51 protein-coding genes (1 of these 51 running past the window's edge) are annotated in these 57,671 nt (G+C 43.3%); 30 read left to right on the top strand and 21 right to left on the bottom strand.

From position 1 onward, the window contains the following. A protein-coding gene (locus ADA42_RS17760; RefSeq protein ID WP_048766597.1) for a glutathione S-transferase family protein crosses the window boundary here: on the bottom strand, positions 1-406 show its 5' portion. Its footprint begins 359 nt before the window's first position; 406 of the gene's 765 nt are visible here — the first part of the coding sequence; its start codon is at positions 404-406; its stop codon lies off the left edge, out of view. Between the two features lie 378 nt (positions 407-784). Between ADA42_RS17760 and ADA42_RS17755 the strand changes: the two genes are divergently transcribed. The 8 genes from ADA42_RS17755 to ADA42_RS17720 all read left to right on the top strand — a co-directional run bounded on the left by ADA42_RS17755 (position 785) and on the right by ADA42_RS17720 (position 9,180). Next, positions 785-1,996: an SfnB family sulfur acquisition oxidoreductase gene (locus tag ADA42_RS17755; protein WP_048766595.1), complete on the top strand. Its 1,212-nt coding sequence runs from the start codon at positions 785-787 to the stop codon at positions 1,994-1,996. Between the two features lie 10 nt (positions 1,997-2,006). Next, positions 2,007-3,230 (top strand): SfnB family sulfur acquisition oxidoreductase, encoded by a 1,224-nt coding sequence (locus ADA42_RS17750; protein ID WP_048766593.1) that lies wholly within the window; start codon positions 2,007-2,009, stop codon positions 3,228-3,230. Then, a complete protein-coding gene (locus tag ADA42_RS17745) occupies positions 3,230-4,642 on the top strand; it encodes an LLM class flavin-dependent oxidoreductase (protein ID WP_048766591.1) in 1,413 nt (470 codons plus the stop codon). Before ADA42_RS17750 ends, ADA42_RS17745 begins: the two co-directional genes overlap by 1 nt. A gap of 15 nt (positions 4,643-4,657) precedes the next feature. Next, a complete protein-coding gene (locus ADA42_RS17740) occupies positions 4,658-5,491 on the top strand; it encodes a MetQ/NlpA family ABC transporter substrate-binding protein (RefSeq protein WP_048766588.1) in 834 nt (277 codons plus the stop codon). A 10-nt stretch (positions 5,492-5,501) separates the two neighbouring features. After that, on the top strand, positions 5,502-6,569 hold the full coding sequence (locus ADA42_RS17735) for a methionine ABC transporter ATP-binding protein (protein WP_048766586.1): 1,068 nt from the start codon (positions 5,502-5,504) through the stop codon (positions 6,567-6,569). After that, on the top strand, positions 6,550-7,209 hold the full coding sequence (locus ADA42_RS17730) for a methionine ABC transporter permease (protein WP_048766584.1): 660 nt from the start codon (positions 6,550-6,552) through the stop codon (positions 7,207-7,209). Before ADA42_RS17735 ends, ADA42_RS17730 begins: the two co-directional genes overlap by 20 nt. 99 nt (positions 7,210-7,308) lie before the next feature. Next, positions 7,309-8,400: a redox-regulated ATPase YchF gene (ychF, locus tag ADA42_RS17725; protein WP_004937090.1), complete on the top strand. Its 1,092-nt coding sequence runs from the start codon at positions 7,309-7,311 to the stop codon at positions 8,398-8,400. Between the two features lie 168 nt (positions 8,401-8,568). Further along, complete coding sequence (locus tag ADA42_RS17720) at positions 8,569-9,180, top strand: superoxide dismutase (protein ID WP_048766582.1); 612 nt, start codon at positions 8,569-8,571, stop codon at positions 9,178-9,180. A 258-nt stretch (positions 9,181-9,438) separates the two neighbouring features. On the opposite strand, the gene ADA42_RS17715 is transcribed toward ADA42_RS17720, so the two are convergent. After that, on the bottom strand, positions 9,439-10,368 hold the full coding sequence (locus tag ADA42_RS17715; RefSeq protein ID WP_048766580.1) for a LysR family transcriptional regulator: 930 nt from the start codon (positions 10,366-10,368) through the stop codon (positions 9,439-9,441). A 134-nt stretch (positions 10,369-10,502) separates the two neighbouring features. Between ADA42_RS17715 and ADA42_RS17710 the strand changes: the two genes are divergently transcribed. The 4 genes from ADA42_RS17710 to ADA42_RS18940 all read left to right on the top strand — a co-directional run bounded on the left by ADA42_RS17710 (position 10,503) and on the right by ADA42_RS18940 (position 14,116). After that, positions 10,503-11,366, top strand: a complete 864-nt coding sequence (locus ADA42_RS17710) for a type 1 glutamine amidotransferase domain-containing protein (protein WP_048766578.1) — start codon at positions 10,503-10,505, stop codon at positions 11,364-11,366. A gap of 10 nt (positions 11,367-11,376) precedes the next feature. Continuing rightward, positions 11,377-12,534: an iron-containing alcohol dehydrogenase gene (locus tag ADA42_RS17705; protein WP_048766576.1), complete on the top strand. Its 1,158-nt coding sequence runs from the start codon at positions 11,377-11,379 to the stop codon at positions 12,532-12,534. A gap of 69 nt (positions 12,535-12,603) precedes the next feature. Further along, complete coding sequence (locus ADA42_RS17700) at positions 12,604-13,590, top strand: zinc-binding dehydrogenase (protein ID WP_048766574.1); 987 nt, start codon at positions 12,604-12,606, stop codon at positions 13,588-13,590. Positions 13,591-13,870: 280 nt separating this feature from the next. After that, on the top strand, positions 13,871-14,116 hold the full coding sequence (locus ADA42_RS18940; RefSeq protein ID WP_171063730.1) for a hypothetical protein: 246 nt from the start codon (positions 13,871-13,873) through the stop codon (positions 14,114-14,116). A 54-nt stretch (positions 14,117-14,170) separates the two neighbouring features. Here ADA42_RS18940 and ADA42_RS17690 read toward each other — a convergent pair whose 3' ends face one another. After that, positions 14,171-14,644 carry a hypothetical protein gene (locus ADA42_RS17690; protein WP_004937076.1) on the bottom strand — a complete coding sequence of 158 codons (474 nt, stop codon included), beginning with the start codon at positions 14,642-14,644 and terminating at the stop codon, positions 14,171-14,173. A 180-nt stretch (positions 14,645-14,824) separates the two neighbouring features. Between ADA42_RS17690 and ADA42_RS17685 the strand changes: the two genes are divergently transcribed. The 4 genes from ADA42_RS17685 (at position 14,825) to dapC (ending at position 20,457) form a co-directional block, all read left to right on the top strand. Then, positions 14,825-15,214 carry a tautomerase family protein gene (locus ADA42_RS17685; protein WP_048766573.1) on the top strand — a complete coding sequence of 130 codons (390 nt, stop codon included), beginning with the start codon at positions 14,825-14,827 and terminating at the stop codon, positions 15,212-15,214. A gap of 138 nt (positions 15,215-15,352) precedes the next feature. Then, a complete protein-coding gene (purT, locus tag ADA42_RS17680; RefSeq protein WP_152682196.1) occupies positions 15,353-16,570 on the top strand; it encodes a formate-dependent phosphoribosylglycinamide formyltransferase in 1,218 nt (405 codons plus the stop codon). Between the two features lie 28 nt (positions 16,571-16,598). Continuing rightward, positions 16,599-19,265 (top strand): [protein-PII] uridylyltransferase, encoded by a 2,667-nt coding sequence (glnD, locus tag ADA42_RS17675; protein WP_025095944.1) that lies wholly within the window; start codon positions 16,599-16,601, stop codon positions 19,263-19,265. A gap of 22 nt (positions 19,266-19,287) precedes the next feature. Next, entirely contained in the window at positions 19,288-20,457 is a 1,170-nt protein-coding gene (dapC, locus tag ADA42_RS17670) for a succinyldiaminopimelate transaminase (protein WP_048766570.1), read from the top strand. A 44-nt stretch (positions 20,458-20,501) separates the two neighbouring features. On the opposite strand, the gene ADA42_RS18630 is transcribed toward dapC, so the two are convergent. The 3 genes from ADA42_RS18630 to msrB all read right to left on the bottom strand — a co-directional run bounded on the left by ADA42_RS18630 (position 20,502) and on the right by msrB (position 21,633). Further along, positions 20,502-20,639, bottom strand: coding sequence for a hypothetical protein (locus tag ADA42_RS18630; RefSeq protein ID WP_155857823.1), 138 nt, complete (start codon positions 20,637-20,639; stop codon positions 20,502-20,504). A gap of 89 nt (positions 20,640-20,728) precedes the next feature. Further along, on the bottom strand, positions 20,729-21,217 hold the full coding sequence (locus ADA42_RS17665; RefSeq protein WP_004946797.1) for a glutathione peroxidase: 489 nt from the start codon (positions 21,215-21,217) through the stop codon (positions 20,729-20,731). Beyond that, complete coding sequence (msrB, locus tag ADA42_RS17660) at positions 21,214-21,633, bottom strand: peptide-methionine (R)-S-oxide reductase MsrB (protein ID WP_004937058.1); 420 nt, start codon at positions 21,631-21,633, stop codon at positions 21,214-21,216. Before msrB ends, ADA42_RS17665 begins: the two co-directional genes overlap by 4 nt. 228 nt (positions 21,634-21,861) lie before the next feature. Between msrB and ADA42_RS17655 the strand changes: the two genes are divergently transcribed. From ADA42_RS17655 to ADA42_RS17625, 7 genes are all read left to right on the top strand, one after another. After that, positions 21,862-23,292 carry a pyridoxal phosphate-dependent aminotransferase gene (locus tag ADA42_RS17655; RefSeq protein ID WP_004937057.1) on the top strand — a complete coding sequence of 477 codons (1,431 nt, stop codon included), beginning with the start codon at positions 21,862-21,864 and terminating at the stop codon, positions 23,290-23,292. A 345-nt stretch (positions 23,293-23,637) separates the two neighbouring features. After that, a complete protein-coding gene (locus ADA42_RS17650; RefSeq protein ID WP_004937056.1) occupies positions 23,638-24,705 on the top strand; it encodes an asparaginase in 1,068 nt (355 codons plus the stop codon). A 156-nt stretch (positions 24,706-24,861) separates the two neighbouring features. After that, positions 24,862-28,419, top strand: coding sequence for a DNA polymerase III subunit alpha (dnaE, locus tag ADA42_RS17645; protein WP_048766568.1), 3,558 nt, complete (start codon positions 24,862-24,864; stop codon positions 28,417-28,419). Between the two features lie 18 nt (positions 28,420-28,437). Beyond that, positions 28,438-29,286 (top strand): RNA methyltransferase, encoded by an 849-nt coding sequence (locus tag ADA42_RS17640; RefSeq protein WP_025095939.1) that lies wholly within the window; start codon positions 28,438-28,440, stop codon positions 29,284-29,286. Next, positions 29,279-30,088 carry a serine O-acetyltransferase gene (gene cysE / locus ADA42_RS17635; RefSeq protein ID WP_004937050.1) on the top strand — a complete coding sequence of 270 codons (810 nt, stop codon included), beginning with the start codon at positions 29,279-29,281 and terminating at the stop codon, positions 30,086-30,088. Before ADA42_RS17640 ends, cysE begins: the two co-directional genes overlap by 8 nt. Before the next feature lie 109 nt (positions 30,089-30,197). Then, positions 30,198-31,121 (top strand): ABUW_2363 family tetratricopeptide repeat lipoprotein, encoded by a 924-nt coding sequence (locus tag ADA42_RS17630; protein ID WP_048766566.1) that lies wholly within the window; start codon positions 30,198-30,200, stop codon positions 31,119-31,121. 144 nt (positions 31,122-31,265) lie between these two features. After that, complete coding sequence (locus ADA42_RS17625) at positions 31,266-33,269, top strand: esterase/lipase family protein (RefSeq protein WP_048766565.1); 2,004 nt, start codon at positions 31,266-31,268, stop codon at positions 33,267-33,269. Here ADA42_RS17625 and ADA42_RS17620 read toward each other — a convergent pair whose 3' ends face one another. Beyond that, positions 33,270-34,016 carry a TenA family transcriptional regulator gene (locus tag ADA42_RS17620; protein WP_004937044.1) on the bottom strand — a complete coding sequence of 249 codons (747 nt, stop codon included), beginning with the start codon at positions 34,014-34,016 and terminating at the stop codon, positions 33,270-33,272. A 482-nt stretch (positions 34,017-34,498) separates the two neighbouring features. Between ADA42_RS17620 and ADA42_RS17615 the strand changes: the two genes are divergently transcribed. Together ADA42_RS17615 and ADA42_RS17610 are read left to right on the top strand one after the other, a co-directional pair. After that, positions 34,499-35,743: a GGDEF domain-containing protein gene (locus tag ADA42_RS17615; protein WP_004946783.1), complete on the top strand. Its 1,245-nt coding sequence runs from the start codon at positions 34,499-34,501 to the stop codon at positions 35,741-35,743. A 133-nt stretch (positions 35,744-35,876) separates the two neighbouring features. After that, positions 35,877-36,533 carry an epoxyqueuosine reductase QueH gene (locus ADA42_RS17610; RefSeq protein WP_025095936.1) on the top strand — a complete coding sequence of 219 codons (657 nt, stop codon included), beginning with the start codon at positions 35,877-35,879 and terminating at the stop codon, positions 36,531-36,533. Between the two features lie 86 nt (positions 36,534-36,619). Here ADA42_RS17610 and ADA42_RS17605 read toward each other — a convergent pair whose 3' ends face one another. From ADA42_RS17605 to ADA42_RS17585, 5 genes are all read right to left on the bottom strand, one after another. Further along, positions 36,620-37,408, bottom strand: a complete 789-nt coding sequence (locus tag ADA42_RS17605; protein WP_048766563.1) for an alpha/beta fold hydrolase — start codon at positions 37,406-37,408, stop codon at positions 36,620-36,622. 132 nt (positions 37,409-37,540) lie between these two features. Then, entirely contained in the window at positions 37,541-38,974 is a 1,434-nt protein-coding gene (locus tag ADA42_RS17600) for an amidohydrolase family protein (RefSeq protein WP_048766561.1), read from the bottom strand. After that, positions 38,974-39,768 (bottom strand): ABC transporter permease, encoded by a 795-nt coding sequence (locus ADA42_RS17595; RefSeq protein ID WP_048766560.1) that lies wholly within the window; start codon positions 39,766-39,768, stop codon positions 38,974-38,976. The genes ADA42_RS17600 and ADA42_RS17595 overlap by 1 nt, the downstream gene beginning before the upstream one ends. Next, positions 39,761-40,579: an ABC transporter ATP-binding protein gene (locus ADA42_RS17590; protein ID WP_048766558.1), complete on the bottom strand. Its 819-nt coding sequence runs from the start codon at positions 40,577-40,579 to the stop codon at positions 39,761-39,763. The genes ADA42_RS17595 and ADA42_RS17590 overlap by 8 nt, the downstream gene beginning before the upstream one ends. Positions 40,580-40,631: 52 nt before the next feature. Next, positions 40,632-41,618 carry an ABC transporter substrate-binding protein gene (locus ADA42_RS17585; RefSeq protein ID WP_048766557.1) on the bottom strand — a complete coding sequence of 329 codons (987 nt, stop codon included), beginning with the start codon at positions 41,616-41,618 and terminating at the stop codon, positions 40,632-40,634. A gap of 442 nt (positions 41,619-42,060) precedes the next feature. On the opposite strand from ADA42_RS17585, the gene ADA42_RS17580 reads away from it, so the two are divergent. After that, a complete protein-coding gene (locus ADA42_RS17580) occupies positions 42,061-42,771 on the top strand; it encodes a FadR/GntR family transcriptional regulator (protein ID WP_025095931.1) in 711 nt (236 codons plus the stop codon). 371 nt (positions 42,772-43,142) lie between these two features. Here the strand turns inward: ADA42_RS17580 and ADA42_RS17575 are convergent, their stop codons facing one another. From ADA42_RS17575 to eat, 3 genes are all read right to left on the bottom strand, one after another. Further along, the gene (locus ADA42_RS17575) at positions 43,143-45,248 is read right to left on the bottom strand and encodes a TonB-dependent receptor (protein WP_048766554.1); all 2,106 of its coding nucleotides are present in this window, start codon (positions 45,246-45,248) and stop codon (positions 43,143-43,145) included. Positions 45,249-45,291: 43 nt separating this feature from the next. Continuing rightward, positions 45,292-45,726, bottom strand: a complete 435-nt coding sequence (locus ADA42_RS17570) for a hypothetical protein (RefSeq protein WP_414629818.1) — start codon at positions 45,724-45,726, stop codon at positions 45,292-45,294. Between the two features lie 135 nt (positions 45,727-45,861). Further along, entirely contained in the window at positions 45,862-47,277 is a 1,416-nt protein-coding gene (eat, locus tag ADA42_RS17565) for an ethanolamine permease (RefSeq protein WP_048766551.1), read from the bottom strand. Between the two features lie 182 nt (positions 47,278-47,459). Between eat and ADA42_RS17560 the strand changes: the two genes are divergently transcribed. The 3 genes from ADA42_RS17560 (at position 47,460) to qhpR (ending at position 51,039) form a co-directional block, all read left to right on the top strand. Beyond that, positions 47,460-48,470 (top strand): phosphotransferase enzyme family protein, encoded by a 1,011-nt coding sequence (locus ADA42_RS17560; protein ID WP_048766549.1) that lies wholly within the window; start codon positions 47,460-47,462, stop codon positions 48,468-48,470. Between the two features lie 149 nt (positions 48,471-48,619). Continuing rightward, positions 48,620-49,855: a haloacid dehalogenase-like hydrolase gene (locus ADA42_RS17555; protein WP_241485713.1), complete on the top strand. Its 1,236-nt coding sequence runs from the start codon at positions 48,620-48,622 to the stop codon at positions 49,853-49,855. A 149-nt stretch (positions 49,856-50,004) separates the two neighbouring features. Beyond that, a complete protein-coding gene (gene qhpR / locus ADA42_RS17550; protein WP_048766546.1) occupies positions 50,005-51,039 on the top strand; it encodes an AraC-like transcriptional regulator QhpR in 1,035 nt (344 codons plus the stop codon). Between the two features lie 53 nt (positions 51,040-51,092). Here the strand turns inward: qhpR and ADA42_RS17545 are convergent, their stop codons facing one another. Next, positions 51,093-52,106 (bottom strand): zinc-binding alcohol dehydrogenase family protein, encoded by a 1,014-nt coding sequence (locus ADA42_RS17545; RefSeq protein WP_048766544.1) that lies wholly within the window; start codon positions 52,104-52,106, stop codon positions 51,093-51,095. Positions 52,107-52,204: 98 nt separating this feature from the next. Here ADA42_RS17545 and ADA42_RS17540 point away from each other — a divergent pair, with 98 nt between their 5' ends. After that, a complete protein-coding gene (locus ADA42_RS17540; RefSeq protein ID WP_004925426.1) occupies positions 52,205-52,621 on the top strand; it encodes a winged helix-turn-helix transcriptional regulator in 417 nt (138 codons plus the stop codon). Positions 52,622-52,663: 42 nt separating this feature from the next. Here the strand turns inward: ADA42_RS17540 and ADA42_RS17535 are convergent, their stop codons facing one another. The 5 genes from ADA42_RS17535 to ADA42_RS17515 form a co-directional block, all read right to left on the bottom strand. Beyond that, on the bottom strand, positions 52,664-54,007 hold the full coding sequence (locus ADA42_RS17535) for an aspartate aminotransferase family protein (RefSeq protein WP_048766542.1): 1,344 nt from the start codon (positions 54,005-54,007) through the stop codon (positions 52,664-52,666). A gap of 282 nt (positions 54,008-54,289) precedes the next feature. After that, the gene (pcaD, locus tag ADA42_RS17530) at positions 54,290-55,075 is read right to left on the bottom strand and encodes a 3-oxoadipate enol-lactonase (protein ID WP_409449509.1); all 786 of its coding nucleotides are present in this window, start codon (positions 55,073-55,075) and stop codon (positions 54,290-54,292) included. Between the two features lie 27 nt (positions 55,076-55,102). Continuing rightward, complete coding sequence (gene pcaF, locus ADA42_RS17525) at positions 55,103-56,308, bottom strand: 3-oxoadipyl-CoA thiolase (RefSeq protein ID WP_048766541.1); 1,206 nt, start codon at positions 56,306-56,308, stop codon at positions 55,103-55,105. Positions 56,309-56,320: 12 nt separating this feature from the next. Further along, positions 56,321-56,974 carry a 3-oxoadipate CoA-transferase subunit B CatJ gene (gene catJ, locus ADA42_RS17520; RefSeq protein ID WP_004925445.1) on the bottom strand — a complete coding sequence of 218 codons (654 nt, stop codon included), beginning with the start codon at positions 56,972-56,974 and terminating at the stop codon, positions 56,321-56,323. A 10-nt stretch (positions 56,975-56,984) separates the two neighbouring features. Then, a complete protein-coding gene (locus ADA42_RS17515; protein WP_004925451.1) occupies positions 56,985-57,671 on the bottom strand; it encodes a 3-oxoacid CoA-transferase subunit A in 687 nt (228 codons plus the stop codon).

Raw genomic sequence — 57,671 nt, 5'->3', positions numbered from 1 at the left:
ATTTTTCAAATTGACGCAAGTAGCCCTGCTCGCCCATCATGATTTCAATCGGTTCATCACTGTAAGACAACGCATGTGCCAATGACCAACGGCGAACATGAATCCCAAGCTCGTCTGCAAGTTGATCAATTTCTAAGGCTGCGCGTCGTTGTGCAGGATCTTTTCTCAGCAAGGAATGTTCAGGGTAAGTATCGTCAAGATACAGTGCAATCGGAGTCGATTGAGCAATCCATCTTGCATCATCTTTTAGAATGGGTAGCTTATTTTGACCTGTTTTTAACTGTGCGAACGCACGATGAAAACCAGGAATCAAATTATGAGCAACATAATCAAGCTCTTTGTGATCCAGTAACCAGCGAGCTTTCTCACAGTAATGAGACAAAGGGAACTGGTATAAAACCCGCATAAAAACTCCAAATTATTTTTTTAGTCAACCAAATGTAAAAAACATTGTTTTGCCTTGTTACTTTAGAATTAAGCGCGCTTTAAAACAATGTACTTTTTGTGCCAAATCTCTGTCTAAATCACCTATTGCCGCGATATGAAAACTATGATTTTTTATTCAAAGCATATGAAGTGGATCGATAAAAATAGATATTTAAGATGTAATTTAATAGATGAATTAATATAAGCAATTGAATTTAAAAAACTTGTTAAATATGAAAAAGTGATTTTCTTAGCTGAAATAAAATTTAGCATTTTTATCGATTAGTTTTGACAAATACATCGTTTAAAAAAGCACAGAATTTTACCTAAAGTATTGATATCAAATAAGGGTATCAATATGTCTGAGTTAAGTTCATTATCTAAACGCTCGGTTCACATTCTTAAAAACGACCAACAAGCATTAAACGCGGCCTATCAAGTTGCTGATGAAGCACTTGTAAACCGAAACATACGAGATCAACAACGTATTTTGCCGTATGAGGCAATTGAACACTTGAGTCAAAAAGGCCTTGGCGGTATTCGAATTCCTAAACGTTATGGTGGTGCTTTTGTATCAAATAAAACTTTAGCTCAGGTGTTTCGTATTTTAAGTAAAGCCGATTCTAATGTTGGCCAAATCCCACAAAATCAAATCAGCCTGTTAAATTTAATTGATTTAATGGGAAATGAAGAACAAAAAAAACGTGTATTTGGCGAAATACTGGCAGGTAAACGCCTCGCCAACGGCGGGCCTGAGCGCCAGAGTAAAGACAGTAAAACCGTTCATACGACGCTCATACAAAATGGAGAAGTTTGGGTCTTAAACGGCGAAAAATTTTATTCTACGGGTAGCATTTTTGCAGATTGGCTGGCAATTAAAGCCCTTCACCCAGAAGGTCATGTGGTTCTGGTATTAGTTGATCGCTTTACAAATGGGATCGAAATTGAAGATGACTGGAATGGATTTGGTCAGCGTACTACCGCAAGTGGCACGATAAAACTCAATCAAGTACACATCGATCCTGCACTTATTTTTGATGAGCGTTTATTGACACAAGCTCCAAATTATAGAGGTGCCTATTCGCAACTGATGCAAGTCGCAATCGATGTCGGAATTGCTGAAGCTGCATTTACTGATCTTATATCAGCGGTAAAAAAAGCGCGCCCAGTTATTGATGCCAATGTTGAAAAAGCCAGTTTAGAACATTTCACGATTCAGGAAACAGGCAAGCTTCAAGTCTTACTTGATGCCGCGATAGCATTACTTGATGATGCTGCCGAGTATCTGGATGAACTGGATTCACAATTCGAAGTGACGGATGCACAGGCTGCCCGCGCCTCTATTTTGGTGGCAGAAGCCAAAGTCTATGCCAATGATGCAGCACTAACGATCTCTGAAAAATTACTCGAACTTGGCGGTAGTCGTGCCAGTTTAAGTCAGCACAACTTAGAACAGCACTGGCGCAATGCCCGTGTACATACGCTGCATGATCCTGTGCGCTGGAAAATCCATGCGATTGGCAACTATTACCTCAATGGCGTCTTCCCTGCACGTCATGCATGGATTTAAGGAGAGCTTCATGACATCTTATCAAGCAATCGCATCTTTTAATTCATCAAACTCCACACAGGCACATATTATCCGAGACGATGCAGAGGCACTTTCAATTGCCACCACATTGAGTGAGCGTTTTAAAGAAAAAAGTGTGCAACGTGATGCCGAGCGGATTTTGCCTTTTGAGGAAATTGAGCAATTTAGTCAGTCTGGCCTTTGGGCAATTACCGTACCAAAACGCTTTGGCGGTGCAGATGTTTCTAGCCTGACAGTGGCAAAAATCATTGCACTTTTTAGTGGCGTTGACGGCTCGATTGGACAGATTCCTCAAAATCACTTCTATGCCCTTGAGGTACTTCGTAATACTGGTACCGAGCAACAAAAGCAGAAGCTCTATAAAGAAGTATTGCAAGGCGCACGTTTTGGCAATGCACTTGCAGAATTTAAACCCAAAACAGCGGCTCAGAAACATACAACGATTACAGCCACCGAGAATGGTTATTTGATTCAGGGTGAAAAGTTCTATTGCACAGGCAGTTTATTTGCACATCGTATTCCAACTTTGGTCATAGATGCGCATGGTCGCGAATACTTGGCTTTTGTAAAACGTGAAAGTCAGGGATTGAGCCTTGTTGATAACTGGAGTGGCTTTGGACAACGTGTGACAGGCAGTGGTGCGGTAAAATTTGATCGTGTTTTTGTTGCTTATGACGATGTTATTCCCTTTGATGTAGCCTTTGATCACCCGACACTGGTTGGCCCTTTTGCACAAATCATGCATGCCGCGATTGAAGTCGGAATTGCCCGTGCCGCGTTCGAAGAAACGCTAAAGCGCGTCCATAAAGCCCGTCCTTGGATTGATTCAAATGTTGATACCGCGGCTCAGGACCCACTCACCATTTACGATGTTGGACGTATTGCAATTGATGTAAGAGCAAGTGAAGTCTTACTCAAACGTGCAGCTCAATCAATCGATACGGCACGTTTAGACACCACAGCAGAGCATGTTGCATTAGCTTCATTGGCGGTTGCGAAGGTCAGAGCGCATAGTACTGAAACCGCACTTAAAGCCAGTTCGAAACTGATCGAACTTGCAGGGAGTCGTGGTAGTCAGCGTCAAGATGGACTCGACCGTTTTTGGCGTAATGCACGGGTACACACGCTACATGATGCTGCGCGCTGGAAATACTTTTTTATTGGCAATTATGCATTGAATCAAATTTTTCCTCCACGACGAGGGACATTGTAATGACAAATAAAACACACAAACACATTTTACTGAATGCTTTTGACATGAACAGTGTCGGCCATATCAATCATGGTTTATGGACTCATCCGCGTGATCAGTCGCATCGATTTAATGAGCTGAGTTACTGGACAGAACTGGCACAAACACTCGAACGCGGATTATTTGATGGCTTATTTATAGCCGACATCACAGGGGTGTATGATGTTTATCAAAACAATATCGATCTCACGTTAAGAGAATCAATTCAGCTCCCCAGCCACGACCCAACGACGTTGGTCTCGGCAATGGCAGCCGTCACACAACATTTAGGCTTTGGGGTTACGGTGAATTTGAGCTACGAAACGCCCTATCAGTTTGCACGGCGCTTTGCTTCACTCGACCATCTCACGCAAGGGCGTATTGGCTGGAATATTGTTACAGGCTATCTAGATAGTGCGCAACGCTTAATTGGGCAGTCTGCGCTTAAAGATCACGATCTGCGCTACGATCAGGCAGAAGAGTTTTTAGCACTCTGCTACAAATACTGGGAAGGCTCTTGGGAGTCCGATGCATTGCTCAAGGACAAACAACATCGAGTTTTTACAGATCCACACAAGGTACATTCGATTCATCACTCTGGGCGGTTTTATCAAAGTGAAGGTGTATTTCAAGTTGCACCTTCGGTGCAGCGCACGCCAGTGTTGTTTCAAGCAGGCGCCTCTTCAAGAGGAATGGCCTTTGCAACTGCTCATGCCGAATGCATTTTTATTGGTGGCGACCAACCCGACAAGATCAAACAAAATGTCGATAAAATTCGTGAGCGCGCCAAACAGCATGGGCGCCATCCAGACGATATCAAGATTTTTGTCGGCATTACCGTGGTCACTGCCGAAACAACGGCTGAAGCACAAGATAAACTGGCGGAATATCTTCGCTATGCTTCTGCCGAAGCTGGGCTTGCCCATTATGCAAGTTCGGTCGGTATCGACCTATCGAAATATGCCGATCATGAGGTGGTTGCCTATCAAAAAAGTAACAGCATCGCTTCGGTAAATGAAAAATTTAAAACCCAACAAATCACCATTCAGGATTTAAAAGATCAACACGTTTTAGGTGGGCGTTACCCACTGATTGTTGGCAGTGGTGAAGACGTGGCAAAACGACTGATTGAGCTGGTCGATCAAACCGGCGCAGATGGATTCAATTTAACGCGTACCGTCGCACCAGAGTCACATCATGACTTTATTCAATACGTGATTCCTGAGCTGCAACAACGAGGCCGTTTTAAAACTGCATATAACGAAGGCTCGTTACGTCAAAAAATTTCAGGACACGGCGATTTGCTTCCGTCGACGCATCCCGTCGAGCAATATCGATGTTCACCTTCCACACGTTCATTCAATTTAAATCAACACGAAAAAATTACAGCATAATTCTTGGAGTCTTCGATGGCACAGTCATCTTCATCAAAAAAACTCATTATTCTTGGGGCATTATTTGTCGTTTTAATTATTGGACTTGTAATCTGGAATCAGAATAGACAAAGTCAGCATCAAGAGTTAGTGATCGGTATTAGCCCTCCTTTTGCTCACCCGCTGCAAGCGGCAGCCAAAGAAGCTGAAAAACAAGGGATTCATGTCAAGCTGGTTGAGTTTTCCGACTGGAATACGCCAAACATCACTTTAAATAATGGCGACATTGATGCCAATTTCTTTCAACATCAGCCTTTTCTAAGCAATGCAATTAAAGAAGGTGGTTATAAACTCAAAGCTTTTGGTGTGGGCGCAGCATCTCACGTCGGATTATATTCCAAAAAATATAAGTCACTGGATGAACTACCGCAAAATGCACGTGTTGTGGTTCCGAATGATCCAGTCAATCAAGGGCGTGCTTTGCTCTTACTGCAGCAAGCCAAACTGATTCAGCTTAAAGATCCAAACAATTACTTGTCTAAACTAAGTGATATCACAGTTAATCCAAAAAATCTGAAATTTATTGAAGTTGAAGGCCCTCAAACTGCACGTGCAATTGATGATGTCGACTTGGCATTTGGCTATCCACACTATTTGCGTTTGGCTAAAACAGCCGATCCAAATAGTGCCCTACTTTTAGACGACACAACCAATAAACGTTATGCCATCTTGTTTGTGGTCCGAGATGATTATGAAGATAAAGACGGTAAGCTGAAAAAATTTATTGAGATTTATCAAAATTCACCGGCGGTAAAAGCAGCCATCGATGAAGACATTGGACCAAAACTTTGGTTCCCAGGTTGGGTCTAGGAGGTTAATCATGGTTAGTTTTGGATCACAGGTTGATTTCTCACCGCCACATATTCAGATTCGTGCACTCAATAAAACCTATACATCGAATGGTCAGACTGTGCAGGCGCTTAAAGCCATTGATCTGGATATTCCACAAGGCAAAATTTTAGGCGTGATTGGAAAAAGTGGTGCTGGAAAATCATCTTTGTTACGCACGCTAAATGGACTAGAAACACCGAGTTCTGGCTCTATTAAAATTCATCAAGATGAATTAACCACACTTGACCACGCACAGCTCATTCATCTGCGTCAGAAAATTGGCATGATTTTTCAGCATTTTAATCTGATGTCGGCTAAAACGGTGTGGGACAACGTCGCGTTACCACTTAAAATTGCAGGTCTAGATAAAGTAGAAATTCAACGCCGCGTCGATGAAGTTTTGGGCTTGGTCGATCTGGCACATAAAGCCGGGCAATATCCATCACAGCTCTCCGGTGGGCAAAAGCAGCGTGTCGGGATTGCCCGAGCGCTGGTGCATCATCCTGAAATTTTACTCTGTGATGAAGCCACATCGGCGTTAGATCCTGAAAGTACCGCCACTGTTCTCTCCTTGTTAAAAAAGATTAATCGGGATTTAGGCATTACGGTGGTGTTGATCACGCATGAAATGCAGGTCATTCGTGAAGTTTGTGATCAAGTGGTGGTTATAGATCAAGGGGAAATTGTCGAGTCTGGTTTGGTCTGGTCAGTTTTTTCAAATCCAAAGCAAAAAATCACTCAAGAACTGCTGAATCTTGAACAACTCAATTTACCTTTTACGCTTTATGAAGCGCCACAAGATCACTTAACGCATCGAATCATTAAAGTTCGTTATCAAACCGATCTTAAGCATCCACCAAACTTAACCGATTTACTGAGATTACTCGGGTCGCATACTTCTTTGTACCAGAGCCATGTCGATACTGTTCAGGATCACTTAATTGGCACATTAATTTTAGCCATACCAGAGCAAGCTTTTGATGCGCAGGTACTAAAACAACTGTCTCATTTTGTTTTTGATGTGGAGGTGATTGGCTATGCACAACCAACTTCTTGATTTATTGCTTACAGGTACACTGGATACCTTACTGATGGTAGGCGTATCCGCTTTACTGGCATTTTTGATTGGTTTACCGCTCGCCGTTTTACTGGTGATGACCTCTGAACATGGGATCTATCCTTCTATTAAAATTAATCAGCCCATTGGCTGGGTCATTAATATTACCCGCTCTATTCCGTTTTTAATTTTAATGGTGGCGCTCATTCCAGTAACGCGCTGGATTGTCGGTACCAGTTATGGTGTGTGGGCGGCTGTTGTTCCACTTACACTTGCTGCAATCCCCTTCTTTGCGCGCATTTCCGAGGTCAGTTTGCGCGAGGTCGATCAGGGCCTGATTGAAGCTGCACAGGCCATCGGCTGTAATCGCAAACAGATCATCTGGCATGTACTCCTACCAGAAGCCATGCCTGGCATCGTGGCGGGTTTTACCGTTACTGTAATTACCATGATTAATTCTTCGGCAATTGCAGGTGCCATTGGTGCAGGTGGTTTAGGCGATATCGCTTATCGTTATGGCTATCAGCGTTTTGATCTGACCATTATGTTTGCCGTTATTTTAGTTTTGATTGTATTGGTGATGCTAATACAAGCCACAGGTGATGCGCTTTCCAACCAGCTCGACAAACGCAAAATCTAAACTTCTTTATGATTCACACTTCGCCATGACCTGACTTTGTCATGGCTTTCATGTAAAATCAGCCTCAATTTTTACATTACATTTTTTGTGAGTCATTTCATGGGTTTTAATTGCGGTATTGTGGGTCTACCAAACGTCGGTAAATCGACGCTTTTTAATGCATTGACCAAAGCAGCGATTGCAGCAGAAAACTTCCCGTTCTGTACCATCGAACCAAACACCGGGATTGTTCCTGTTCCAGATGCACGCCTAGATAAACTTGCAGAAATTGTAAAACCACAACGTATTATTCCAACCACAATGGAGTTTGTGGATATTGCTGGTTTGGTTGCGGGCGCATCGAAAGGTGAAGGCTTGGGTAACCAGTTTTTGGCAAATATTCGTGAAACTGATGCAATTGCGCACGTGGTACGTTGTTTTGAAGATGAAAATGTCATTCACGTGAATGGCAAAATCGATCCGCTAGATGATATTGCCACCATCAACACCGAACTTGCACTTGCCGATTTAGACACTGTAGCAAAAGCTTTGCTACGTTTGACCAAAGTTGCAAAAAGTGGTGATAAAGAAGCACTTGCAACTAAAGCCGTGCTAGAAAAAATTCAGCCATTGTTAGATGAAGGCAAGCCAGCACGCGCTGCGGACTTGAGCGATGATGAGCGTAAATTGATTCGTGGCTTTGGTTTGATGACCTTAAAACCAACCATGTATATTGCGAACGTTGCTGAAGATGGCTTTGAAAATAACCCGCATCTTGATGCCGTTAAAAAATTAGCAGCAGAAGAAAATGCGATTGTCGTGCCGCTATGCAATCAGATTGAAGCCGAAATTTCATTGCTAGAAGATGAAGACCGTGCCGAATTTTTAGAAGCTATGGGAATGGAAGAACCAGGCCTGAATGTTGTAATTCGTGCAGGTTATGCCCTACTTGGTTTACAAACCTACTTCACTGCCGGTGTACAAGAAGTACGTGCATGGACCGTAAAAGTAGGTGCGACTGCACCTCAAGCAGCCGGTGTGATTCATACCGACTTCGAAAAAGGCTTTATTCGTGCAGAATGTGTTGCCTATAACGACTTTGTGCAGTACAACGGCGAAGCAGGTGCCAAAGAAGCGGGTAAATGGCGTCTTGAAGGTAAAACCTATGTTGTTCAAGACGGCGATGTGCTGCATTTCCGTTTTAACGTATAAAATATTCGTTCAAAAAAGGCCAGCTCATGCTGGCCTTTTTTAGATTTATAAACATTTTTTAAATAATAATTACAATGATAATCATTATCAATATATTTACATATTCTAATCCATCGCCTAAACTCACATGGAAAGAACGACTTAAAATATCTCAAAGGATAACACCCCATGGCCTATAGCTTACCTGCACTGAATTATGCCTATGACGCACTTGAACCGCATATCGATGCCAAAACGATGCAGATTCATCACACCAAGCATCATCAAACTTATATCAATAATATCAACGCTGCGATTGAAGGCACTGAATGGGAAAAATTGTCAGTTGAAGATCTGGTTACAAAGGTGCATGAGGTGCCAAGCGATTTAAAACATACCGTGATCAATAACGCTGGCGGTCATGCCAACCACAGTCTGTTTTGGACGATCATGAGCCCTCAAGGTGGTGGTGAACCCCATGGCCCTGTGTCCGATGCAATACAACAACAATTAGGTGGCTTTGATGCATTTAAAGAAGCTTTTACCAAAGCCGCGTTATCTCGCTTTGGCAGTGGTTGGGCATGGCTCAGTGTAACACCACAAAAAACGCTGGTGGTTGAAAGCAGCGCCAATCAGGACTCACCACTCATGCATGGCAACACGCCTATTTTGGGTCTAGATGTTTGGGAACACGCTTACTATTTACAGTATCAAAATCGTCGCCCTGAATATATCGCGGCATTTTATCAAGTGATTGATTGGGATGAAGTCAATCATCGTTATCAGGATACATTGAAATAAGGAGTTAACTCATTTGTACACAACAACAGGTCTGTATGAAATGCCCCTTTTTCATGTGTTTCGATTGCTGCTTGGTATTTTGATTTTAATCACAGGACTGGTAATTTTAATTCTTCGTTTAATATGACCGATTGATCCTCTGTGCTGGATTGCGATTTATTTATGCTGCTTCAAAATGCAATAAAACATCATGCAGTCCAGCTTTTATAGCTTCAATTTAAAAGAAAGCGTAACAGAACGGCTTAGCCATGCAAATTCTCATGATGCATGATGCTGAAGTGCTGCAATTTCCTGCATTAAAAAATCTACAAATATACGGATTTTTGCAGACATGTGCCGATTTTGTGGATACAAAATAGAAAAGCGACGAGTCCTAGGCGTTAAAGTGCTAAGTACCTCAACCAATTCGCCGCGCTCAACTGCTGGTTGTGCGATAAAGTGATAAATCTGAAACAAACCACCTCCTGCTTTTGCCCATGTCAAACACCCCATAACATCATCATAAACCCGTCGATGACTTTTAAAGCCGTAATTGAAATCATTGCCGTGGCTATCTTTAAAAATCCATGGCATGGCGCGGCCTGTACTGGGCAGAATAAACTGAATGCACTGATGCTGATCAAGCGCTGCAACCGTTTTGGGTTCAGCATATTGTTGTAAATATTCAGGAGCAGCAAAAACGCCCAAGGTTGCATCTTCAAGCGTACGCGCAATGAGTCGGGAGTCTTTGGGAATACCCAAACGAATGGCCAGATCAAAACCTTCTTCCACAAAATCGATGACTCGATTGGAGATATTTAGCTCAATTTCAATTTGTGGATATTTTGCCTGAAATTTAGGCAGCAGAGGCAGAAGCCGATAATGAGCATACGGTGTTCCAACACTAATCCTTAATGTACCACTTGGACTGTGCTGATCGCCTGTAATCATGCGCTCTACTTCTGAAATTTGCTCCAGTGCCTGCTGACAGTGTTGATAATAAAGCTCCCCTTCACACGTTAGCTTAATACTACGTGTAGTTCGCGCAAAAAGGCGCACACCGAGCCTTGCTTCCAAACGTCCGATAGAACGGCTGACTGAAGCCGGTGTAATGCCCAAACCTTCTGCCGCAGCGGTAAAACTTCCCAGCTCTGCCGCTTTACAGAACAATTCTATGCTGGCCAATTGGACCGAATCAAAATGTCGCATTTATTCTCTAATGTAATAAATAAATTACCATTCGGTTAATTTATCTTTATTTATCACTCTAATAAAGTTGCAGTTACAAAAGATGCCTGATTTAAGGCTGAAATAACTGCAACATATTTGGTTAGTGAGAAAACATGTTTCTGTCACGTTTATTTCGTATTTTTGCCTTGTTGCTGATGGTTGCGGCATCATTCACGCACGCCGCATCTAAAGGTGAAGTTCTGGTGTTACTCTCGAGTGAAACCGAGCTTCCACTACAAGGAAAGAAATCGTTTCCGTCGGGTTATTATGTCAATGAGTTTGGTGTGCCAGCCGATGCCCTCATCAAAGCAGGATACACCCTGACAATTGTCACCCCAAAAGGTAATGTACCCAAGCCAGACGTCCGCTCGATTGATCCAGTCTATTTTGGAAAAAATCGCAATGAAATGCTGCGAATCAAAAAATTGACTGAACAATTGACTCAAGCGCAGAACGTGCGTTCATTACAAGATGTGATGCAACAAGGGCTTGATCGCTATTCAGCTATATTCATTCCGGGTGGACATGCACCACTTATTGACCTAGCGAATAATCCGATGGTGGGTACCACCCTGCAACACTTTCATCGCAAAGGCAAACCAACCGCAGCGATTTGTCATGGCCCGATTACCTTATTAGCTGCGCAAAAAGATCCTAAGGCATTTGAACAGTCACTGATCCAAAATCAAAAAATGAATGCTGAGGGTTGGATCTATCATGGTTATCAAATGACCATTTTCTCGAATGAAGAAGAACACGTGTTTGAAAACTCACTTCACGGCGACAAATTACGCTATTACCCAGCCAACGCGATGAAAAAAGCAGGCGGCAATATGCAGTTTGCCAAGGCATGGCAACCACATGTTGTGATTGACCGTGAACTGATTACGGGTCAAAACCCATATTCAGACCATGCGCTCGCACAAGCGTTACTTAAAGCACTTGCTACTCAAACCCAACACTCACCTAAAATCTAGAGGAATCTCCATGCAAAATTTCACATTTTACAACCCAACAAAAATTGTGTTTGGTCAAAATTCTGTCGAACAGCTTGAGACGTTAATTGCTTCCGACGCGCGCATCATGATGATTTATGGCGGACAAAGTGCGGAAAAAACAGGAACACTCAGAGAAATTCGTGATGTGTTAGGGCACCGTATTGTAAAGGAATTTGGTGGTGTAGAACCAAATCCACGCTATGAAACACTTATGCGCGCAGTAGAGCTAATCAAAAGCAACGATATTGATTATTTGCTTGCTGTGGGTGGCGGTTCTGTCATTGATGGTACCAAATTTATCGCAGCGGCAGCCTTGTACACGGGCGAACCATGGAACATCCTTAAAAATCAGGGTGCCGACGTAGAACAAGCACTGGCATTTGGTTGTGTACTGACGCTACCGGCTACTGGTTCTGAAATGAATGCGGGCGCTGTAATCACCCGTGGTGAAACTCAAGACAAACTGTTTTTTAACAGTACCCATGTATTTCCGCAGTTCTCAATTCTTGATCCGCTTAAAACCTATACTTTGCCAGAGCGTCAATTGGCCAATGGTGTAGTCGATGCCTTTACCCATGTCATGGAGCAATATCTGACTTATCCAGCAGGCGGTTATATTCAGGATCGAATGGCCGAAGGATTGTTACAAACCCTGATTGAAATTGGCCCACGTGTTTTAAGCGCTGAAAAAGACGATGAAGCACGCGCCAATTTAATGTGGGTAGCAACCCTTGCACTGAATGGTCTAATCGGTGCAGGTGTCCCGCAAGACTGGTCGACACATATGATCGGTCATGAACTCACCGCACTGTACGAGATTGACCATGCACGTACACTTGCCGTGGTATTGCCAGCAAACCTAAGTGTAAGACGCGAAAGTAAAGCGGCCAAGTTACTACAATATGCAGAACGTGTATGGCAGATCCGTGAAGGATCAGAGCAAGCGCGTATTGATGCTGCCATTGAGCAAACCAAAGCATTTTTTAAAGCAATGGGAATTCCAACTCAACTTGGCGATTATGACTTAGGTAATGAAGCAATCGACAAGGTTGTGGCTCAACTTGAGCATCATGGTATGACCGCTTTGGGCGAACACAGTGATGTGACTTTGGCAATCAGTCGTCAAATTCTTGAAAAAGCACTCTAATGGAGTGCTATCTACTCCCATCAGAATTTTAATGAATGATAGTCACTACTTAAGACCGAGGAAAATCACATGAAAGCATTAGTTTTAACTCAAGTCGGAACGCCTTACACGCTGCATGTCGAAACCGATATCGAGATACCCGAACCCGCTGCTGGTGAAGTTCGTATTAAAGTGATGAGTTCGAGTATTAATCCGGTCGACTACAAGTTTGCCAAAAACGGTACAACTCTTAAATTACCCCATATTTTGGGAATTGATGCTGCTGGTATTGTCGATGCTGTAGGGCATGACGTCACCACTTGGAAAAAAGGCGACCGAGTCATCAGTCTAACCAATTTATGGCGCTGGGGTGGTTTTGCAGAATATGTTGTGGTTGATGCAAATAGTATCAGTGCAATACCGGAACAGCTTAATTTTAATGCGGCCGCGACTATTCCATGTGCCGGTATTACCGCTTGGCAAGCGTTATATCGTAAGGCACCACTTCATGCAGGTCAGCGAATTTTGGTGAATGGTGCGGGTGGCGGTGTCGGTGGTTTTGTTGTGCAACTGGCTAAGCTCATGGGTCTGGAAGTGTATGCTACTGCCTCTAGCGAACCAGAACGCATCAAAGCACTTGGTGCCGACCACATCATCAATTACAAACAAGACAATATTGTTGAACGCATTCATGCGCTCACTGAAGGTCGCGGTGTGGATGCGGTGATTGATTTGATTTCATCTGAAACCTCTCAACAACTTGCAACAGTGCTGCGTCATAATGGACATTTGATTTCGGTATCAGGTCGGATTGATCAGAATCCAATTCCTTCTTTTACCAAAGCGATTTCAATTCATGAAGTGGCTTTAGGTTTTGCCTATCAACACGGCGATGATGAAAATCTACGTGACATTGCTGCTGGTGGTGAATTCTTAGCTACCCTTATGGCAAATGGCAAACTCGACCCGATGATTCAAAACGTGATCACACTGGATGAGTTGGAAAATGGTTTGCATCAGGCCGAGCACGGCAAAACACAAGGCAAAGTAGTGATCGAAATTGCCAAAGCAAGCTGATGGTCATTGATAGTAAACTACTTTCATGTAGCGAATACGTTCGCTGCATGAACGTATTTAATTTATGTATAAGCGAACTTTTTGACAAACAAATATAAAGTATTTGAAAGCCAACTTCACATCAAACGTGATGAAGCTTAACCTGATATTAAAAGCAAAATTAAGACAAATAAACAACAAGAAAACTTATCTTTTGATCAACAAATTTTTAATTTAATTATGAATAAAACAGATTAAGCTCAAAAACAGGCACTAACGCCCCATGAATAGAAGATATACAATGAAAAAGATTTCAACGGTACTGCTTGCGGCTTCTTTCGCGATGTTAAGTGCCACCGCTTTTGCTTGTCCTAAAGGCACTGAATTACAAGGCGGAACTGGCCCACACCATAAAGGTGGAAAATGTGTAGCAGTTAGCGGTAAAAAAATGGCCGCGAAAACCGACAAGAAAATGATGGCTGAAAAAAGCAAACCAATGACAACGGCAATGCCTGCTAAAACTGAACCAGCAAAAACCAAATCTTAATCAACATATTGAATATAAAAAAGCGAGATCAACTCGCTTTTTTATTTATATCGTTTATCGCTTCGGATCTGTATTACCCAATGCAGGATTAGCTATCGCATCTTTACATTGTGCTTTGTCTCGCTCGTAATCAGCTTGTCGCTGCGCAAGTGTGGAGCTACCCGTGATCACTTCACGTGACCATGTATCCAGTGAAGTCAGTGCTTTACGACATAAAGCATACTTGCCCTCTGTAACTGAGTCAGTCATTTTGACATTAATGCGCCAGTCGGTACTAAGCTTACGCAATGGCTTTCTTACCTGCTCTTCAATCTCATCTTTTTTGCCATCATAAACAATAGGATCGATTTGATTGATCAGCTTCCACGCTTCATTTGCATAGGTTGTTGCATCATTGGTCAATTTTGGTGCAGCTTTAATTTCAACTTTTTCTTTTGAACCCGATGTATGGTCTTGGCTACAACCAGACACAACCAGTCCAAATAAAACACATGAAATTAAACCAGAAGTTTTAAGCGTTGAGATCATTATCCACGATTATCCATCTGAACATTCGGCTCTATGCTAGTGAATTCAGCGATAATACTCAATCATTGATTTTTTATTTGCAATTACATACGCTTGCAAGGCAAGCTAAGACCTTATAAGGTTTAAAAATCAATATGTGATCAATCATTTAGATTAATTAAAACAAGGTCTTTTATTTATATGTCTCAAATTAAAATCTATGCTCTAGCAGATACAATAGATAAATATCGATCTCAATTATCAAAAGCTATACATGACGCACTTGTCGAAGCACTGCAATATCCTGTTGAGAAATGTTTCCAACGCTTTATTAAAATGCAAAAAGAAGATTTTATTTATCCCTCAGATCGAAGCGATCTATATGTCATCATTGAAATTTCGATGTTTAGCGGGCGCAATGTTGAAAGTAAAAAACAACTGATCAATAAAATTTTTAAGAACATTGAATCTGAGAGTGGAATCTCACCACAGGATATTGAAATCACTATTTTTGAGACACCACAAGAAAACTGGGGAATTCGAGGAAAAACTGCTGATGAACTGAAATTAAATTATCGAGTAAACGTCTGAACTATTTTTTAAATTAGTGTTGAATTTGCTCATTTTATTAGATTATTTATTAGACAACAAAAGTCACTAATTTATGTGAATCAAGGCGTCAATCCAGTAAAAGTTCTGTTATGCTTAAAAGCCCTACTTCTTGCATGGATGATTCGCATGAGCGTCACAATTGGTACTCCCCTTCAATCTTCTGCATTTAAAGTGTTACTGTTAGGTTCGGGAGAACTTGGTAAAGAGGTTGTGATTTCATTACAGCGTCTTGGTGTCGAAGTTCATGCGGCAGATCGTTATGATCATGCACCAGCAATGCAAGTAGCGCATTATTGTTATACGCTCAATATGGCCGATCCGGTCGAACTTAAAAAACTCATCGAAGACGTTAAACCGCATTTGATCGTGCCTGAAATTGAAGCAATTGCCACTGAAGTATTGCTTGAAATTGAGCGTAATCAAACTGCAACCGTTATTCCATCGGCAAAAGCAGTCAACCTGACTATGAACCGCGAAGGCATTCGACGCTTGGCTGCTGAAGAATTAGGTTTACCAACCTCAGCCTACCGCTTTGCCGAATCTTTAGAAAGCTTCCGGGCAGCCTGCGATGACATTGGTTATCCAAACTTTGTAAAACCTGTCATGTCGTCATCCGGTAAAGGTCAATCACGAGTTAAGAGCTTTGAAGAAGTCGATGCTGCATGGGAATATGCACAAACTGGTGGTCGGGTAAATCAGGGTAAAGTGATTGTAGAATCTCAAATTGATTTTGATTTTGAAATTACCCTACTCACCGTACGTGCCAAAAACCCTCAAACAGGCCAAATCGAAACACATTACTGTGACCCGATTGGGCATCGCCAAGACGCAGGTGATTATGTTGAAAGCTGGCAACCACAACCAATGACAGATGCGGCGCTAGCAGAATCTAAACGCATTGCAAATAAAGTCACCACAGCACTTGGCGGTTGCGGTATTTTCGGTGTTGAGCTGTTTGTCAAAGGTGATCATGTCTGGTTTAGCGAAGTATCACCACGTCCACACGATACCGGGCTAGTTACGCTTGCTTCACAATTTCAAAGCGAATTTGAATTACATGCGCGTGCCATTTTAGGGCTGCCTGTAAACACAGCGCGCCACAGCGTAGCGGCCAGTGCCGTGATTTATGCGGGAACAGATGCAAATAATTTAAGTTTTGATCAACTCAATACAGCACTGTCGCATCCAGATACGGATTTGCGCCTCTTTGGTAAACCAGAAGGCTTTAAACGTCGTCGTATGGGCGTTGCCACTGCACGCGCAGAAACGACTGACGCAGCTCGCACATTGGCACAGCAAGCAGCCGATCAGGTTCATGTTGTACTTCCTGAATAATCATTCAATTTAATATGAGTCCATTTTTATGATTATTACTTCACCGCTGCTGGATTATGTCACCAGTCATCACGATATCAAGGCAATTAATCAATGGCGTGCAGATGTCGAACAGCAGATTCAGGAGTATTATGAAAATGGACACTCCATTCGTGATGTCGTCATTGCACGATCTAATCTGATTGATGAAGCCCTGATATTTTTGTGGAAACATGCCGGACTTGATCAATCACGTTTGGGGCTTTTTGCAGTGGGTGGCTATGGCCGAAAGGAAATGCTGCCCTACTCCGATGTCGACATCATGATTTTGGCAGAAGATGAAATTGATCCAGAGCTAGAAAAACAGATCTCGACATTTATTTCATCGCTTTGGGATGTAGGAAATTTTAAACCCGGCACCAGCGTTCGTACTATTCAAAACTGCGTTGAACAGGCCACCAATGATCTGACCGTTGCAACCACGCTGATTGAAGCGCGACTTATTACCGGCAATCCAGATTTAGCTAAATGGCCCCGCCGAATTGTTTCACAAACTTGGACCGACAAAACCTTCTTCGATGCCAAAATGGCAGAGCAAGCAAAACGGCATGCCCAGCACAATAACACCGAAAGCAACCTTGAGCCTGATATTAAAAATGCACCTGGTGGCATTCGCGATATGAATCAAATTGGATGGATCGCAAAACGCCATTTCCGTGTGAATCGGATCTATGATTTGGTGCATTTAGGCTTTATTACCGAGTACGAACTCAAGATTCTTGAGGAAGCAGAAAGCTTTTTATGGGAAATCCGTCATCACTTGCACCGACTCAGCAAACGTGATGAAAACCGGCTACTGTTTGATCATCAGCGTGAAATTGCAGCCAAATTTGGATATACCCGCCTTGACGGTCAGCCAGCCAACTATGCGGTTGAACAATTTATGAAGCGGTACTACCGCACTGCCCAGCAAATTTCTACACTCAATGAAATGCTATTGGCTTATTTTAATGAATCAGTCATTACGCCTCGACTTCCCAATTACGAGCGTAAAATCGAAGAAATTAATGAAAATTTTAAGCTCGTAGACAAAAAACTTGCCGTTCAGCATCATAAAGTTTTTTCTGAGAATCCGAGTGCTATTTTAGAGCTTTTCTATTTGCTGGCCAATCGTCCAGAAATTGAAGGAATTCGTGCGCGAACCTTGCGCTTATTAATTATGGCCGCAAAGCGTATTGATCAAGAATTTCGAGACAATCCAGCGCATCAAGCCCTATTTATGGCCATTATCCGCTCGCCATACCGCCTATACGACACACTGGTCGATATGAAACGTTATGGAATTTTAGGTAATTATATTCCTGCGTTTGGTCAAATCATGGGCCTCATGCAGTACGACCTATTTCATATCTATACGGTCGATGCGCATACTTTATTGTTGATTCGTAATCTTAATCGATTCAAAGAAACTGAATTTGCACAGCACTTTCCAGTGGTAAGCTCCGTATTCCAGCGTTTGGCACGTCGTGATATTGTCTATCTGGCTGCTATTTTTCACGATATCGCCAAGGGCCGCGGCGGTGATCATAGTGAATTGGGTGCAGAAGATGCGATCGAATTTTGCCGAGCGCATGGTTTCACCGAACGTGAATGCAAACTGGTCGCATGGTTGATTCAAAACCACTTGTTAATGTCGCTCACTGCACAGAAAAAAGATATTTCAGATCCAGATGTCATCAAAGAGTTTGCTGAAAAACTCGGTGACATGGAACATCTTGACTACTTATATACACTTACCGTCGCTGATATTAATGCCACCAATCCAAAGCTTTGGAATACTTGGCGCGCCTCATTAATGCGTCAGTTATACACGTATTCACGTGATGTGATTCGTTCAGGTTTGGGCCGCCCAGTCGACTATCAAATGCTGATTGAAGACACCAAGTTTACTGCGAGTGAAATACTGGTCAATGAGTTTTCACTTGATGCAGTCGAACGGGTCTGGCAAGAGCTTGGTGATGAATACTTCCTCAAAGAGTCAGCAGATGAAATCGCGTGGCATACGCGTGCTATTTTACTTCACGGCGATAACTCCGCACCACTGGTGTTGCTTCGTGCACACCGCCAATCTGCACAAGACGCGGTACAAATCTTTATTTATACACAAGATAAACCTAACCTTTTTGCCACCACTGTGGCGGTGTTAGATCGTATGAATCTGGATGTACAAGATGCACGGATTATTACTGCCACCAAAGCATTTAGTTTAGATACTTACTTGGTCTTAGATCGTTTTGGCACCCTGCTCACCGATCCAGACCGGGAGCACACTGTAAAATCGGCTTTGGTGCAGGCACTGAGTCAATCTGACAAGTATCCTGGACTAATGCAGCGCCGTATTCCGCGTCAATTACGCCATTTTGACATTGAAAATACAGTAGATGTCACACTCAATGAAGCACTGCAACAAAATATGGTGGAAATCTCAACGCTTGACCAGCCGGGCTTATTGGCTCGTGTAGGTGGCTTGTTTATGATGCAAGGATTAGATATTCATTCAGCAAAGATTGCGACACTGGGTGAACGCGCTGAGGATATTTTCTTTGTCACCAAAAAAGATGGCCAACCGATGACTACCGATGAAGCCACTCTGTTTGCAGCGCAACTAAAATCTGCACTAGATGAGGCTTCGAGCCAAATCGCGATTCAACATTAATATTTTTACTGGTAACTGTTTCATGAACGCTAGCTTGTCTTTACTGCACCCTTACCCATTTGAAAAGCTGAATGCCCTTTTTAAGGATATTACGCCCGCAGACCTCCCTTTAATTCCATTATCGATTGGGGAGCCAAAACATCCTGCACCAGCTTTTGTAAAACAAGCAATCGTGGAACATTTTAATCATCTTTCAACCTATCCAAACAGTAAAGGTTTGCCAGAGCTACGTGACAGTATTGCAAATTGGCTACAGCGTCGTTTTAAACTAAACCAGATCAGTGCAGACTCACAGATTTTACCGGTCACAGGTACACGCGAAGGAATTTTTTCTTTTGTACAGGCGCTGATCAATCGTGACGAAGCACCTTATGTGGTCATGCCTAATCCTTTTTATCAAATTTATGAGGGTGCAGCATTACTTGCCGGCGCAAAACCGTATTTCATCAACTGTACAGCAGAAAATGACTATTTAGGTGACTTTGATGCCGTTCCTGCCGAAGTGTGGGAAAAAACAGCTTTGCTGTTTGTGTGTACACCTGGAAATCCAACAGGTGCAGTACTCTCAAAAGAGAAATTTAAAAAACTGATTGAACTGTCCGATCAGTATAATTTTGTGATTGCATCAGATGAATGCTACTCAGAACTCTGGTTTGACCAGCCACCTGTCGGCTTATTGGAAGTATGTGCCGAAATTGGGCGCGATGACTATAAAAACTGTATCGTTTTCCATTCGTTATCCAAGCGTTCAAATTTACCGGGTATGCGCTCTGGTTTTGTGGCGGGTGATGCAGCATTGCTCAAGCCTTATTTACAGTTCCGTACCTATCATGGTGCGGCAATGCCGGTTCAACATCAATTGGCTTCTATTTACGCATGGAACGATGAAGTACATGTTGAAGAAAACCGCCAGCAATATCGCGCGAAATTCGACATGTTTCAGTCAGAATTAGGCGGTTTGCTACCGCTTCAAAAGCCTGATGCGGGTTTTTATTACTGGTTGCAAGTCGATAACGATGAAGCCTTTGCCAAAATGCTGATGGAAAAAGCCCACATCAAGGTTTTGCCAGGTCGTTATCTTTCGCGTGATACTGCAACAGGTAATCCGGGTGAAAATCATGTACGTATGGCATTGGTCGCAGATCTGGCACAATGTGAACAAGTTGTGGCACGATTAAAGAAAATTTTATAATCAATCAAGCTTAAAAAAAGCCTCTCTATTGGGAGGCTTTTTTCTTAGAAATCAAAACTTGCACTGAGCATAAATGTACGTGGCAATCCGGCAACCAAATAACCATTATTGGTATTGGAACTGCTATTGATATTGTCGTACAAACCTACCGATGCCCATTGTAGCAAATTCGACTGGTACATGCCTTACGCGTTTCCACATAAGGCATGCGAGCATCTGACCAGAACAGATTACCTGAATGACTCAACATTAAAAAAGCCAAGCATTAAACTTATGCATTACCCAAAGCTTTCTCAATATCTTCTTCTAGGCTTTCTGGTTTTGTGGTTGGTGCATAACGATTCAACACCTTCCCGTCACGGCTAACAAGAAACTTAGTAAAGTTCCATTTGATATTTTCGCTGCCCAAAATCCCTTTTGCTTCACGGGTAAGATAGCGAAAAATCGCATGTGCTTCTGGACCTTTAACATCAACCTTGGCAAACATCGGGAAGCTTACGCCATAATTGCGTTGACAAAATGAGCCAATTTCCTGATTTGAACCTGGATCTTGCCCTCCAAACTGGTTGCATGGAAAACCTAAAACTTCAAAACCCTGTTCTTTGTATTTTTCATAAATTTTTTCTAAACCAGCAAATTGTGGCGTAAAACCACATTTGCTTGCAGTATTTACGATTAAAAGTACTTTGCCCTGATAATCGGCAAGTGACTTCGTCTCTCCCTCAAGTAAATCTGCTTCAAATTGATAAAGGTTGGTCATGGATAAGTTTCCTCATCATTCTTCTCGTCGGTTTTTAATTGTAATGACGCCGAATTTACGCAATATCGCAATCCTGTCGGCTGTGGTCCATCTTCAAAAACATGCCCTAAATGAGCGTCGCAGTGATGACAAACAATCTCTGTTCGAACCATTCCATGCGATAAATCGTCATGCTCCTCTATTGCGGTGGTGTTAATCGGTTTATAAAAACTTGGCCAGCCACAGCCACTATCATATTTAGTGATTGAAGAGAATAATTCTGCACCGCAGCAACGACATACATAGGTACCCGATTGCTTTGTATTCCAGTACTGACCTGTAAAAGCAGGCTCAGTGCCCTTTTGTCGCGTGATTCGGTACTCTTCTGGTGATAACTCTCTTTGCCATTCTCGTTCTGTTTTGTTGAGTTTTCCCATGATAGTTTCCCTAGCTATTTTGCTGTTTAAAATAGGATAATCTTATATTTACGTCATTCAATCTAAAATTTCTAGTGTTTCATGCACAATTTACAAAACACGTATAATTGAACCAAAAGCAAAAAGTAAGCAATATTATTTTTTAAGTAAGCAGTAGTTATGTAACCAATGCTTCATTGTAAGCAAAATACATGTTAATCTTTGTCCATTCTTGCTAAGGATAAAAAAATGTCTCAAAAAAAGAGCGTTATTTTTAAAAACCTACTGCCTGTGATTAAACAATATCAACAGCTCGGTTATACGCATGAAAAAATTGTGACTTTACTCAAAGACCAGCATGATCTTGATTTGGTTACAACTGAAACATTTAAAAGCTATTTATATCGTTATGCAAAAGTGAACCCTCCTCCTTCTGAGACCCTCAAAATGACGAACACGACCCAAACCCCACGAGAAATTAAAAAGTCTTCTAAGCTCGAGCATGTATGCTACGACATTCGTGGTCCTGTGTTACGAGCGGCCAATGAAATGGAAGAACAAGGACATAAAATTATTAAGCTCAATATTGGCAATCCTGCTCCGTTTGGATTTGAAGCACCACAAGAAATTATTAATGATGTCGCACTAAATTTACCTAATGCGATTGGTTACACCGACTCAAAAGGCATCTTCCCTGCACGTAAAGCCATTTGCCAGTATTATCAGCAAAAAGGCATCCGTGATATGCATGTCAACGATGTCTATGTCGGCAACGGCGTATCAGAACTGATTGTCATGGCTATGCAAGGCTTGCTCGACGACGGCGATGAAATGCTCGTGCCTATGCCAGACTATCCACTTTGGACCGCTGCGGTAAACCTTTCAGGAGGAACCGCCATTCACTATAAATGTGATGAAGAAAATAGCTGGTATCCTGATCTTGCCGACATGGAAAGTAAAATCACACCCAATACACGTGGTATTGTGATTATCAATCCAAACAACCCGACAGGTTCAGTTTATCCACGTCATGTTTTGGCACAAATTGTGGCATTAGCAAAAAAATATGACCTGATTTTATTTGCAGACGAAATCTACGATAAAATCGTTTACGATGGCATTGAGCATGTGTCTGTTGCTGCACTTGCTGGCGATCAGTTGTGCATTTCATTTAACGGCTTATCAAAATCTTATCGTGTTGCGGGCTATCGTTCAGGGTGGATGGCTATTACAGGCGATAAATCACGCGCGAAAGATTATATTGAAGGACTAGACATGCTGGCCTCAATGCGCTTGTGTGCCAACCATCAGGCACAATATGCCATTCAAACTGCGCTAGGGGGCTATCAATCGATTAACGACTTGATTCGCCCGAGTGGTCGTTTATACGAACAACGCAATATTGCGTGGGAAATGCTCAATGAAATTCCGGGTGTGAGTTGTGTAAAACCGGAAGGTGCCATGTATTGCTTCCCAAAACTCGATCCAAACATGTATCCCGTAGAAGACGATGAACAACTGATGCTAGACTTTCTTCGTGCAGAGAAAGTACTACTGGTTCAAGGTACCGGTTTTAACTGGCCGACTCCTGACCATTTCCGTCTGGTATTCTTGCCTGCAGAAAATGAGTTAAGAGAAGCAATTACCCGTCTATCTCGTTTTTTAGCAAATCGTCGTTAATTAAGAAAATTTAAAGCAATGTCGAAGTTCGACATTGCTTTTTTATTTTTTATACGGTTTATAAAAAAGCCATTTACGCACCAAGATAAAGCAACAACATTCCAATTTGGTGCAAAAATACTTTTTGTAGACTAAATACTTTGTTTTTTCACTTTATTTTTATCAGTACGCTCGAAATAGCATAGATAAGATTCATGTATTTCTCGTTAAAATTAATGCGTTCTTTTAATTTAATTTAAAAAATAAAATGCCAATGCTTTAATTGATCAAAATTCAAATAATAGCCGAAATGTCTGGCATAGACATTGCTATTCGATGGAAGATCAAAACACAGGATTGTCATAAATGATTAATAAGGCTATTAAATCATTCGGTTTAGGATTAACGCTTCTTGCAGCATCTGTATCACTATATGCAAAAAATAATGTAGTGGTCGTTGCAACAGGTGGAACGATAGCAGGCGCTGGCGCAAGCTCAACCAATAGCGCAACATATACAGCAGCAAAAGTCCCAGTCGATGCACTCATCAATGCAGTGCCGCAAATCAAAGATTTAGCAAATGTCACTGGTGTTCAGGCGCTACAAATTGCTTCTGAAAGCATTACCGATAAAGAACTACTCTCCCTTGCTCGCCAAGTGAATGATCTTGTCAAAAAGCCATCTGTAAACGGTATCGTCATTACGCATGGTACGGACACGCTAGAAGAAACTGCATTCTTTTTGAATTTAGTCATTCATACAGACAAGCCGATTGTACTGGTTGGCTCAATGCGTCCATCTACAGCACTTTCTGCTGATGGTCCGCTCAATCTTTATAGCGCAGTTGCTCTAGCTTCATCTGATGAAGCAAAAAACAAAGGCGTTTTAGTCATGATGAATGATTCGATCTTTGCTGCACGTGATGTAACCAAAGCAATCAACATTCATACCAATGCTTTTGGCAGCCAATGGGGTGCTTTGGGTACACTGGTTGAAGGTAAGCCTTACTGGTTTAGAAGTTCTGTTAAGCGCCATACTAATGCTTCAGAATTTAATATCGAAAATATTAAAGGCGACCAGTTACCTTTGGTTCAAATCGTATATGGTTCTGACTCAATGATTCCAGATGCTTACCTTGCCTATGCCAAGGCTGGTGTAAAAGGAATTGTAAATGCGGGTACAGGTAATGGCTCTGTAGGTAACTATATTGTGCCAACATTAAAGCAATTGCATGATGAGCAAGGCATTCAAGTGGTACGTTCATCACGTGTACCGCAAGGCTTTGTACTACGTAATGCTGAACAACCAGACGACAAATACGGCTGGGTGGTTGCACATGACTTAAATCCACAAAAAGCACGTCTGCTAACTGCACTTGCACTGACCAAAACCAATGACGCAAAAGAAATTCAGCGTATGTTCTGGCAATACTAAGCGCAATTAGCCTCAAAAAAACCGATGTCTATACATCGGTTTTTTTATTTTATAATCTGATTTGTCTTTACGAAGATGTTTTAATGCCAAAATATTAGACAACTGTCTCAGACAGAGCGTGTTAGAATATTTGGCGGTCGTGTTAAGGATAGGTTTATGCAGTTTGTTCATCTTGGTATTCATTCAGAATTTTCGATTACTGAATCGATTGTTCGCATACCTGATCTCATCAAAGCTGCTGTCAAAGACAATATGCCTGCTTTGGCGCTCACAGACTTATCTAACTTACATGCGGCCGTGAAGTTTTACACCTCGTGTTTAAGTAAAGGCATCAAACCGATCTTAGGTAGTGTGGTTCGGCTCAATGAGCCCGACCAACGAGTTACCTTGCTCGCCATGACCAATGAAGGCTGGAAAGGCTTAACCGAAATTGTGTCACGTGGTCATATCGAAGGCCAGCAACTCAGCATTCCTTGTGTTCAAAAAGAATGGATCTTGGAACAACATCACGACATTATTGTATTGCTCGGACAAAACAGCGATGTTGGCAAAATGTTGTGTTCGTCCAATCCACAAAAAGCAGAGCCGCTGCTTGAAGCCTGGCAAGAAAAATTTGGCAATCGTGTTTATTTGGCTTTAACTCGCACTGATCGTCCGGGTGAAGAAGATTATATTGGTGAAGCGGTTAAATTGGCGGCCAAGTATCATGTTGGTGTCGTCGCGCATAATGATATTCATTTTATTGAGCGTGATGATTTTGATGCACACGAAGCACGCGTCTGTATTGCAGATGGTTACGTACTTGCTGATAACCGCAGACCCCGAATTTACAGCCCCGAGCAATATTTTAAAACCACCGCCGACATGGTGGAACTCTTTTCAGATATCCCAAGTGCACTTGAAAATACTTATTACATTGCGCAGCGCTGTAATGTTTCGCTACAGCTTGGAACTTACTTCCTTCCAGATTATCCAATTCCAGATGGTTTTACCATCGACACCTATTTTGAGCATTTGTCTAAAGTAGGTCTTGAAGAGCGCCTTAATCATTTGTATCCCGTAGAGATGCGCGATGAAGACTGGCCTGAAATTCGTAAACCTTACGATGAACGTATTGAGTATGAAGTGGGCATTATCCTTAAAATGGGATTTCCGGGTTACTTCCTTATCGTGATGGACTTTATTCAATGGGCCAAAAGTAATGGTGTTCCGGTTGGCCCGGGCCGTGGTTCTGGTGCAGGCTCATTGGTGGCGTATAGTTTAAAAATTACCGATCTGGATCCACTTCGTTACGATTTGCTCTTCGAGCGTTTCTTGAACCCAGAACGAGTTTCAATGCCCGACTTTGACGTCGACTTTTGTATTGCAGGGCGAGACCGAGTAATTGATTACGTCTCTCGCACCTATGGACGAGAAGCAGTATCGCAAATTGCGACATTCGGTACGATGGCGGCCAAAGGCGCGATTCGAGATGTTGCGCGCGTACTGGGTAAATCGTACGGTTTGGCCGATCGTATTTCAAAAATGGTGCCTACCAAACCGCTCGGGGTGGATCTGGCGACGGCCATCGACATGGAGCCACAACTCAAAGACATCGTCACCAACCCGTCCAATCCGGACTATGACGATGCCAGTGAAATTTGGGAAATGGCACTCAAGCTTGAAGGTATCACGCGCAATACAGGTAAACACGCCGGTGGTGTGGTGATTGCACCCGGAAAAATTACCGATTACTCGGCAGTCCTATGCGATGCCGATGGTACAAACCGCGTTGCACAATACGATAAAGATGACGTTGAGGCAGCCGGTCTGGTCAAATTCGACTTTTTGGGCTTGCGAAACCTGACCGTAATTGAAGATGCGGTGCAAAATATCAATAAGCGCATCCAGTTTGAGACACCGCTTGAAATTGCCAATGTGCCTTTAGACGATAAAGATGCCTACTTAGTGTTCGCCAACGCCAATACGACTGCGGTGTTTCAGTTTGAATCCGTCGGCATGAAAAAAATGCTGAAGGAAGCGCGACCGAGTAAATTTGAAGAAATTATTGCCTTCGTATCGCTTTACCGTCCGGGCCCGATGGATCTGATTCCCGACTTTATTCACCGGATGCACGGCGGTGAATTTGAGTATTTGCATCCATTACTTGAAAGTGTGCTCGAACCGACCTATGGCATTATGGTGTATCAGGAACAGGTAATGCAGGCTGCACAGTTTTGTGCGGGATACACGCTCGGTGGCGCAGATTTGCTCCGCCGCGCCATGGGTAAAAAGAAACCTGAAGAAATGGTCAAGCAGCGTAAAATCTTCATTGAAGGTGCTGCACAAAAAGATATTGATGAAGCCACAGCCAACCATATTTTTGACTATATGGAAAAGTTTGCAGGCTATGGCTTTAACAAATCGCATGCTGCTGCCTATGCCTTGGTGGCCTATCATACCGCTTGGTTAAAAGCGCATTATCCTGCCGAATTTATGGCGGCGGTTTTGTCGTCGGAAATGCAAAATACCGACAGTATCGTATTTTTGATTGATGACTGTCGTAATAACGCACTTGAAGTCATGCCACCTTCTGTAAATATGTCGCTGTATCATTTTCATGCCAGTGATGAACGCACCATTGTGTATGGTTTAGGTGCCATTAAAGGTGTGGGCGAACAAGCAATGCAATCGGTGATTGACTCACGTATTAAGCAAGGTCCATATACCGACTTATTCGATTTTTGCCACCGCATCGATTTGAAAAAAATTAATAAGCGTACACTTGAAGCGCTGATTCGTGCCGGTGCTCTCGACTGTCTTCAAATTGAACGATCAACGCTCATGGCACAGTTGCCTGAGGCTGTTCAGGCCGCGGAGCAAGCACGCCAAAACCGTGAAACTGGTATTATGGATTTGTTTGGTGAAGTTGAAGAAGTTCAGCGCAAACCTGCCAAACCTGTTAAACCGTGGTCAGACGAAGTTCGCTTAAAAGGTGAAAAAGACACTTTGGGCTTGTATCTGACCGGTCACCCGATTGATGTTTATCGTACCGAATTAAAATCGTTTATTCCAGCTAAACTAAATGAACTGACACCTACGCGTCGTGGAGTCACTACGGTCTTTGCTGGACTGGTACTCGACGTTGCCAACTTCCCGAACCGCATTGTTGTTACGCTCGATGACGGAACTGCGCGAGTTGAAGTCAGTTGTAACCATGAACGTTTTCAACGCTTCAAAGAGATTGTCGCAATTGAGCAAGTGGTGGTGATTGAAGGCGAAATTTACGAACGCGAAGGCTTCGACCGCCCGATGGCACGCTTGACCAAAGCATTTAGTCTGAATGAAATTCGTCAAAAACGTGCCAATCATATTCGCATCCAGCCAACAGACGACTTGATGACCCCTGCTTTAGCGCGCGATCTGCAACAGATTCTTTTGCCTTATTGTAATATTGATATGTGCCAGCATATTCCTGTCATCATGTGTATCGATCAGCCTTACGCAAGTGCAGAAGTGCAGCTTGGGCAAAACTGGAAGGTTGCGCCACTAGACGAACTACTGGTGAAACTGCGCGATTATTTTGGTAAAGAAGCGATTTACATTGAATATCAGGTGAAGTCAAAAGCAGCCAAAGCGGCAGAGCCAGTAAAAGCGAATATTGCCCCACCGCAAGATCTGTCGATGGATGAAGCAATGGATCTGTATCACGCAGAAGTCTCTCAATACTCTTAAATTTGAATCGGATACTTTATGAATAATGCTGACAATGCGTTGGTGAATCAATCATTGGCGCATGTACGAATTGTGATGGTCAATACCACGCTTCCAGCCAATATTGGAAGTGCGTTACGTGCAATGAAAACCATGGGACTGTCAAAACTGGTATTGGTTGCACCCAAAACCTATCCACATCCCGATATCGATGCCCTTGCCGCAGGTGCACAAGATCTGATCGAGCAAATTCAGATTGTGGATACGCTTGAAGATGCCATTCGAGATTGTCATATTGTATTTGGAACCAGTGCGCGTAGCAGAACCATTCCTTGGCCACTGCTCGATGTACGCCCGGCTGCTGAATTATCGATAGATGCCGTGGTGAATAAACAACAGCAAGTTGCGATTGTATTTGGTCGTGAAGATCGCGGTCTGACCAATGAAGAGCTGGCATTGGCAAATTATCACCTCACGATTCCGGTCAATACCGACTATGGCGTGTTAAACGTAGCGCAAGCCATTCAAGTGGTGTGCTATGAAATGCGAATGGCCGCACTCGAACGAGTCACCACATCATCCCCTGAAACGACAAATGCGCAAATGCAGGTTGCAGAAGGTGTCGCAATGGACTGGGATGAGCCACTGGTCACTCATCAGCAAATGGAAGAATTTTATCCTCATTTTGAAAAAATGCTGGTCGACATCGAATTTTTAGATCCACAAAATCCGCGTTTGCTTCCACTTCGTATGCGCCGTTTGTTTGGTCGTATTCAACTCGACCGAATGGAGTATCATTTGTTACGTGGTGTATTTAGCCGCGTGCAAGCACTCAGTCAGGGCAAATGGAAAAAAACACAACAGGATGAGGATCAGCCCCATGTTTAAACAGCTTAAAGAAGACATTCAAGCCGTATTTGCGCGTGATCCGGCAGCACGAAATACCTTGGAAGTTTTGACGACTTATCCGGGTATTCATGCACTGATCATGCATCGGGTTGCACATGAGCTCTGGAAAAAAGACTTGAAAGGCTCTGCGCGTGCGCTGTCTTCTCTGAGCCGATTTGCGACAGGAATTGAGATTCATCCTGGTGCCAAAATTGGTCGTCGCTTTTTTATCGACCATGGCATGGGTGTTGTGATTGGTGAAACTGCCGAAATTGGCGATGATGTCACGCTGTATCATGGCGTAACGCTTGGCGGTACAACTTGGAATAAAGGCAAGCGTCACCCGACGCTTGAAGATGGTGTAGTGGTCGGTGCCGGCGCAAAAATTTTAGGGCCATTGATCATTGGTAAAGGCGCGAAAATTGGTTCAAATGCTGTTGTGACCAAGCCTGTTCCTGCGGGTGTGACTGCTGTAGGCAGTGCAGCGCGATTTATTCAAAAAGATCTGGATAAAAATGCCGAAGAAATGCGCCGTGAAAGCTATGCGCAAAGTATTGGATTTGAACCTTATGCAGCCACTCGCGACCAGACCGATCCTTTACTCGAAGGTATGAAAGTACTGCTTGACCGTATTCAGCAAAATGAAGTGCGTATGAATACTTTATGCAAGCGATTGACTGCACTTGATCCGACGTTTAAAAAACAAAACTATGATCAGCATCCATTTAGCGATGAAGAGCTTAAAATTATTGAAGAAGTCCGACGTGAATGTGAAGCACAGCATAAGATGAGCGATGCTTGACCATTTAGTTTAATACTGTAACACGGCACTCATTGCATGTTTGCTCAGGTTTTCTTAGACTGGCTGCACAACGATCTTTTATTCATACAACAATTTTACGGATGACTCTATGATGTTTAAGCCTTTGGCATACACCATGTTAGCAGCTTCAGTTTTAACCGCATGTAGCCCTCTTCCTGTCAAAGAAAATAAGCAAAGCACACAACCTTACGTGTTCACCGAGCCGGATATTTCGCCGCCATTTTATTCATTAAATCCATTTAACTACGATGCACCTCCTGCATTTGAAGTTGCACTTAAAGAAGCAGCAGCTCAACCTGTAACAAAAATGGTGGTAAAACGTTCGGATGATCCGACACAAACGATCGTGCTCGATGTCAATAAACTGATTGTTCCAACAATTAAAAATAATACGCGTAGCATGAAATATGCCGCATTGGCTGGTGAAAATGAACTGGATGTCACCGAAATTGATGACTTTATCCAGCTTGTTGAAGGTAAAGCTCGCCATTATCCACCACGTTTTACCGATCGTCAGGAGCGTCGTGGTTATGAAAGCAAGTTAAAGCAGGTTTCAGCGCAACTTGATACTTTGGCAGCCAATCCAGATGCTTCATTTGATGTTTTGATTCGTGCATTTAAAGCCAGTGTGCTTGGCCGTAACCTCGATTTAGGTTCTGCTTATACCACCAAATCACTGACTTATGCTCAACGTTTACTCAAAATGAATCCAAATGATCCAGAAGCCAATTTCTGGTTTGGTTTTGGTTTATCTGAAGGTGGTGGTCAACGTGAAGCAATGCCATATTTGGAAAAAGCCATGAAAGGCGGCGTACAGGAAGCGTATTTGGTCAGTGCAAATAACTATATTGCAATGGAGCAAAAGAAAAATGCAGTCCAAACGCTCAAAAATTACAAAATCAAATATCCAGACGAAGCTGAGGTTGCAGATCGTTTAGTTACAGAGATCGAAAAGCAAGGTCGCTGGAATGTGTGGCAAGTCATGACCAACCCGGCAGTTGCACCGAAGTAACACTTCACTCTTGTATATAAAAATAGGCTGACCAACAGCCTATTTTTATGGTTGTTTCTTAGAACCCTGTACTTCAGTTTGATCCAGATTGATTGCACATATTATGATGTGCCGACTCACCATATCTAAAAAGAACTATTTGCTATGAGATCGAATCCATCATTGCTAAAAGGACTTAGCCTACTGAGTTTAAGCCTCACCCTCTTACTCAGTGGTTGCCAAGTGGTGAGCGTAAAGCAGCAAGCGTTAAATATTACTATTGCCAATGAGCGCAATAGTATTCTGATGCAAGATGCATTGAGTGAGGCGAGTCTGAATGTCTTGTCGATGTCGGGCCGAGAAGCAAATGTTTGTACAAACGACCCCGATGCATGTATTGCAGAGCTCAAAACTATTTCACAAATTGGTGAAGAGCAATTTCTGTCTGCCGCAAGCGAAATTTATCTGGCTAAATCGATGCAACTTGAACGCTCGTCGGATTGTAAAACACCTTCTTCAACAGCTAAATCAAATACAAAACTAAATTTGTCGAATCAGGAAAATAACTGTTTAGATCGTCAAATGAATATGCTCGATAAAAGCATTCGCTATAGTTATGCCTATTTATTTTTGACACAAAGAAAACCGCAAGATCGAATATTCGATAACCGCCAAGTTCAAATTCGAGATTTTTATAATCAAGCCATTGCGAAACAAGTGACGTTGTATGGTCTTCGCAATCCACAAAAACAAGTACAAACCCAGATTCAACTCGGTGACAATACTTACCGTATTAATTTTAATGATTTTCCACAACTTGCAAAGCAACCTCTTGAGAAGTTTATTTCGAGTTATAACCTGAACTTTTCAGGGCTTCGCACAATTAATCGCCGAGATGGTTTTGGATCAGAGTTTGTTGCAGTTTTCCCGCCATCAAATCGTAAAGAATCTTCAAAATATATTGTCGACCCGCTACATTACAACTTTAAGAGTGGACAAAATCCAAATATTCACGACGCGCGCTATCTGGCAGTTACACTTGTGGTCGAGCCTCAGATCAAGCCCAAGAATGTCGACCAGATTTTAAATAATCCTCAATTTGTGATTAAAGTTTATGATCCGTACAATACTGAAAATATTAAGGTCGCGGGGAAAAGCTACCCCTTAGCAGCAAATTTTTCGGCACCTTATGGTTTATGGCTGGCGGAAAATAATCTTGGAATTTTGGCTTATTTAAGCTTATTGGATCGCGATCAACGTTTAAGCATGCCGCATCTGTATAAGCTCGAACCGTATAATCCCAATAAAAAAATTATTGTATTGGTACATGGATTGGCCAGTAGCCCTGAGGCATGGATTGGGCTCACCAACGATATTATGGGTGATCGTGTACTACGCGAGCATTATCAAGTCTGGCAAATTTTTTACTCGACCAATATGCCAATTTTGGAAAGCCGTTATCAAATTTATGCGTTGTTACAGCAGGCATTTGATGGACTTGACCCTCAAGATGCAGCAGACCACAATGCGGTACTGATTGGTCATAGTATGGGAGGCATTATTAGCCGATTACTGGTGAGTAAGGCTGATTTATCAGATAAAGCCTTTAAGATGCTAAATACCAATCAACGTCAACGGTTTAAGCGAGATCAAAATGTTTTGAACCGCTTTAAAATTCAACCCATTGAAAATTTTGACCGCGCAATTTTTATGTCTGCACCTCACCGGGGTACAGATTATGCAGACCGATGGTTTACTTTAGCAGCACGTAAAATTATTCGCCTGCCCAGCTCTTTTTTAGGCGCACTGACCGACACCCTCACCAACGATGCGACCGATCAGGCCAAGGACCTAACCAATGGCATCAACGGTGGACTCATTCAAAATGGTCCAAGTGATTTAAGCCACAAATCTAAATTTATTGCACTGACTAAAGATGTTGTGCCACCAAAAGGCTACGTGTTTCACTCAATTATGGGCAACATCACTAAAAGTCAGGAACCTGATCAAATTACAGATGGTATCGTTCCGTATAGCAGCGCCCATCTTGACGGCGCTGTATCTGAAAAAATTATTAAAGGCGGGCATTCAATTCAGGAAACACCAGAAGCATTGCTTGAGTTACGTCGGATTCTGCGCTTGCACCTTCAGCAGCATCAAATCAAGTAATTACGCGGTTTTAGATTGCAGTTTGTAGCACTCATCAAGTGCCAATGCATAGTATTCAAGTCCTTCTTTTGCAGCAAGAAAAGCTTTTTGCTGCAATTCTGGTTGATCTGCACACAATCGCTTGATGAGTTCCATGGCTTCATAGGGATGTAAATCATCGTAATGCGCATGCGCACGTAGCCATGCCAGAGAACGTTTATTGATATTCACTTCTGGGTGATCAATATATGCATGTATACCTTTATAGACCTGAACTGACCAATCACCTGTCGCCCATTCAATCGCCAGATTGGTTGCTGCAAGGCACTCAGCTAAAGAACCCGTGGTATTGGTATGCCATAAAAAATGATTGACTGCATTCATGGCGACTGGGGGACGAACTTGATTGAGTTGATCAATGCTCAAACCAAAGCCTCCTGCCCAGTCTTGATACCAATTTAGGTGTCGTTCTTCCACTTTAATGTTTTGAATCAGCCAATTGCGGGTTTCAGTCACACCCTGAGCAGAAAAATCAATCGCTTTAGACAACCCCAGCGCCATGTAAGAAGGAAAATGCGCGACCAAAGGATAAAAATTAAGCAAGGCCGAACGAAAGCAGTCCAGACTCAATTGTCCGCTGGCCATGTTTTGAAATAAAGGATGCTGGCTTACGCGATCTTTATACGGAATGAGTTCGTCCCAAAATTGCTGAGCCCATGGACTATGCGACGTTATTTCTAAAGCTGTTCCTTTTGTATAAGCACTCATTCTTAAAATCCTGTTACTGTTTCGTCCAGTGAACTCATTTATGCTGCATTGATAATACAATATACAATTTAGAAAAATACTGTATTTTTTATCACTTTTCTAGACGTCTTCAAATCATTTGTGTGAATTAAATCTCATTTTAATTGACTATTTTTTATAATTATTAAGCGATATTTAAATAAAGATCAATTTTTATAATAATGTGATTTAATACACAATTTATCAAATTATAATGAATTAATATTATTTAAAATGATGACCAATTATCATTTTTAAATCATTCACATTTATATTTCACATTTTTACAAATAAATCATTATTTTAATAACGTGTTGTTTTATAAAGTTTTATATAAAAAATAGATATTACTTTTCATCCTTAAAATTTCAACGTATGATAATTATGACTTGAATACAATATTTAAATCCAAATCACTTTTAAAAAAATATTTTGAGATTGCGTTAAGACAGTGAGATCTGCCGATGAAGTTACAAGGCTCAAATATTTTAAGTCAGGAGCAGATAGACTTACTTTTATCGCGTGGCTTAAATTTTGTCTGGTTTCCTAAAACACTTGAACAAGTTTATCGCACTCAATATCGACAAGCAGCTGCCCATGAGTTTCGTTTTCGTGCACCGATTATTCTCATTTTATATAGTTTACTCAGCTTTGGTATTTTTCAGGTTCTTCCACAATCTGAAATTAAACTCTGGCTGATTAATTATGCTTGGGTTGGTGTAATTATTACCAGTGCCTGGCTGCTCTCTTTTTTTAAATCGTTTGATAAATGGTTCGATTACTATGTTTGCCTCGGTTCGACTGCCGCTGTTGCCATCACATTTACGCTCATTAATATTCTAGAAGGCGGTCAAAACAATGCCTTACTGCATGCATCAATGATGTATGCCGTGATTATTATTTACGGCTTTGTTGGTCTTCGTTTTTATACTGCCCTGTTTGCAGGTTGGGTCGGTGGGTTAATTGGTTTTACGATTAGTATTAATTCAAACATCTCGATTGATTGGACTTACTTAAATCGCACGTATACCTTTAGCAGCTTCTTAGGTATGGCGCTGGCCTACTTTACCGATCGTCAGCATCGTGAAAATTTTTTAAGTGACTGCGTTATTGAACTCAATCGGCTCAAACTGGTTAAACAGGCCGAATTACTGGAAACACTTTCACAGCAAGATTCACTCACTGGCTTAGCCAACAGACGATATCTAGATGAAGTGCTTGAAAAAGAATGGCGCCGTGCGGTTCGACACAGTATGCCCATCACCATCATGATGATCGATCTGGATTTTTTTAAATCGTATAATGATTCGTTGGGGCATATCAAAGGCGACGAATGTTTACGTGAAATTGCCAAGGCCTTAACGTCACTCACTTCACGAAGTGGCGATTTAGCTGCACGTTATGGCGGTGAAGAATTTCTATTGTTGTTTCCAATGACCAATGAATCTGAAGCACTCATTCAGGTCAAACGCCTCATGAATGTAATTCGTAAGATCGATATTCAACATCCCTCAAGCGATATTTCGTCTCAGGTGACTTTAAGTGTTGGGGTCGCGACCATGATTCCGCAAGTTGATGACAGTATTTCATCATTTGTCTCTCGCGCAGATCATGCACTGTACACGGCAAAAAGTAAGGGTCGTAACCAGTATCAGATTGCCAATATTCATGTGTCGGTAGAGATGAATTATTCTTCATCGAGAGCTTAATTGTTCGTTTTTATATGATCTGTCATTTGCATAAAAACCATCCAATTTAAAACGCTATCACACATAACTCATGCTATTAAAGGTGAAATCGAGTAAATTATATGGCTTTAACGCGATAACTTTTTACGACTTGATGACTAAACCTAGAATTAAACTTGAACTTCCTAACAATGCAGATAAATTGCTTCTGCATTCCTGCTGCGCACCGTGTTCAGGCGAAGTGATGGAAACGCTACTTGAATCGGGTATCGATTATTCGATCTTTTTTTATAATCCTAACATTCATCCTGTTAAGGAATATCTGATTCGTAAAGAGGAAAATATTCGATTTGCCGAGAAACACAATATTCCCTTTATCGACTGTGACTATGACACCGACAACTGGTTTGCCCGTGCCAAAGGCATGGAAAATGAACCTGAAAAAGGGATACGCTGCACCATGTGCTTCGATATGCGTTTTGAACGTACCGCCCTGTATGCGCATGAAAATGGATTTAAAGTGATTAGCAGCTCGCTCGGTATTTCCCGCTGGAAAGACATGAATCAGATTAATGACTGTGGTGTTCGCGCTGCCTCACATTATCCTGAAATTACTTATTGGGATTACAACTGGCGTAAAAATGGCGGTGCAACGCGAATGTTAGAGATTAGCAAACGCGAAGAATTTTACCAGCAGGAATACTGTGGTTGTGTGTATTCATTACGCGATACCAATCGCTGGCGGATGAGTCAGGGACGTGATCGGATTAAGCTCGGTGTTAAATTTTATTCTGCGACTGATCCTGAATAATACTTTAACAAATTAGGTAAAACAAAAAGACTCGATGCAATGAAGCTCGAGTCTTTTTGTTTACAGCAGTCATGACGTCACCAAACTCAGTGCGTTCGTGACTCACCTTGCTGATGTAAAAAATCCTGAATCATCTCAATTACAACATCGGGTTTTTCTGCATGCAGCCAGTGGCCTACACCATCAATACTTTGGATATCTGCTTGCGGGAACTGTGCTGTAATTGGATCGTGATACTCGGACAGGACGTATTCTGATAATCCACCACGAATCAACAACATCGGTTTATTCCATGGCTGAATTTGACGCCAACCTGCAATATGAGAATACTGCTGTTTGATCGCATCGACATTAAAAAGCCAGTGGCCTTGATTAAACGATTTCAGCAAAAACATAATCACGCCATCTTCATGAATATATTGCTTCATGATTTCGGTGGCTTGTTTACGGCTCAGCTCGTGCGGTTCAGCACGAACAGCGTTCAGTGCATTTAAAATAGCCTGATGACGATGCCCTTCATAAGCCACGGGACTCACATCAAGTACAATCAGATGCGCAATACGTTCTGGATATAATCCAGCAATTTTCATGGCGACTTTTCCGCCCATTGAATGACCAATCACGGAAAACTCAGCAATACCCAGTTCATCCAGTGTATCGATCACGTCCTGCGCCATAATTTCATAGTTTATTTCGGCACTGTGTGGAGAAGCCCCATGGTTGCGTAAATCGAGCTGGATAATTTTATGATTGGTATTTAATGCCCGCGCAATCACCCCTAAATTTGACAAACTACCAAATAAACCGTGCAACAGCACAAGAGGTGCATTGGTTGTGGCATGATCTGATTCAACAATGTGGCTGTTTAATATCATAAAGATTTCCATATATTTATCGCTATACCAATAAGACTAGCTCGGCTGACCAACTGGATTCAAGCATCAACTACATATCCGCATCAAATAAAAAAGCCCTCCGTAGAGAGCTGTTGTTTTTTACAGCACTTATTAGGATGCGAGCGCCATTTGCTCTGCACGAACCTGTATTTTTTTGACGGCTTGACGTGCCTCAAAGGCTAGCTCATGCAAATCTAGATCGGGAATCTGATTATTTTGCATTACGATTTTACCGCCAATCAGCATATACCGAATATTGGCTTGTCCGGCACTTGTTACCGGGCCAATGGCAAGATCGTGTAATCCCATGTATCGAGGATCATTGAGGTTATAAATCACCAGATCGGCCTGTTGACCAATCTCAAGTGTTCCAATGTTGGGAAGCCCGAGTACCTGTGCACCGCCTTGCGTACCCCAGCGGATCACATCTTCGATGGTTGCAGCGTCTGCACCGCCTTCAAAAGTACCTCCTGCATATTTAGGTTGTGCCAGCATTCCTTTTCGGGCACGCTGTAGCATCCATGCTGCATGTGTTTCAGACAACATATCGGCAGCCTCATTGGATGCTGCACCATCTACGCCGATTGAAATGGCCATCCCTGCGGCTTCAAGCGTGACCAGATCGGCGATACCACTACCCAGTCGGGCATTACTTTGTGGGCAATGTGCTATTCCGGTTTTACTTTGCCCCAAAATCTTGATTTCTTCGGGTAAGAGCTTGACTAAATGTGCAAACCAGACATCCTCACCTACCCAGTCATGCTCGGCACAAAACTGTACTGGTGTTGAATTAAATTTGGCTTTTGCCGCATCCAGATAATCAACGGTTTCAGAGAGATGTGAATGTAAACGAATGCCCAAATGGCGAGCGAGTTTTGCACTTTCTCGAAGTTGCTGCGGTGTAGTTGAGTGGAGTGCCGTGGTGGGCGCCATCACAATTCGTCTATAGGCATCGGGCTGGGCTTGATGATAGCGCTGTACCAAGCGCTCAACATCGTACATGATGTGTTCAAATTTTTCAGGTCGAAGCGCCTGTGGCAACTCAGCTTCAAGCCCTCTGGTGAGTGTGCCACCGCCTCGACAAAGTACAAATCGCATGCCTAGCCGATCCGCTTCGTCAAATAAAATTTCGGCGCCATCAAAGGGCATGTCTGGCCAGTATAGATAATGATGATCGGCCACTGTGCCAGAGCCTGACTGGAGCAATTCAATTAAGCCAATTCGGCTTGCGAGTCGAAAGGTATCTTCATCAAATGCACCACGAAAACGATAAGGTGTTGCCGCGAGCCAAGGCGTCAGATTTTGATTTAATCCCTGCGGTTCACCTTTAAGCAAAGACTGAAATAAATGGTGATGGGTATTCACCCACGCTGGATACACCACACCATCTTGCGCATCTAAAACAGTTTCATCTGAATGGGCCCTTAAATGTCCTATCTCGGTAATCACGCCATTTGAAATGCGGATTGAAGTTGCAGAAGATCGTGCTTGTTGATTGGCTTGTCCGGTCATGATGGCATGTATATTTTTAATCAGATAATTCATTAGACTTGCTCGCTTTCATGCCATTTGTTCAAGAAGATACGGCTGAGCAGTGACGTCAGCATAAATAGAATCAGTCCCGTACAGGTAATTAAAAATAATGCGGCAAACATCAATGGCAAATCGAGCTGGAATCCGGCTTGTAAAATCTGATAGGCCAATCCGGCACTGCTGCCCCCTGTACCCGCAACAAATTCGGAAACTACCGCACCGATCAGCGCCAAGCCACTTGAGATACGGAGCCCGCCAAAAAAATAGGGCAATGCATTGGGTACACGCAGCTTGAGCAGTACCTGCCAACGTGAAGCTTTATTGATTTGAAACAGATGTAACAGCCCAGCATTGACACTACGTAGCCCCAACGTGGTATTGGTTAAAATCGGGAAAATCGCGACCAGCATGGCACAAACGACTAAAGCCAATGTAGTATTATGAATCCAAATAATTACCAAAGGTGCAATGGCTACAATTGGCGTAACTTGAAATAAAATGGCATACGGCATAAAGCACGCCTCAATCACCCGGCTTTGTACAAACAAAAATGCAATCAAAGTCCCAATTAGCACGGCGCAGACAAACGCCAGCAATGTAATTTTTAAGGTGATCCATAAACTACCGAACAGTAAATCTGCTTGTGCAACCAAAGCATGAGCAATATCGGATGGTTTGGGAATAAGATAAATCGGAACGTTCATTTGCTGAAGCGCAATTTGCCACACCAGCAGCAGCAACACACCCAGTGTTAACGGCGCCAAGAGCCGACGTACTTGTGGATGTTCGATTAATGGCTTAACCATGGTGATGCCCTCCACTTGCTTGTTCCAAAATATTGGATAGTTCTGCACACTGCGTCATAAATCGTTCTGAAGCTCTAAAGTGGTCATCACGCTGTGCCGGCCCTTCAATCGCAATATCCGCCACAATACGCCCCGGACGAGCTCCCATCACAATTACTCGGGAAGATAAAAATACGGCTTCATAAATGCTGTGTGTGACAAATACGACCGTCAGATCTCGCTCTGCCCATAATGTACGGATATCTTGATCTAGGCGGTGCCGCGTAAATTCATCTAAGGCACCAAAGGGTTCATCCATGAGTAATAAATCAGGTTCTGTCACCAAAGCTCTGGCCAAAGAAGCACGCATCTGCATGCCTCCAGAAAGCTCTTTTGGATAAGATGCAGCAAAATTATCTAATCCAACCGATGTTAAAGCTGCTTGTACTTTAGGCTGACTGATTTTTTTAGGTACATGACGTAGATCGAGTGGAAGCCGAACATTCTCTGCAATATTGGCCCACGGCATGAGAGTGGCCTCTTGGAACACCATGGCCATTTTGCACTGAGACTGTAGATCTGTTTTACCATGCCAGCGTACTTGCCCTGCGCTGGGTTTTTCAAGATCTGCAAACATCTTTAAAAGTGTACTTTTACCACAGCCCGAGGGCCCTAAAAGCGACACGATTTCACCACGCTGAATATCGACATCGAGGCGTTGAAGCGCATGTGTGCCGTTTGGATAAACTTTTTCTACACCACGCGCCATCAGCATTGGTGCTACAGTATTTTGTGGCTCTGGATTTTGAGAGACGAAGACGGCTGAATTCATGTTAGGTTCCCCCTATTATTGTTTTGCTTATGTTTCTACCTCAATGAGATATTTAGTTTTTATTGGATTTCGGCTGTATAAACTGTAAGGTATATGCCGATTTCCACTGAGTCTGGGGCTTAAGTAACTTGGACTGCACCATGAAATCTCGTGTTTTACTCCAGCGGACATCGGTCATGACGCCTATCCCCATGGTTTTAGCATCTCCACCCTCAATTAAACCCAAGCTTTTCATTTGCGCGACACCAAATGCCATCAATGCATCATCCATATTCCGATTTTCTTTTTTAATGAGGGCATTGCCTGGTGCAGGATTTTTCAGATAGCTTTTCCAACCTTCCATTGAGGCTTTGACAAAGCGTTGTAAAACCTCTGGCTTGGTTTGAATCAGATCATTTCGGGTGACCAAAATACCGCCATAGGCTGGATAGCCGTCTTTGGCAAACAAGAAAAATTTACTCGATGGTTCTGCTTTTTTGGCTTGTAGCACCTCAGAGGTGGCATAAGCTTGTTGTACAACATTTTTATCGGCTAAAAATGGCTGCATATTAAAAGTATATGGGCGGGCTTGAGCATTGTTGAGATTATATTTGCCACGTAACCATGGCCACCAGCTGGCTTGCCCACTGGTTGAGACTAAAATGGTTTTGCCTTTAAGATCGGACAGTGATTTTACATCGGCATGGGTAATCAGTCCTTGTGGATCGACTTGAAATGGCGCAGCAATCGCTTTAATGGGGAAACCACTTTCAATGCCTTTGAGCACCTGTAAATCATAGTTAATAATCACATCGGCACGCTTGGCCAAAAGCAGTGTCATGTTATTGATTTGCGGGCCACCTACCTTGATGGTGACATCTAAACCATACTTTTTATAAATGCCTTCAGCTAAAGCCTGATAATAACCACCCTGTTCGGCCTGTGCGTACCATGTGGTTTGTAAGACGAGTTTATCGTTGGCTTGAGCAGATGTAAGAAATAGAAGTGATGCGGCAACGACAGCCAAACGCGATTTGCCTAAACCATGATATTTGTTCATGATGAACGCCCTGATGAATAGGTGAAAGCCATAACAGCTATTCATACAAAGGGAGAATGGAGTATACCTGTGTGATCATTCATACTCTCAAGACAGCATAAAAATCTGTCTTGTCCCCCTAAGAGGAACAGCCTGCGCTGTAGAGCAATGTCCCATGCGAATGATCGCACTAACCGCTTATACTCAGGTTCTGATTAAGCAAGAGCTATGCCAACAAAAAGAGCACCATATCGGCTCTAAAACTGGCTCAAAATTTGTATGCGAAATAGGATCACATGAAACATCTGCCCTAAACTTGCGCACAAAAGCAGCATATGAATGCATCTAACTGTCTTGATGAGTATTTGGGCTAGATGTTTTGAAGGAAAACGAGTAAAACTCAAAAAATGGCATAATACCAATGAATCTTTCGTTCAATTATTTTCTTGAATCTCAAAGCTCTATGAAATCGACTGCACTCGTTAAACGCTCTAGTTCTCAAGTGACCGATCAAGCGGTTGAAATTATTCATGAGCGGATTCAAAACGGAATCTATCCAGTGGGGTCAGCTTTGCCCTCGCAACGCGAATTGTCTTCGGAACTTGGCATTAGCCGTGCGTCGCTCAGAGAAGCACTCACGCGTTTGGCTGCCTTAGGTTTGCTCAACATTATGGCGGGTAAAGGTGCATATGTGACTGCGCTTGAAAGCCAGCCAGTCGAGCAATGGAATATCCAGTTTAAAATTTCACTTAAAGATTTTTATCAGCTTCGTTATATTTTAGAAGGCTTTAGCGCACTTCTGGCCTGTGAATATATCTCTGATCATGATATCGAAACCCTCAACCAGCATTTTCAGCAACTTAAAGCTGCAATTGAAGCACATCACTGGACTGAAGCTGCCGAGCATGACTTTTTATTTCATCAGCTCATCATTGGATTGAGCAATAATCAATCCATTATTCAAAGCTTAAAAAATCAAACTGACTGGATGAAACAAAGCCAGATCCTGCCGTTTGTACAACCCAATCTGGCCTATAAAACTGTTCAAGAACACGAACAGATTTTACAGGCACTCAGTCAACGCAATGCCGCTGGCGCTGAAAAAGCCATGCGCTTACATATTGTGGGTGCTGCGCAACGTGCCGGTGTGTATTTTTCGAGTCATTCTATTTAACATAACGCTGTTCAACGGTTTCAAACATGGTGCAGTCATTCATTCATACACGCACCATTGCAACGCATCTGATCACATATCTTGAGCTTTTACAGATTTGGGTGTGCTCGAAGCCCATTTTTTTGTATTAATTCTTGATATTTGAATTCTCAAATAATGAATATATGAATCAAATATAAGCTGAATTCAACATATTATGAGTCTGCTCGGCGCACCTAAATGAGCAAAAAATGCGCATCATGCTTTTAAAATGAGCATGTCTATTTCAGGCGGGTGCATATCTATATCTGATCACGATAGCGAATAGTTGATTTCATTATGATTATTTTACAGCGCTGCATGCCTGAGCATACAACGCTGACCGATCTTTCTTAGAAATTCCAGCTCAATGACAATGTTGCTTTGAGTGGTTCACCAGGTTGTACCCAGTAATTGGTATAACTTGAAACGTAATAGTCTTTATCAAACAGGTTGTCGATATTGAGCTGGGCACGTAAATCTGGACGGAGCTTGATATATGCCCCGACATTTACGGTCGTAAATTTAGGTAAACTGGTGCCATTGTCTATGTAATTGGCGCTTCGTTTGCCATAATAATTGATATTGCCCGTAACACCAGCATCTTTCCCCCACGCACTAAATTGATAATCCGCACTTAAATTTGCCGTATGCTTAGGAATATTTTTTAGGCGTGCACCTTTGGCTTCGACTTCACTTTCGACCACCGAAGCATCGGTATAGGTGTAGTTTGCATTAAGGCGTAAATGCTCAGAGACCTGATGCTGTAGCTCAAACTCAAGACCATGGCTTTGCACGCGGCCACTGTCCACATAAGTGTCTGTAATCCCTTCGGTAAGTAAATGTCGTTTATCGAGATCAAAATACGTGAATCCCAGCCAGCTTTGTGGCAGATATTCATATTTAGTACCGACTTCCCAACTGGTGGTTTTTTCAGGATCATACAGTTCATTATTTTTATTTAATCCCGTATTTAGCTCAAATGATTTCCCCCAGTTGCTATAAAAAGATAAGTGATCGGTAGGCTTGAAGTTAATACCAGCACGCGGCGTAAACGGCGAGAAGGCCTGCTTGCTTTGTGTATTGCTACGATAATCTGCAATTTGCTGCTCTAGTCGGTTAAAGCGTCCACCCAGCAATATATTCCACTGATCATTCAGGAAAATCTGATCTTGCAGATTGAATCCCAGCATATCCTGAGTTTCTTTACTGTTTTTGGTTACTCGCGTGAGTGGCAATACATTTACACCATATACAGGCTGGTAAATATTGATCGTACTTGAAGCACCCACTGCACTTCTGCGCTGAAGCTGATCGATGGTGTAATGCCCTGCTTCAACATTAGCCACCAGCTCGTGCTTGATCGTTCCTGTGTTCAATTTCCCACGTAAAATTGCCTGAAATTGCGTGGTTTCGGTATCAAACCACCGATAGCGACGAAAGCGATTTGCAGTTTGTCCATCGGCTGCAATCGATGAAATTTCAGTTGAAGTTCCTTCGCGCTCACCCTGCTCATGACTTAACGCGGTGGTCAGGTTCCAGTCGTCATTGAATTGATGATTCAGACGCAGTTGATACATCTGGTCGTTGATTTTGATATCGCCATCACTTGGTTCGCCTAAAAAGGTTTTTTTATTGACCACAAATTGACCGTTGACCATCGGTACGCCACGGTCAAACACGCCTTGATTTTTGGCAAATTCTGTATCCAGATTTAACTGAGTACGATCTGAAATTTTCCAAGCCAACTGTGGTGCAATATAATAATGCTGGCTATCGATCTGATCTCTAAAACTTTGATTGTTTTCATAAGCGAGCCCCAGTCTGTACGCAAGCTGATCATTGATTGCGCCAGTAGTATCGAGTGCTGTCCGGTATTCTTCAAGTGTACTGCCACTTAAGGTCAATTCACTCTTACGTTGCCATTCGGGCTGTTTGGTGGTGATGTTCATAATCCCCCCAATTGCGCCTTGGCCATACATGGCAGCCATTGGCCCCTTCAGAAAATCAATCGACTGGATGTTGACCATATCGCGTGGCGCATGGATACCACTTAAAGAGCTTAAGCCGTTACGCATGTAAATCGTGCCCATGTTTGGGTCGGTACTAAAGCCGCGAAACGAGTAATTGTCCCAAAAGCCACCGCCATAACTGTCTTGATAAACCACGCCATTAACCAAGGCCAATGCATCGCTCACGCGCTGAATATTATGGTTTTTGATATCTTGTTCGGACACATGCGATTTGGTGAACGGCACATCAATCAGATCGTGATTAAACTGGGTAATTGCCTGAGAAGATGCATGACGCTCATCTTGCTTTTCTGCGGTTAGCGTCAAGGTTGAAAGCTGCGCAGTTTGAACTTGATTTCCTGTTTCAGCCGCCAAAGCCACCGATACCATTGAACACTGGGCAAGTAAAATACTCCACGCAAGTGGATGAACATAAAATTTAGACATAGTAAAACTCTGTAAGACAAAAATTGGACAAAAATGTCGGAATTTAGATCAAAACAGGATTTACAGGCGGGGCTCGACCTTGCGGGCAAAGAAAGAGACGGCGCAGGCAAAAGAGAATATATGCCATCGCCGATAAGAAAATCAGTTTAAAAACCTGACCGATCTCGATCAGCGTGATGTCCGGTGTCAGCGTAGGTGCAATATGATGAAACAGATGACAAAAATGACAATCCAGAGTTGGATGCATCGAATGCTGATGATCCGCTTTGAAATCGCTATGTAATGAAATTGCAGACGATTTGACAGCAGACATTGTGGTATGCGATGCATCATGATGCATTGCACTGTGCTCAGTCATCTGCATAATTTCCACGCAGACCGGATTTTGCTGCATCGATACAGGCAATAGCGCTTGCCAGAATACAAGATTCTGCAACAAGATCACCAAAAGGCCAAAGGCCACACCCAATTTATGCATCGCAAAAAAATTAATACCTAAGCGCGGCGAAAATAGCATAATTTTTAAAAAAACACACCTTCTAGTACAGGCGACAGATATAAAAAAAGCATGGAATCAGTAGATACCATGCCTTTGGGTTTCACTTAAATGTGGTTAGTCTTCGTTCACGCGCGCAAACTCTTCTTCGGGCGTTCCTTTCACCAGATGGAAGCGGCTATACAAAATAAAGTACAGAATAAAAGCCACATAAATCATTGCGGTGAGCAACCATACTTTCGGATTGACCATTAACCCAGCCACTACTGCAATTGCAGCCAGAACCAATGCAATACTTGAAGTAACCACACCACCCGGCGTTTTATACGGACGTGCAAGGTTTGGATGTGAAATCCGCAATTTGATATGTGACAGCATCATGAGCACATAAGAGATGGTTGCACCAAAGACAGCCATTAAAATCAGTAAATCACCTTCATGAGTCAATGACATCAAAAAGCCAATGATCCCTGGAATAATAATCGCAAGAAAAGGTGCTTTGTTTTTGTTGGTCAAGGAGAAGCTTTTTGGTAAATATCCGGCACGTGAAAGTGCAAAAATCTGACGCGAATACGCATAAATAATCGAAAAGAAGCTCGCTACAAGCCCAGCCAATCCAACAAAATTAACAAAACTGGCCAACCATGTATGCTGCCCATACACCGCAATCAAGGCATCAACCAAAGGTGCACCTGAGGCTTTTAACGCATCTGACCCCGCAGCACCAGCACTTAAAAACAAAATCAATAGCGCAAATGCCGCCAAAATCAGCATCGAACCAATGAGGCCACGCGGCAAAGAACGAACTGGATCTTTGGCTTCTTCTGCCGCCAGTGGAACGCCCTCCACAGCTAAAAAGAACCAAATGGCATAGGGTACTGCTGCCCAAATTCCTAAATAACCGAGTGGTAAAAATGCACTGGCCCCTATGTTATTGCTGACTGCAATATCAAACAATTTACCGCTTTCAAAATGCGTAATCATGGCCACAATAAATACCAGTAAAGCCACACAGGCAATTGCGGTAATGATGAACATGATTTTAAGGGCTTCTCCTGCACCTTTAAGATGAATACCCATAAAGACCAGATAGCACAGTAAGTAAACGCTCCAGCCACCAATCCCAAACAGTGACTCACAATATGAACCAATAAAGACCGCAATCGCCGCAGGTGCAATGGCATATTCAATTAAAATAGCGGTTCCGGTGAGGTAGCCTCCTAATGGGCCAAACGCGACACGAGCAAAACTGTAGCCACCACCTGCGGTAGGCAACATGGTCGACATTTCAGACATAGACAAACTCATGCACAGGTACATTAAGGCGACAATGACCGTGGCAATAAATAAACCGCCCCAGCCGCCCTGAGCCAGACCGAAGTTCCACCCCGCAAAGTCTCCAGATATCACATAAGAGACTCCTAAACCCACCAATAATAACCAGCCCACTGCACCCTTTTTGAGCTGGCGTTTTGCAAAATAATCAACATCACGAGTTGCGCCATTGTCTAGGCTTAATTCTGAATCTTTCATTGTATTCAATCACTCTATTGATCCAACCGACTTCATTCATGTTGCGTAAAAGCCCATTTCAAAACTTGACCGCAAATTGTGAGCAAGGTCATTTGAAGTCAAGTTGATTCATTTTTTCTTTTATAAGATCAGGCCAATCGGTACTTACGATGTATCTAAAATTAGAGTGAAGGAGTCGAATCATGACGGTCGAACAAAACGAATTTTTAAGCTCAGTTCAGCTTCAAATTCTTGCAGAACAAGCCATCAAGCAATATCCAAACGAATATCAAGGTTCAGTTAAACTCCTGTGTCAGTCAGAAAATGCCACTTTTTTAGTGACCACAGCGCAGGCAAAATACGCACTTAGAATCCATCGACCGAATTATCATCACTTGCAAGATATCGAAAGTGAGCTGGCGTGGTTAGATGCGCTTAATCAAAGTGGAATCGAAGTTCCACTGGCGATTGCCGATCAGGATGGTCAACGTGTGATCACCCTGAAACTGGCCGAAGGCATTTCGCGCTACGCAGTGCTTTTCAATTGGGTCAATGGCAGCATGCCCACCACCGATGTCGATCCGACCGCTTTTCAACAACTGGGACAAATTACCGCCGCACTACATCAACACAGTAAAAGCTGGAAACGCCCAGAACACTTTAATCGAATTGTGTGGAATCATGACACCATGGTCGGTGCTCAAGGCCATTGGGGCAACTGGAAACATGCACCGCATTTAGATCAAGCCGACCACGCTGTGGTGGAAGAAGCGATTGCACGTATTTCAACTGAACTATGCCAGTACGGTGCCGGTGAAGATCGCTATGGTCTGATTCATGCCGATTTAAGACTCACCAACTTACTACTGCAAGATCAACAAATTGGTGTGATTGACTTTGACGACTGCGGTATGAGCTGGTTTATGCATGATCTGGCTGCCGCGATTAGTTTTAATGAACATTTAGATGCTGCACCGCAATGGGTAGAGCACTGGCTAACAGGTTATGAAAAAACAGGTCATGTTCAAAATCATGATTACGTCATGATTCCTACATTTATTATGCAACGTCGCATTCAAATGATGGCGTGGAATGGTTCACATGCACATACCGAAATGGCGCTTAGCTTAGGCGATCAGTGGTCGAATGAAACCGTGCGCTTATGTAAGAAGTACTTAAATGGTGAAATGCCAGTCGGACGTAGCAACGCTTAAGTAAAACAAAGCACTTGTTCACTTTATCTGTTTTTTAATTGAGTTGTATTTCGTAATTTGGGGCTAAATTAGATATGAAAAGAAACATGCATTTACTCGGAATTGGAGCTTTAATCGCAGGTGTTTTAGCTTTGGGAGGCTGTGCCCAAATGCCAAAGCACGATACACAGGTGTTGGCATCCGCGATCAAGCAGGAGTATCTGGCACAAGGTCGCTGGGATGCGTTTAATCGCGATCAGCTCAATCAATTAATTGCACAATACGGCAAAGACAGTCCTAACTATAATCCGTTAAAACGGCCCTATATTGTGACTGATTTTGACAATACCTCGGTTTTTTTAGATATTGAGGAAGCGACATTAATCTATCAGCTTCAACAATTGGCTTTTGCCGTAACGCCAGAACAACTCAATACGATTATTCGTAAAGGCATTAGTCCGCAAAGTTTTGTTGCGGATTACAATAACAGCCAAGGTCAAGCAGTTAATATCGACAAGATTGCACCCGATATTGTGCAAAGCTATGCATGGCTATATACGCACTATTCAGGCTTAAAAGGCAATCAATCCTTAGCGCAAATCCAAACGAGCCCGCACTATCAAAACTTTATCAGCAAAATGCGTTATTTGTATGCGGCTATTGGAGATACTTTCGATCATGATGTGTCTTATCCATGGGTAACCTATTTATTTGCCGGAATGACCGAAGCAGAAGTACGTGATTTGGTTCAAAAAACAGTTGCTTGGCAAAAATCTCAGCCCATTGGCCCGGTGACATGGACATCCCCAGCTGATTTAAAAGGTCAGGCCGGTGTGGTCAGTGTAACGTGGGAAAATGGTTTACGCCCTTATGCCGAAATGCAGGACTTATTTCAGGCATTTCAAAATAACGGCATCGATGTTTATGTGTGTTCGGCTTCATATATCGATGTGATTAAGGAAATTATTTCTAATCCCAATGTGGGCTTTAACATTCCAGACAGCCATGCTTATGCCATGGAACTTGAGCGAGATTCACAAGGACGCATTTTGCCTGAATTTCGTAAAGGATATGATCAGACCCAAGGCAAAGGCAAAACGCGCACAATTGAAAAATTTTTGGTATCTAAATATGGTTATGGGCCGCTCTTCATTGCTGGCGACAGCGAAGGCGATCAAAACATGATGCAGGATTTCACAGATACGAAAAAGGTGCTGATTGTAAATCGTCTGCGTAAACCCACCACAGATATTGGGAAGTTTTCAGCTTTGGCTGTTCAAAGCTATGGACAGAGTAATCCGAAATTTTTACTACAAGGCCGTGATGCAAACACAGGACAATTTACAGGGTCAATCAACAGTATCAGTTATGGATCGAGCACACCAAAAGCATTGAAATCTCAATAAATCCAATCCACTGAGTTACGTTTTAACCTGTGCTTGATCAATTCAAGCGCAGGTTTTTTAATTTTAGCCGTACATATAAAAACTACGCTATAGCTGGTATGCATCTTGCTTCATCTCTTTTATATATCGGTATTAAGTGAGATCTTCACATGTTTCAGATGAATACGGCACAACTATTGGGCACCAGCATGTGCAATCAGGGCGTGTTGTCAGCAGCTGCATCAGGCTTGAGTGATTTCATTAGCAGCAAAGGTGCAGACGTCGATCGTGTCTTTGGTATCAGTGGTATCAATCCCGAGTTACTGGCCAGTCCGACATTAAGTTTACAACTTCCCAATTACTGTCATGTATTAGAACAGGCCGCTGAACTTTCAGGATGTGACAATTTCGGTTTGCATTATGGTCAGCAATTTCAGCCCAAATCATTAGGTCTGATTGGCTACATCGGACTATGCTCTGCAACGCTTGAAAGCGCATTAGTCAATATGACCAATCACTTTTATTTGCACCAGAAAGACACGCTGAACCGCATGGTCGATTTAGGAGATTGCTGGCGCTTAGACTATCAGGTGCATCATGGTGCGATCTTAACCCGACGTCAAGATGCCGAATTGACCTTGGGCATGTTTATGAATGTGATTCGTGGCGTGCTGGGCGGGCATTATTCACCACGTGAAATTCATTTTGAGCATACGCGGCCTGAGTTTTGGCAAGAACATAGCAAATTGTTTAACGCACCTGTTTATTTTGATCAGCCATTCAACTCAATTTTACTGTCAAAAAAAGATTTGCAGCACCCGATGCCCAATCATGATCCGCTGCTATTAACCGTAATTCTAGATACTCTTCGCTTGCTCAATACCCATATACACAGACAAAGCCTAACCGATCAAGTGCGCTCACATATTCAAATTGAGCTGAACACAGGTGAACCTAATCTGGAAAAAATTGCACACGATTTGGATTTGAGCAGCTGTGCACTCACCCGTCGGCTTAAACTTGAAGGATTAACCTTTAGTTCACTGGTCGATAAAGTGCGTTGTGAGCTTGCAGAGCATTACATGAAACAAAAAAATATCCCGATTTCCGAAATGGCATTTTTATTGGGCTACTCAGAGGTGAGTGCATTTTCTCGTGCATTTAAGCGCTGGTTTGGTGTTAATCCAAGACAATGGCGTAACTAATACAACCGGAACACGCAATTAAGCGGTTCCGGCTATTTGTTGATTGATTCGATTTAAAACCCTTCAAGCACAATTTTGCCTTTGGCTTTACCACCTTCAATCAGGCTATGCACCTCTTTGAGATTTTCGGCATTGATCTTGCCATAGACCTCAGTCAATGTGGATTGAATGACGCCATCATCGACCAGTTTGGCCACTGCATTTAACAGTTCACGCTGCTGTGCAATATCTTCCGTTTGATACATTGAGCGGGTATACATAAACTCCCAATGTAAAGAGATCGATTTGGTTTTGAGTGGGCTGATACTCAGTTCGGCTGGATCATCAATCAGGCCCAAACGCCCCTGAGGTGCGGTTAATGCAGCAATCTGCTCCATATATTGATCGGTATAATTGGTAGAAAAAACATAACTAGGTGCCTTTAAACCCAGTTCATCCATTTGCGCCTTAAGTGGTTTTGAATGATCAATTACGTAATCCGCTCCGAGCTGTTTCACCCACGCTTGTGTCTCAGCGCGTGATGCTGTCGCAATAACTTTCAAATCTGATTTTGCTTTAAGTAATTGTATCGTGATTGAGCCAACACCGCCTGCCCCACCAATAATTAGGATACTTCGGTCTCCACCTGATACTGGATCTTCAATTTTTAAACGGTCAAACAACATTTCCCATGCAGTGATGGTGGTCAGAGGCATAGCAGCCGCTTCTGCAAAAGAAAGGCGTTTCGGTTTATGCCCCACAATGCGCGCATCGACCAATTGAAACTGTGCATTACTGCCCGGACGGGTTAAATCACCTGCATACCAGACTTCATCGCCTACTTTAAATTCGGTGACTTCGTCGCCTACACTGACCACAACGCCAGCTGCATCCCAACCTAAAATTTTCCACTGCCCTGCTTCTGCTGCTGCACGTTTGCGAACTTTGGTATCAACCGGATTCACTGAAATCGCTTTTACCTCGACCAGAATATCTTTACCGCGCGCCACGGGCTGCTCGATCTCGATATCCACCAATGCATCTGGGCGTGTAATCTCACCTTGTTCTTTATAGCCTACCGCTTTCATCTTGACGTTCCTCACTTGTATTGCGTGGTAGCATACCTTAAGCTTAATCACTGTATATACAGACAAATTTCGCACATAGTGTCAAAAAGGATACTGTTATGAGTAAGGTAAAACATTCACGCTTTAATTGTAATCCGGGCTGCTCGGTCGAGGCTGCGATTGGCCTACTCGACGGTAAATGGAAAAGTTTAATCTTATGGAATTTACTTACCGAAAAAATATTACGTTTTAATGAGCTAAAGCGCCGTATTCCAAATGTAACTCAGCGTATGCTCACCAATCAGCTTCGCGAGCTTGAACAAGACGGACTCATTATTCGAACGGTTTACCCACAAGTGCCGCCTAAGGTTGAGTATCAGCTTTCTGCGCTGGGCCAAACCTTAAAGCCTATTTTAGTTGCTTTAAAAGAATGGGGCGATCAGCATATCGATTTGTATGGAAAACCACATCAAAGTGAAACTGAGCAGCATAATGAGCGTGAGCAGCACACAGAAATTACAGCTCAGGCAGGATAAAAAAGCCTTATCGAGTGATAAGGCTTAAAGATTAGCTGAGTTTTAATCTTTGAGTTTACGAATAGATTGATCGAGTGCGCTAACCAACCAGTCGATATCGTGTTCCTGAAATGCCAGCGGTGGACGTAATTTCAGTACATTGCCATATGGGCCAGCAACCGAAGTCAATACGCGGTGAGTATTACGTAATTCTTCAATCAGATTCAGTGCCAAGGCTTTATCTGGCGATTTACTGTCACGATCTTTCACCAGTTCAAATCCGATAAACAAGCCCGCACCGCGTACATCGCCCACACATTCATGTATATCCATGAGTTTGCTAAGTTCGGCCTGAAGTTTAGCACCCACATATTTGCTGTGTGCTTGTAAGTCTGCATCATGAATTACCTTGAGAACAGCTTGAGCTGCCGCCATCGATACTGGGTTTCCACCGAAAGTATTGAAATATGGAATATTATCGCTAAATGCTGCCAATACATCGCTTTTGGCAAGTAGACCAGATACCGGGATTCCATTGCCCATCGGTTTACCTGTGGTAATAATATCTGGCACTACACCATGGCGACCGAATCCCCAAAATGAGTCTCCAGTACGTGCAAACCCAGGTTGTACTTCATCGGCAATAAATATTCCGCCATTGGCATGAACCACATCTACTGCTTTTTTCAAAAATCCAACCGGATTTGGCATTACACCATCTGAAGAGAAAATTGAATCTGCCAGAAAGCCTGCAAACTTAATACCGTTGGCGTTCATGTCATCGATTTGCTGTTGAATTTGCGCTGCAAACCAATCACCTAAATCATTTGCTGCAATTCGGTATGCATCCGGTGCAGGAACCAAACGAGTTGTAGCTGCCAAAGCCTGACCAGAACCTAATGCAGGAGAACAGCCTGAAGTTAACTCACTGGTGCCGTGATAAGCTTCTTGCGAAACAATGATACCTGTTCCGCCACTATATTCACGGGCAATTCGAATGGCCAAATCATTGGCTTCAGAACCTGTACACATATACATGGCACGGTCAATTTCGCTTGGTGTTGTTTTTAAAAGCTCTTCGGTGTAATTCAGAATATTTTCATGCAAATAGCGTGTATGTGTGTTGAGCATTTTCATCTGCTCATTCACTGCCTCAATGACAGCAGGATGACAATGCCCAATACTGGCTACATTATTGTATACATCGAGATATTTATGGCCCGCAGCATCCCAAAGATACTGTCCTTGCCCTTTTACCAAATGCACAGGATTACGATAAAATAATCGATAAGACTCACCGAGCACTTGGCTACGTTTATCTGTTAATTTTCGGGTTTCAGCATCCAGTGCGGCTGCATGTTCTGCGCGGAAACTATTGGTATCCATGATGGTTGAACGTGTAACCATGAATGACTCCTGTATTTAAATAATTCAAAATGGCACACTTGAAATCGAATCAAATCGGGCCATGTTCTTTCGAATGTATATATCGCTGTTTGACTTATATTGTTCAAGTTTGAGAAAAGAAACTTGACACTAAAGCGCGAAAGTTGTCATTTGATGTCAAATTAGCGAATTCAATGTATGGCTTGATTGTTATATACAAAAAAACGCCACGTGCATGAACGCGCGGCGTTTTGAAAATTCATAGATAAAGGTTTAAAACCTCTATCAGTCAAAAAGATCAAATCAATTGAAGCGCTTCATTACTGCTTCGACTGCATGATTAAATGCCTGTGGCTGTTCCACATTCGAAATATGCGATGCCTCCAGCACTTCAAGTGTTGAATGTACAATGTGCTCACATAAAAACTGACCATCGGCCACTGTAGTCACTGGATCTTGTGCACCAGCAATCACCAGTACCGGTATGCTTATACGTTGCAGTTGAGGGCGCACATCGGCCTCTGCCAACGCTTCACAGCAACTGGCATAGCCTTCGGGACTACCTTGAGCTAAATCATGACTCAGCTTTTCTACAATTTCTGGTGAGTCTTCAATAAAGCCTGGCGTAAACCAGCGTGTTGCCGCAGTTTGAGCAACCGGCGTTAACCCTTGCTCACGCACCAATTGCGCACGTGCTTGCCAAGCCTGAACTTCTCCAATTTTTGCTGCGGTGTTGGCTACAATCACCTGATTAAAACGCTCAGGAAAATGTATTGCCAGCCATTGTCCAGTTAACCCACCCATCGAAATTCCACAAAACGTAGCTTGAGGAATTTGCAAATGATCAAGCAATGCAATTACATCGGTACCTAGCTGATCAATGCGATAAGGGCCAACAGGTGTCGATGATGCACCATGACCACGCGTGTCGTAGCAAATGACAAAATACTTGTCCTGAAAATACGCTACCTGTTGTTGCCACATACTCAGGTTGGTACCCAACGAATTTGAAAAGATCAGTGCAGGACGATCCGCCTGACCGAATGTTGCATAATTGAGAGCAACATCCTGCGCCGTTGGTGTGTCTATAAAGTGAAATACTGGCATATTTATTCCTTAAACCCGCTCAATAATGAGCGCAATTCCCTGACCCACGCCGATACACATCGAACACAGCGCATACTTACCGCCCGACTGTTCCAGCTGGTTTAATGCCGTCGTCACCAGACGCGCACCAGATGCACCCAATGGATGACCCAGTGCAATTGCACCGCCATTCGGATTCACCCGTGCATCGTCATCTGCCAGTCCTAAGTCTCGGGTACAGGCCAGTGCCTGTGCAGCAAAGGCTTCGTTCAGCTCAATCACATCCATCTGATCAAGCGTCAGATTGGCCTGCTTGAGCAGCTTTTTGATCGCCGGTGCCGGTGCGAAGCCCATGATGCGCGGCTCGATGCCCACCGTGGTGGAGGCAATGATCTTGGCACGTGCTTTAAGCTGGTATTGTGCAACCGCTTCGTCTGATGCAATCAGAACTGCCGCTGCACCGTCGTTGATGCCTGACGCATTACCCGCTGTCACGCTACCTTCCGGCTTGACCACGCCTTTTAGCTTGGCTAGTCCCTCTAGTGTCGTTGAGGCACGTGGATGCTCATCGGTGTCGATCACCACCGGCTCTCCTTTGCGCTGTGGAATCGTGACAGGCACGATTTCTTTTGCAAAGTAGCCTTTGGCCTGTGCCGCCGCGGTGCGTTGCTGGCTGGTGTAGGCAAACTGGTCTTGGTCTTCACGCTGGATGCCAAACTGCTCGGCCACATTTTCTGCGGTTTGCGGCATGGTATCCACACCATACATGGCTTTGAGCTTCGGATTGATGAAGCGCCAGCCCATGGTGGTGTCTTCTATCTTCTGGGTGCGTCCAAACGCCCCTTCTGATTTCCCCATCACATACGGTGCGCGGCTCATGCTTTCGACACCCCCTGCAATGATCAGATGGGCTTCGCCTGCTTTGATCGCACGTGCTGCCATGGCGATTGCATCCAGAGATGAGCCACACAGGCGGTTGACCGTCGTTGCCGGTACTTCGACCGGTAGACCTGCCAGCAGTGCCGACATACGGCCAACGTTACGGTTGTCTCCTCCTGCCTGATTGGCACAGCCGTAGATCACGTCATCGACCTGTGCCCAGTTCACGCTTGGGTTGCGTTCGATCAGGGCAGCAATCGGAATTGCACCGAGGTCATCCGCACGTACTGCTGCCAATCCGCCTGCATAGCGGCCAAACGGGGTGCGGATCGCATCGACGATGTATGCATGTTTCATATTCGGTTATCCTTAGCCTTGTGTCGCATCGATCAGTGTTGCACCGGTCAGGCGTTGTAGTTCTTCAAAGCTTAAGCCTTCGACTTTCTCGATCACTTTCAGTCCTTCTGGCACCACATCAATGATGCACAGGTCGGTGTAGATCCGGTCGACACATTTCTGGCCCGTGGCTGGATACGTCAGTTCAGCGACAATCTTCGGCTCACCTTTTTTGGTGACATGATCGGTGGTTACAAAGACTTTTTTTGCCCCAACCGCAAGATCCATGGCTCCACCGACCGACGGTATGGCATCCGGTGCACCGGTGTGCCAGTTGGCCAGGTCTCCATTGGCGGCGATCTGGAATGCGCCTAATACGCAGATATCCAGGTGTCCACCGCGCATCATGGCGAAGGAGTCGCCATGGTGAAAGAAGCAACCGCCTTCGAGCATGGTTACGTATTCTTTGCCTGCGTTGATCAGTTCCGGATCTTCTTCGCCAGCCGCTGGTGGTGGGCCAAAGGCCAGCAGTCCGTTTTCTGAATGTAGAAATACGTCTTTGTCGGCAGGCAGATAGCTGGCAATCTTGGTCGGCAGGCCAATCCCTAGATTGACATAGGAGCCTTCCGGAATATCTTGGGCAACGCGCTGGGCGATCTGGTCACGGGTCAGTTTGTGATAACTCATCTCGATCTCCTTATGGTGCAGCGCTTGCTGGGGTAGATTGGACTGGTACAACGTGTTGAACAAAGATGCCTGGGGTCACCACATTTTCTGGGTCGAGTTCTCCTAGTGCCACCACTTCGCTCACTTGTGCGATGGTTACGTTGGCGGCCATGGCCATGATCGGGCCGAAGTTTCGTGCTGATTTGCGATAGACCAGATTGCCCCAGCGGTCGCCCTTGTAGGCTTTGATCAGGGCAAAGTCGGCCTTGATCGGGTTTTCCAGTACGTAGTCTTTGCCATCAAAGTTCAGGGTAGGTTTACCTTCTGCGAGTAAGGTGCCAAAACCGGTTGGGGTGTAGATCGGCCCTAAGCCCATCCCCGCGGCCTGTATGCGGCAGGCCAGATTGCCCTGCGGCACGATTTCAAGTTCAATTTTGCCCGCACGGTATAGCTCGTCAAATACGTAGGAGTCGGCCTGACGTGGGAAGGAACAGATGATCTTTTTAACTGCGCCAGTTTTTAGCAGCTTGGCCAGTCCATAGTCTCCATTGCCGGCGTTGTTGCTGACGATGGTCAGGTTCTTGCGACCTAGTTCAATCAGTCCGTCAATCAGCTCGGCGGGTTGGCCGGCTGTTCCAAAACCACCAATCAGGATGGTGGCACCGTCGTGGATCTGGGAGAGCGCTTCCGTTAGGGTCGCTGCACTTTTATCTATCAT

This window comes from Acinetobacter sp. 243_ASPC, from assembly GCF_001054715.1.
Classification (GTDB): domain Bacteria; phylum Pseudomonadota; class Gammaproteobacteria; order Pseudomonadales; family Moraxellaceae; genus Acinetobacter; species Acinetobacter soli.
This window is presented reverse-complemented; position numbering and strand designations above follow the sequence as displayed.

Excerpts from the sequence above, each read along its gene's own strand:
- ADA42_RS17755 (WP_048766595.1), top strand. The coding sequence starts at position 785 with ATGTCTGAGTTAAGTTCATTATCTAAACGCTCGGTTCACATTCTTAAA.
- ADA42_RS17750 (WP_048766593.1), top strand. The coding sequence starts at position 2,007 with ATGACATCTTATCAAGCAATCGCATCTTTTAATTCATCAAACTCCACA.
- ADA42_RS17745 (WP_048766591.1), top strand. The coding sequence starts at position 3,230 with ATGACAAATAAAACACACAAACACATTTTACTGAATGCTTTTGACATG.
- ADA42_RS17740 (WP_048766588.1), top strand. The coding sequence starts at position 4,658 with ATGGCACAGTCATCTTCATCAAAAAAACTCATTATTCTTGGGGCATTA.
- ADA42_RS17735 (WP_048766586.1), top strand. The coding sequence starts at position 5,502 with ATGGTTAGTTTTGGATCACAGGTTGATTTCTCACCGCCACATATTCAG.
- ADA42_RS17730 (WP_048766584.1), top strand. The coding sequence starts at position 6,550 with ATGCACAACCAACTTCTTGATTTATTGCTTACAGGTACACTGGATACC.
- ychF (WP_004937090.1), top strand. The coding sequence starts at position 7,309 with ATGGGTTTTAATTGCGGTATTGTGGGTCTACCAAACGTCGGTAAATCG.
- ADA42_RS17720 (WP_048766582.1), top strand. The coding sequence starts at position 8,569 with ATGGCCTATAGCTTACCTGCACTGAATTATGCCTATGACGCACTTGAA.
- ADA42_RS17715 (WP_048766580.1), bottom strand. The coding sequence starts at position 10,368 with ATGCGACATTTTGATTCGGTCCAATTGGCCAGCATAGAATTGTTCTGT.
- ADA42_RS17710 (WP_048766578.1), top strand. The coding sequence starts at position 10,503 with ATGTTTCTGTCACGTTTATTTCGTATTTTTGCCTTGTTGCTGATGGTT.
- ADA42_RS17705 (WP_048766576.1), top strand. The coding sequence starts at position 11,377 with ATGCAAAATTTCACATTTTACAACCCAACAAAAATTGTGTTTGGTCAA.
- ADA42_RS17700 (WP_048766574.1), top strand. The coding sequence starts at position 12,604 with ATGAAAGCATTAGTTTTAACTCAAGTCGGAACGCCTTACACGCTGCAT.
- ADA42_RS18940 (WP_171063730.1), top strand. The coding sequence starts at position 13,871 with ATGAAAAAGATTTCAACGGTACTGCTTGCGGCTTCTTTCGCGATGTTA.
- ADA42_RS17690 (WP_004937076.1), bottom strand. The coding sequence starts at position 14,644 with ATGATCTCAACGCTTAAAACTTCTGGTTTAATTTCATGTGTTTTATTT.
- ADA42_RS17685 (WP_048766573.1), top strand. The coding sequence starts at position 14,825 with ATGTCTCAAATTAAAATCTATGCTCTAGCAGATACAATAGATAAATAT.
- purT (WP_152682196.1), top strand. The coding sequence starts at position 15,353 with ATGATTCGCATGAGCGTCACAATTGGTACTCCCCTTCAATCTTCTGCA.
- glnD (WP_025095944.1), top strand. The coding sequence starts at position 16,599 with ATGATTATTACTTCACCGCTGCTGGATTATGTCACCAGTCATCACGAT.
- dapC (WP_048766570.1), top strand. The coding sequence starts at position 19,288 with ATGAACGCTAGCTTGTCTTTACTGCACCCTTACCCATTTGAAAAGCTG.
- ADA42_RS18630 (WP_155857823.1), bottom strand. The coding sequence starts at position 20,639 with ATGTACCAGTCGAATTTGCTACAATGGGCATCGGTAGGTTTGTACGAC.
- ADA42_RS17665 (WP_004946797.1), bottom strand. The coding sequence starts at position 21,217 with ATGACCAACCTTTATCAATTTGAAGCAGATTTACTTGAGGGAGAGACG.
- msrB (WP_004937058.1), bottom strand. The coding sequence starts at position 21,633 with ATGGGAAAACTCAACAAAACAGAACGAGAATGGCAAAGAGAGTTATCA.
- ADA42_RS17655 (WP_004937057.1), top strand. The coding sequence starts at position 21,862 with ATGTCTCAAAAAAAGAGCGTTATTTTTAAAAACCTACTGCCTGTGATT.
- ADA42_RS17650 (WP_004937056.1), top strand. The coding sequence starts at position 23,638 with ATGATTAATAAGGCTATTAAATCATTCGGTTTAGGATTAACGCTTCTT.
- dnaE (WP_048766568.1), top strand. The coding sequence starts at position 24,862 with ATGCAGTTTGTTCATCTTGGTATTCATTCAGAATTTTCGATTACTGAA.
- ADA42_RS17640 (WP_025095939.1), top strand. The coding sequence starts at position 28,438 with ATGAATAATGCTGACAATGCGTTGGTGAATCAATCATTGGCGCATGTA.
- cysE (WP_004937050.1), top strand. The coding sequence starts at position 29,279 with ATGTTTAAACAGCTTAAAGAAGACATTCAAGCCGTATTTGCGCGTGAT.
- ADA42_RS17630 (WP_048766566.1), top strand. The coding sequence starts at position 30,198 with ATGATGTTTAAGCCTTTGGCATACACCATGTTAGCAGCTTCAGTTTTA.
- ADA42_RS17625 (WP_048766565.1), top strand. The coding sequence starts at position 31,266 with ATGAGATCGAATCCATCATTGCTAAAAGGACTTAGCCTACTGAGTTTA.
- ADA42_RS17620 (WP_004937044.1), bottom strand. The coding sequence starts at position 34,016 with ATGAGTGCTTATACAAAAGGAACAGCTTTAGAAATAACGTCGCATAGT.
- ADA42_RS17615 (WP_004946783.1), top strand. The coding sequence starts at position 34,499 with ATGAAGTTACAAGGCTCAAATATTTTAAGTCAGGAGCAGATAGACTTA.
- ADA42_RS17610 (WP_025095936.1), top strand. The coding sequence starts at position 35,877 with ATGACTAAACCTAGAATTAAACTTGAACTTCCTAACAATGCAGATAAA.
- ADA42_RS17605 (WP_048766563.1), bottom strand. The coding sequence starts at position 37,408 with ATGATATTAAACAGCCACATTGTTGAATCAGATCATGCCACAACCAAT.
- ADA42_RS17600 (WP_048766561.1), bottom strand. The coding sequence starts at position 38,974 with ATGAATTATCTGATTAAAAATATACATGCCATCATGACCGGACAAGCC.
- ADA42_RS17595 (WP_048766560.1), bottom strand. The coding sequence starts at position 39,768 with ATGGTTAAGCCATTAATCGAACATCCACAAGTACGTCGGCTCTTGGCG.
- ADA42_RS17590 (WP_048766558.1), bottom strand. The coding sequence starts at position 40,579 with ATGAATTCAGCCGTCTTCGTCTCTCAAAATCCAGAGCCACAAAATACT.
- ADA42_RS17585 (WP_048766557.1), bottom strand. The coding sequence starts at position 41,618 with ATGAACAAATATCATGGTTTAGGCAAATCGCGTTTGGCTGTCGTTGCC.
- ADA42_RS17580 (WP_025095931.1), top strand. The coding sequence starts at position 42,061 with ATGAAATCGACTGCACTCGTTAAACGCTCTAGTTCTCAAGTGACCGAT.
- ADA42_RS17575 (WP_048766554.1), bottom strand. The coding sequence starts at position 45,248 with ATGTCTAAATTTTATGTTCATCCACTTGCGTGGAGTATTTTACTTGCC.
- ADA42_RS17570 (WP_414629818.1), bottom strand. The coding sequence starts at position 45,726 with ATGCATAAATTGGGTGTGGCCTTTGGCCTTTTGGTGATCTTGTTGCAG.
- eat (WP_048766551.1), bottom strand. The coding sequence starts at position 47,277 with ATGAAAGATTCAGAATTAAGCCTAGACAATGGCGCAACTCGTGATGTT.
- ADA42_RS17560 (WP_048766549.1), top strand. The coding sequence starts at position 47,460 with ATGACGGTCGAACAAAACGAATTTTTAAGCTCAGTTCAGCTTCAAATT.
- ADA42_RS17555 (WP_241485713.1), top strand. The coding sequence starts at position 48,620 with ATGCCAAAGCACGATACACAGGTGTTGGCATCCGCGATCAAGCAGGAG.
- qhpR (WP_048766546.1), top strand. The coding sequence starts at position 50,005 with ATGTTTCAGATGAATACGGCACAACTATTGGGCACCAGCATGTGCAAT.
- ADA42_RS17545 (WP_048766544.1), bottom strand. The coding sequence starts at position 52,106 with ATGAAAGCGGTAGGCTATAAAGAACAAGGTGAGATTACACGCCCAGAT.
- ADA42_RS17540 (WP_004925426.1), top strand. The coding sequence starts at position 52,205 with ATGAGTAAGGTAAAACATTCACGCTTTAATTGTAATCCGGGCTGCTCG.
- ADA42_RS17535 (WP_048766542.1), bottom strand. The coding sequence starts at position 54,007 with ATGGTTACACGTTCAACCATCATGGATACCAATAGTTTCCGCGCAGAA.
- pcaF (WP_048766541.1), bottom strand. The coding sequence starts at position 56,308 with ATGAAACATGCATACATCGTCGATGCGATCCGCACCCCGTTTGGCCGC.
- catJ (WP_004925445.1), bottom strand. The coding sequence starts at position 56,974 with ATGAGTTATCACAAACTGACCCGTGACCAGATCGCCCAGCGCGTTGCC.
- ADA42_RS17515 (WP_004925451.1), bottom strand. The coding sequence starts at position 57,671 with ATGATAGATAAAAGTGCAGCGACCCTAACGGAAGCGCTCTCCCAGATC.